Here is a 47,495-nt window from a genome sequence, read left to right as displayed (position 1 = left end):
AAGTTTTGTAATAGAGCTTGAAAAGACAGTTTCTGTAGATTCTAGATGAGGTGGAGCTGAAGGTTGCATAATGTATAAGAATATTGAGTTATAGAAAAATATATTATTTTATTTAATGTTATAATTCATTTTCTTATTTCTAATTTTATCCCGCTTTAATGGGCAGTAAGACCCCCACCTCAAAATTCAGCGAAAGCAAAGAAGTTAGGTGGGGGATCAACTGCCCATAAAAGTCCGATTGGTTCAACTAATAATCAGTGGGGGATGAAGAAAACCCCCACTGATTAAAGTTTCACTTTATTGTACGAGATGTAGCGAAGGTAAACTATCGAATTACATTACACATAGCTTACAAACATGTAAGTCTTCTGTAATGTAATTCGATGGTTAAAAGATAGTGAATTTCATATAGTGTAATTAGAAAGTTTCACTGTATTACTTTCTGTTTGTAATATGAATGAAGAATGAAAAACCAACTACCTTTTAATAGCCCTCATCTACATACAGATGAGGCTCTTTTTATAAACCTTACAACATTGTAAGGTTTACGTAAGTTAATTCGATAGTAAGTTTGTCATATTTTTTGCATAATAGATAAAAATAGATAAAAATAATTAGGGATATAGTAAGAAGGGAGAAAACTGGGATGCGTAAAGAAGAAGTAGTGAAGTTTCCAATTAAAGATTTCTGTAGCTACTTTACTGTTGCCGTAGTATGTATTGGATTATTTGATATCATAACAAACTTAATTGTTAAATAATATAGATGATAAAACAAGAAGGGAGATCCTTTCTTGTTTTTTTTATGGGGGAATAAAAATGAAATGGATTGATAGTCATATACATGTTGACCAATATAAGGATGAAGAAAAAAGTAGATTACTTAAAGATGTGGAACATAGTAAAGAGATAAAGGGGCTTATTGCGGTATCTATGAATTATCAATCATGTAAAGAAACCTTATCTTTAGCAAAGCGATCTCCTTTTGTACATCCAGCAATAGGTTTTCATCCGGAGCAACCAATTCATAAAGAAGAATGTGAGCAAATTTATAAATTAATTGAAGAGCATGTAGAGGACATAGTTGCGATTGGTGAAGTCGGCTTACCATATTATTTAAAAAAAGAAGATGAGCGCATTGATGTCAATTCATATATATCAGTGTTACAACGGTTTGTTGAACTAGCTAGTAAATATGATTTACCAATTATATTGCATGCAGTGTATGAAGATGCTGATATTGTATGTGATTTACTGGAGAAATATAAAGTTTCACGTGCACATTTTCATTGGTTTAAAGGAAGTGAAACAACAATGAAACGGATGATGAGGAACGGTTATTATATTTCTATCACGCCAGATGTTTTACATAAGGAGAAAATTAGAAAAATTGTTTCGTATTATCCACTTGAATATATGATGGTAGAAACAGATGGACCGTGGGAATTTCAAGAGAATGTTATGACGCACCCGAGAATGATTCGAGAGGTATTGAAGGAAATTAGTGTTATAAAAAACATATCTGTTGATAGGGTTGCGGAAACGATATATGAAAATACGATTCAATTTTACTTGAAAGGATAGGAGAGTTACTCTTATCCTTTTTATTATGGATATTTTTTCTAATATTTTCTATAATTTATGATGTGTTTAATTTGATGAAGGACGTAGGGGAGAAAATGGGGAGAGTATATAAAAAAATAGCTATTACAATGATGGTCGGTGCACTTTCACTTGTAGCGTTTGGGTGTGAGGCAGAAAAAAAGGTTATAAATTCAAACACAACACAGGAAAAGAAGGAAGAACCAATTGATCCAGTAGTTGAAAAACAGATGAAAGAAAATGAGAAAAATGGGAATACGGTTGGAAACAGTTCTAATAAAGGGAAGATGGTAGAGAGTAAGGGATGGGTTTACTATGCGGTAAATGGTGATAAAAATACAGGAGGCATTTATCGTACGAAAGATCAATTTCAGACTTCGGAACGTGTAGTGGAAGGTGTAAATGCTTCGTACATAAATATAAAAGACAAAGCTTTATATTTTATTCATACGGATGAAGATAAGAATTCGGGATTATCTTCTTTAATGAAGTATGATATATCTAACAAAAAGCTAGACACGTTAAAAGCAGATACAAATTATGTTTATATAAAAGATCAAACTTTATTTTATCCGAAAAAATATTCTGAGCATGGTGGTTTTGATATTGTAGGAATAGTAAAAATGGATTTGAAAACGGGGCAGGAAGAAGAAGCGGCATTAAAAAACTCAGGTTGGTCTCAAACGATAGACGATAGTATTCTACATTGGAATAAAAATCGTGGAACACAAGTGACAAAAGATAATAAAACTTGGTCAAAGGAAAATTATGCAACAATATCTAGTGCTACTTATAATAATGAAAAATTATATGCTGTTGTCGACTTTTCGTTACCTTTTGAAACAAATGAAGCTGAGCATGGCATATATGAAATAGACATTCAACAAAATAATGAAAAGCTATTAGTAAAGGATGCTTTGCAGATGAATGTGAAAGGGGATACTTTTTATTATTTAAAAAAGGATGGAGTATATAAGAAGAAAATGAATGGTGGAAATGAAAAAGTAATTTATAATAAGGCGGTTGAACCAACTAAATCCTATTTATATTTTGTAGCAGGAGATATGTATCTTTATACGGATAATGGAACTATTTTGAATCTAGATACAAAGAAATCAAATGAAGTACAAGATAAGAAGCTAGTAGATGAAGTTATGCTACAGAAAGTATGGAATGCACAGAAGGAACTTACTAATATTCAAATGGCTGCACTAACAGGAAACCCAAAACGAGTAGGGGATTTTTCGTACGGGGAATTAGTGAATCCTGCTTATAATACAAAGGACACTTTAGAGACCACGCTATCTACGTACTTCTCAAAACCATTTATAGCAGAGTATATGAAGAGTAAGTACCTTAAAGAATTAAATGGGAAAATGCACTATGTTATTGGAGATCCAGGATCAAAAGCAGCAACTAAATTTACAAAAATTATTTCTGCCGAGCTAAAGGATGGAAAAATAAAAGCGCAGGTAGAAACGTATAATGATTATGATAATGTAACGGAAAAAGTAGAAGTTGAATTTATTTATGAAAATAATCAATGGGTTATTAATAATATGCCACGTTTTGGTTTAAGTTAAAAAAACCACCAAGCATTTTGCTTGGTGGTTTTATTTTAGGATTCTAATTTTTTCGCACGTCTTAATAACAATAGAAAGACAATGATGAAGAAACCAAGTATAAGGAAGAATCCATATTGTTTTACATAGTCTATTACGTCGCTTGCGCTTGTTGGCTTTTCAACGTGAATGCCGTCCTTATTAGTAGTAATATGAATATCTTGCATTTTCACTTCATTTGTTTCTTTTTGTAAATCAATCCATTCTATATTCGGAATGCTTTCTAGATCCTTTAATACTTCTTTTAATGGTTTCACACCTAAGTAAGGATGATAGAATGCACCAATAACTCCATCGGATAATTTAGCAACAGATACAGCACGTTCCTTCATCTTTGCAATAGCATGTGGCTTATCTTCTTCAATAAAACCAACTGTTTCAGGCATTAATTTCATCCCGTGTAAAAATGATGGGGTACTTGTATAAAATGGTGAGTGCATGGATTTCCAAGTTGTATCACTTAACTGTAGTTGTCCTACATAAGTTGAAAAGTACCTTGATAATATTTCATATCCTTTTTGGGACATCGTGTAATGGGGTGCTTCAAATGCGACAGGATACAGTTTGGCATCTACAAGTTCTTGAATGCCCTTTTCAATATGCTCAGTCGTATATTTTTCTTCAAATTCTTCCCCTTTTTTTGCGTATGCATTATATGCTTCTATATTAGGAAAGTCATCTTTTGTTTTTGGTTGTTCATGCTTCGGTTGTCGAATTGGTTGGTCTGTTTTTACATCCCAAAATTCAAAACCTTCTCCAGTTTCACTATCATAAAATTGGTGTGTATAACCATGCATAATAATTGCTGCACCATCATCTTGCATAGAGCGTAAAAGATCGACTAGCTCAGGTTTATCTTTTAAATGTATTGTCTTTCCTGTATCCGGATCTTTATATACCGGTATGACTGTAATCATGTAAGGAATCTTTTTCTCTTTTAGTAATTCAGCAATTTCTTTTAATTTATTTATATCTGCGGCTGGATGAACATCCTCAAGACGTAAATAAGCTTCCACTTTATCTGTCGTTGGTTTTTGTCCGAAGTAAGAAAATAACATTTCGCCGACGTAATGAGACATCCAGTCAAAGAGATTTGATGTTGCAACATAATAAGATGTTTCATGTTGAACGATTAGTGGGCTCTTGCTATTTGGGGTTAAAGCGTTAGCAAGAACAGTTCCGTTTGTATCAAAAGCTTGAATCAATCGGTCCTCTTCTAAAGTGTTTTGTAGCTTATGGCTTGGATATTCGATTTTATTAACTCGTATATCATTATCCTTTAGTGTAATGAAAGAAAAGCGATTAGATAAATGTTCAACATTTTGTCCTAAAACTAATACTGGGCCTGAGAAATCTTCTAGAAGTTTCTTTGTTTCAATAGGAAATTCTTCTTTTTGTTCCCCGATATAAACAATATGTGTATAAGAAGATGAATTAGTAATTTCGTTAGCCTTTTTTAAACTTTTCGTAGTTATATCGCTTGTAAAATGTCCTAATTGAGTATTAAGGATTTGAATATTATTTGTAATTTGATCGTCTTTTGTACTGTATAAAACAAGTACTTTTGGTTTTGATGATGTTTGTGCAGAGGTGTGGATAGGGATAAGTAGTAAAATGCTGAACAAGAGTAATATGCACTTCTTCATTTGGTCTGCTCCTATTCTATATGTAGAGTTCAATTTACAATTATATACAAGAAATACGTTGTAGTCCATGAAAGTTACATTCTTGCACGTATTTACCAGCTGTTTTTTCACAAAATCGGTCTAAAGCATGATGATAATATATATAGTTATTTGCTATGATAAAAGGGTAAGAGAATGATAGAATGTGGGTAATTGTAAAGGGAAGAAGGCTGAAAGGGGACAAATTTCAGCGGAGAAAGAGGTAGTGGCAGTGAAGAAATTCTTTGTAGGATTTTTAGTTGTTCTTGGGGTGTACTTATATTTCCAAGGAAAGTCTGAAGGAATGGACAAGCTAGTGAATGAGATAAGCTATGTTGACTCAGAGGAAGCAAAACAGATGAAACAAATTATTATAGAGGAAGCAAAGAAAGTCAATCTTCCAGAATGGATACCTCTTACAATTGCCGAACATGAAAGCCGGTTAAATCCAAGAAGTATTGGAGATAACGGAACTTCATTCGGATTGTTTCAATTGCATCGCGGTGGCGGGCTGGCACCAGATCATTTAACTGATGAAGAGTTGAAAGATCCGCGCACAAATGCGCAAATTGCAATGCCGCATTTAATGAAAGGGTATAAGCGCGGGGTGCAGAAAGGTTTGACGGATTTTGCATTACTAAAATATGTAGCAAATACATCTGGATGGCCAGGAAATTTAGGGCCCGAGTGGACGGATAATAATATGAAGTATAACATCGGATTAGAAGATGTGTACTATCGAAATAAAGGCGTAATAAAAGAGTAGGTTTTTTATACCTACTCTGTTTTTTTATGAATAACTTCATCCTTTTCTTGTATGAAATACTGCGCTAGTTGTATTTTCACGTCTTCTAGTTTTGTAGAAACTTGCGGTATTTTATATCCTACATACAATGGTGAAACGACAAACCTAGGAACAACTTTACAAATGATTTTTCCGTTCAAGTAATAGAAGAATAAGTTATAACTACTACATCCCTTATGGAAATCTGTCAGTATATAACGTACAGTTTGCTGAATATAATTTGCTAGTTCATCTATGCATCCAGTATCTTCAATGATGATATTAAATTCAGTAAAACCGATAATAGGACGATCTGAAATATTGAGTTCAATGCGTTCGTTTTTTTGTACAATTACTCCTCGGAAGTTGTCCTGTTCTACGTTACCGAGATAGTCTACATATTTCATTCCTATAATCTGCATGTGTGCATGATGCAAACTCCCGCCTGAGAATGGACCGTGATTTTTGTATAAAATCACAGATGTGAATTCTTCATTCTTCTGTAAGTCTAACCAATGCTTAATCGAAAAACGAATTAGCGATCTCATATGTTCTTCTGTATATGTCGCAATATGATCTTCACAATTATCGGTTTCGATTAGCACCGTTTGAAATGTATCTTTTAATGTAGGAAATTTGTTTTTTAGCCAAATAATTGAGCCCTCAGTTGCTAAAATATCCGTTAAATTTTCTCTGTCACAAAAAGGACATGCAGCGCTTCTATTCCGGATGCTTTCTGGTTTTTGTTTGCCGATATCGTTTAAAAAGTATAGTTGTTGTGTATCCATTTATATATATGCCCCTTTAAAATATGTGTAAAAATCCCGCTTAATACATTCGGGAAAAGGAGAAGGAAATCCTTTAAAGGGAATAGGAAAAATAAAAGACAAGATATCCTCATTACAACAGGGTACCTTGTCTTTTATTTTTTCTTTAATAATGTGTATGGATAATATAGATCGTTTTTATTATGTTTCTTTTTTCTATTTTTTATTGTGTATAAGGCAATTGCTGTACTCGCGATTAAAATAATGGCTTTCTTCATATTCGTTTACCCCTTTTTTATTGTTGGTTTAATTCTTGGCTAACTGCTTTGGCATCAACTAGAGCGTGTAAAATCATTTTTACCATGTTCATCATATTCTCTCACTCCTTTTTATAGTTCGTTTAGTTCTTTTACAACTGCTTGTCCGTTCACTAATACCTCAAAGGTTGCTTTTACGATTTCTTTCATCATGATTGTTTCCTCCTTTTGTTGTCTCTCTTGTTTACATCTTTATTGTATAGGGAGGCATCTTTTCGTACTATCGCTTTCCATTACGTGAACATAACAGTTTTGTAAGATTTGATGTCACTTATTGAAATGTTTAGTCTATCTTCATTATTTTCAGAAAAATGACTATTCAAACATGAAATGGGAAAGTATAATAAAGAAGTAAGTATTAAATTCCGTACGAAAGAGGTGAATGAGATGAAACGTTCTTTAGCTGCACGTGCCAAATTTTTAGATTATATCTATTTTTGTCGTGCGATTTTTCATGATGTAGTTGTTAACGGGATACGTCTGTCCTTTTTTAACAATTGCATAGTAGCTATTGAACGATAGAAATCTCTTCACCCATTTTTAATAAACGTGTGAAAAGGGAGCTATTTGGCTTCCTTTTTCTATGTCGAAAACCATGGGGAATGTTTCTTTCCCATGGTTTTTTATATTGAAAGGAGTACGGAAAATGACAATTTGTAGTGTAAATAATGTAACGAAATCTTTTGGTGGAAACATCATATTTGAAAATATATCGCTTGAAGTAAAGAATGGTGAACGTGTTGGATTAGTTGGTCGTAACGGTAGTGGGAAGACAACAATCTTTCAGCTTCTAACTGGAATGGAAAGTTTAGATGCAGGAGCCATTCATATGAAGAAAGGTACACGTATTGGTCATGTGGCACAAATTCCGAAATTTGATGAGGGTATGACTGTATACGATGTACTGAGTTCGGCTTTTAAAGCAGAAAAGGAATTAGAAAGAGAAATGCGTACTTTAGAAAAACATATGGCGGAAGAACGAGAACCGTCTGCTTTACAAAAATTAATGGAGAGATACGGATTAATTCAAGAAAAGTTTGCGTTCCTTGGTGGTTATGAAATAGAAGCGAATTTGATGAAGGTAGCAAATGGTCTACAGGTGACAGAACTATTTCCTCGATCATTTCTGGAGTTAAGTGGTGGAGAACAAACAAAGATAAGTCTTGCATATATGCTATTGCAGAAACCAGATCTACTTCTATTAGATGAACCAACCAATCATTTAGATTTATTCGCCGTAGAATGGCTAGAACAATTTTTAAAAGAATACAATGGAACGGTTATGGTTATTTCACATGATCGCTATTTCCTTGATGAAGTTGTAACGAAGATTTTTGATTTAGAAGATGGAGAGATTCACGTGTATCATACAAACTATTCTCAGTTTGTTGAGGAAAAGGAAGAACGGTTGCTGCAGGAGTTCCAGGCTTATCAAGAACAGCAAAAGAAAATAAAGAAAATGAAAGAAGCAATTAAGCGACTACGTGAATGGGCAAATCAGGCGAATCCTCCGAATGAAGGATTGCATAAGAGAGCGAGAAGTATGGAACGCGCACTGGAACGTATAGAGAAACTAAAGAAACCTATTTTAGAACGAAAACAAATGGGGCTTCAGTTTGAAGGGCAAGAGAGAAGTGGGAAAGATGTTGTTGTAATGAAAGAAGTGAGTAAAGGGTTTGCTGGCCATCCTTTATTTAATGAAGCGAATTTACATGTTCGTTTTCAAGAGCGTGCGGCGATCGTCGGTCGTAATGGTACAGGAAAGACAACGCTACTAAAATTACTATTAGAAGAAATAGAACCAGACGCTGGTGAAATTCGAATTGGTAGTAGTGTGAAAATCGGTTATTTATCACAGCATGCGTACGGAAATGTGAAGAGTAATGTATTAGAAGCTTTCAGGGAATATGTAGCTGTAACAGAGGGAGAAGCGAGACATATATTAGCTAAGTTTTTATTTTATGGTCCAGCGGTGTTTAAGAAAGTAACGCAACTGAGCGGTGGAGAAAAAATGAGATTAAGGCTTGCGCAACTTATGTATCAAGATATCAATTTTTTAATTTTAGATGAGCCGACAAACCATCTCGACATTGAATCAAGGGAAGTTTTAGAGGAAGCTCTTGAACAATATAATGGAACGATTTTAGCTGTTTCACATGATCGTTATTTTTTAAATAAGTTATTTGAAAAGACGTATTGGATTGATGAGCATAAATTATTTGAGTTTGCAGGGAACTATGCATGGGCGCGTCAAAAGTGGGAAGAAAAACTCGAGACACAGGTAATAAAGCAGCAACGCCAAGGAAGAAAAAGGATTGAAATAGCTCCTATAAAAAAGAAAGAAGTTAGGAATGTTGAGGAGATTGAAACCGAGTTAATGCGTGTAGAAGAAGATATATATAAGCTTGAGTGTAAGATGGAACATGTAGTTGATGTTGAAATGCTTGAACAATTGTATGAGGAAAAAACGAAGCAAGAGTTGTTACGGGCGGAGTTATATAATGAGTTAGGGAATATTGTGGAGTAAAGAAATTAGAATGAAAGAGCAAGTTGTTTTCTCATACTTTGAGGAGGGCTTGCTCTTTTTGTGTAAGAAAAGAGAAGTAATTGGTATAATTTTCTTGTTGTTGCAATAAAGAGACGCATTTTAGGTTATTAAAACGTGAGGAGAATTTTATGTTAGGATACGCGCGAATAGCTACAATCGTCATGATCTGTTTTGTTTATGCAAACCATGTTTCACGTGAAACAGCACATTTGCAATTTTTTGTGGGTATAGCACTTTTTATTTATATTGTGAATCACATTTTGTTAGTAAAAGCGAATGGAGGTAAAAAACTTGTTTTTTATACACTATTAGCGAATGGGATAGTCACAGCTTTATTAGGTTTTTTATTTCCCGAGACATGTTTATATTTAATTATATTTGGAATTGATGCAGTAGGGTTATTTATTCATGAATTTCGTAGAAGCATGACGTACTTTTTTATTACTTTTTTCTTTCTTTGTTGGCTTATAAATATATTACATGCGTATCAACATACAGGTAGTTTAGAATTGGAGAGTAATGCCATTAATTTTATGTTCATCGTTTTTAGTGCTTTAGCTGGAAGTTTAATTAAGAAACTTACAGCTGCTCGGAAAATGGTGGATGAGCAATATGAGGAATTAGCATTATCGCATTCAGCACTAAAAGGAGCACATGAACAATTAAGGCTATATGCCAAAGAGGTAGAAGAATTGACAGCTGTCCGGGAGCGAAATGATATTGCCCGAGAAATTCATGATACAGTTGGTCACAATATGACTGCCTTACTTGTTCAGTTACAACTGGCAGAGGCTTTATGGAAACAAAAATCAGACGCTACAGAAGAGGTTTTACATACATGTCATGGACTAGCAAGAAAATCGCTTCAAGAGGTGAGAGCGTCTGTACATGCCTTAAAAGAAGAAAGTAACCCAGGGAACATAATAGAGAATATGCGTGAAATGTTACATGGATATTCTAAAGCGACGAAAGTACAAGTATCTTTTCAACTACAAGGGGATCCAGTTGTGATTCCGTTGTCACTACAACCTACACTGCTCCGGGTTATGCAAGAGTCTTTAACAAATGCAAAGCGGCATGGCAAAGCGAGTTTATGTGAAGTGAGTTTAACTTGTTCGGCGAAACAAGTTAAACTATGTATTTTGGATAATGGCGTGGGGGTTAACGAGGTAAGTCCGGGCTTTGGTTTACTTAATATGAGAGAACGAGTAGAGGAACATGGTGGAACTATTCAATTTGAGAGTGAGATAGAAAAAGGCTTTCGGTTACAGATTGAATTTCCACTTCAGGAGAAAACGTGGATAATAGGGGGAACGGTATGATTCGTATTATGATTGTTGATGATCAATCACTCATTCGTGATGGGTTAGCGATGTTATTAAATTTACGTCCGGAACTTGAAGTAGTGGGAACGGCTACGGATGGAGATGAAGTGATACAAAGAGTGAAAGAGCTACATCCTGAAATTATTTTGATGGATATTCGGATGCCTCGTATGAATGGTGTTGAAGGAACGCGTTTAGTTAGAGAACAGTTCCCTCATATAAAGGTACTTATGTTGACGACTTTTAGTGATAGTGAGCTTATCTTTGAAGCATTGGAGCAAGGAGCAAGTGGTTATTTATTAAAGGACATGGAGACAGATGCAATCGCTCAAGCAATTTTAACGGTGCATAGTGGAGGAGCTGTGCTTCCTCAGGATATAACGGCGCAAATCATAAAAGAATTAAAAAAGACAAAAGTAGCAGTAGAGTGCACCATACCAGAGCAATTAGCACAATTAACTGAGCGGGAAGTAGAGGTTTTAAGAGAAATTGGACTTGGTTTAAATAATAAAGAGATTGCGGAAAAGCTATTTATTACAGAAGGAACTGTTAAGAATCATGTTTCTAATTTAATTAGTAAGTTAGAACTGAGAGATCGAACACAAGCAGCCATATACGCAGTAAGGTATGGCGTCACGATATACACATGACTTTTGGCATATATAAGAGTGAAAAAGCAGCAGAATTTGCTGCTTTTTTATTTTGCATTTCTATCTCAAGGGTGATGGAGGGAAGAAGAAGTTTTTCTACAATGAAAGTGTAGATGAATACAAAGGGGCTGAATCGGTATGTTAGTCATAGATCATATTACGAAATCATTTGGTAAGAAGGAAATCATAAAGAATGTTTCTTTTGAAGTGAAAAAAGGTGAAACATTTGGATTGCTTGGTCCAAATGGAGCGGGAAAATCAACGACGATATCAATGATTTGCGGGTTAATTTCATACGATAGTGGTGATATAAAAGTTGGTGGAAAATCTGTAAAAGAATATCCATTAGAGGCGAAAAAGAAAATTGGTATTGTTCCACAAGATATTGCGTTGTATCCGACACTTTCAGCGAAGGAAAATTTGGTTTTTTGGGGAAAGATGTACGGTTTAAATGGAAAAGTTGCAAAAGAGCGAGCGGAGGAAGTATTAGTTTACGTCGGTTTACAGGATCGTGGAAAAGATAAAATTGAAACATTTTCAGGTGGAATGAAAAGGCGTATTAATATTGGTGTAGCACTTATGCATGAGCCAGAGTTGTTAATTATGGATGAACCGACAGTTGGGATTGATCCGCAATCGAGAAACCATATTTTAGAGACTGTTAAAAAGCTAAATGAAAAAGGGATGACAGTTATTTATACGAGTCATTACATGGAAGAAGTAGAGTATTTATGTGAAAGAATTGCAATTGTTGATCATGGAAAGGTAATTGCATTAGGAACGAAAAGGGAGCTATGTAATCGCCTGGCAGATGGGTTTATAGTGAGATTGCAATTAAATCGTTATAGTACGGAACTGCTACAAAAGTTGAAGGCACTATCTGTTGTTGAACGAATTATTTTTGATGAAGATAATAGTACGATTGATATTGGACTAAATGGTGGCGAGTCCATTGGTACAGTTGTGTCAGTAGTTGTGGAGAACAACGCTCAGATTTTAAAGCTTGAAGTGCAAGAACCGAATTTAGAGGCACTCTTTTTACAATTAACAGGACGTTCACTTCGTGATTAAGGAGGTTAGTGCGGGATGAAAAGTTTTATTATTGCATGGAAAGATTTAAAAATACGTTTAATTGATCGGCGCGGATTTATGATGATGTTAATTATGCCGCTTTTATTAACAGCGATTTTAGGTTCAGCGTTAAGTAATATATTTGATAATGGTGGACTACCAAAAACAGTGGTTGGCTATTATCAAGTAGGAACTGATGAGTTTGCAGATGTCTTTCAAAAAGACGTATTGCAATCTAAAGAATTAAAAGATGATGTGAAAGTAAAGATAGTTAATTCTCAGGAAGAGCTTGAAGATATGTTAAAGGAAAAGAAAATCGATGTGGGAATCGTCATCCCAAATAAATGGAGCGAACAGGTACAAGATGGAAAATTAAAAGAACCAAAGGTTCTTATAGACCCATCAAAAGATATACAAGCGAAAATCGCTGAATCAATGATCCGCTCTTTTTCAGAGCGTGTTCAAACAGTTGCGGTATCTACTAAAAGTGTTGTGACGGAATTAGTAAAGTCTCAGCATAGTAATGTGGAACAAATTGCAAAAGAAGTGAGTGGAGGTTTACAAACAGTAGCAACTTCGGGTGCAAATAACATTGAAAAAGGAACGATAGGTAAAAAAACAGTTGCAGCGATGCAATATTATGCAGCAGCGATGTTAGTCATGTTTTTACTATATAACATAACGGTAGGTGCAAAGTCAGTTGTAACAGAGCAACGAACTGAAACGTTGGCACGTTTGTTCAGTACACCGACGAGCTCATTTTCAATTTTATTCGGGAAGTTTTTAGGTACATTATTATTTGCTTGTATACAATTAGGAATTTTTATAGTTGCTACACACTTTATGTTTCAAGTGGAATGGGGCGGAGACTTGTCTCAAATAGTAGTGGTGGGAATTTCTTATGCAATTTGTGTTTCTGGTTTATCTATGTTAATTGCCGCTTTTATTCGTGAGGAAAAAACGGCAGATGTAATGGGGGGAATTGGTATTCAAATACTCGCTATATTAGGAGGATCGATGTTACCGATTTATGTATTCCCTGATACACTTCAAACCATTGCGAATGTTGCTCCGAATAAATGGGCACTTACAAGCTTCTTAAATATTATGTCGGGAACACCTTGGGATGCGCTACTCCCTGTTATTTTTAGTTTATGTAGTGCGGGAATTGTCTCCGTTATGATAGGAACATTACGTTTACGTACGAGATAGGAGGGGGAAATGATGAAGAAGGTTTGGGCACTTTGTTGGCTAGAGTTAAAACAAATTTTAATAAAACCACAAAGTTATATACTCATGTTTGGAATGCCTATTATTTTTACACTCATTTTCGGCGGACTTTTAGGTGGAAGTGGGAATACGAAAGTAAATGTTAGCTTAGTAGATGAAGATGGTTCTGTATTATCTAGCAAGTATTACGAGGACATAAAGAAAAGTGACTTAATTTCTATAGAGAAGGTAACGTATAAGGAAGGAAAGCAGAAGATTGAAAACAAAAAATCATCCGGCATAGTTATTATTCCGAAAGACTTTCAAAAGAGTATGCTAGATGGAAGGATAGAAAGTATCCAGTTTCAAGCCGGTGCTGATTTTACTGGTGGAACTTCTGTAGAGCAAGTATTGGCAAGTGTGTTAAAAAAAATGGAGATAGAAGTTAGCGCAGCGAGAGATTTTGAGAAGAAAAGTAACACTTCGTGGGAAACAATGTATAAAGAAATTTATACAAAAGTAGAACCTGTTTCGATTCAAAAAGAGTCGATTTCACATGATGATCAAAAGTTAAATGATGTTACAGGACGAGCGGCAGGCTTTTCAATTCTATTCGTTATGATTGTTATGTTAAGTGCGACGGGGACCATTTTGAAAGCTAGACAACTTGGTGTTTGGTCTCGTTTATTAGGGACTCCGGTTTCAAAAGTTCAAATATTAGCAGGGTATATCCTATCGTTCTTTTTAATAGGTTGGATTCAATTCGGTGTTTTAATGATATTAACGCATTCCTTATTTGATGTACAGTGGGGAAATTTATTAGGGGTTATTATACTCGTTTCCGTATTATTATTAGCTGTCATTGGTCTAGCCTTATTATTAGCAAGCATCGTAAAAACAACAGAACAACAGTCAGCGCTAGGAAATATCGTTGTGATTTCAACATGCATGATTGGTGGTCTTTATTGGCCGATTGAAATTGAACCAGCATGGATGCAAACGGCAGCAAACTTTGTTCCGCAAACTTGGGCGATGCGTGGCTTTACGGAGTTAATTGTAAGAGGAGGTACATTAGCAGATATAGGAGGTTATATTGGTATACTCATTTTATTTGCAGGAGTATTTTTCGTGATTAGTTTAACAAGAATACGTTACGACTGAAAAAAACAGAGTTACAGCTTTACGCGCTGAACTCTGTTTTCTTTTTGTGTCGTATCTTCTCTTGTTGAAATGATAATGGCGATCCCGAGCATAATAAAAAAAGCTAAAAAGAGGACGAACTTTGGGAAGAATGGGAATAGTAATAGCGCCCCGACTATCATAATTGTTAATAATACGTAGTGCAGGACGTATTGGAATAGGTTGTCCATATTTTCGCCCCCTTTTTGGTAATTGGTTATTAGTATTCTATGTCCCATACTGAACGAATAGAAGTGGATTTTTAATTTTTTAATACGAAATAAAAGAGAACAATTGACATGCTGAAAGGAAAGGAATAATCTTGAAATTAATTCACACTATTTTTATAGGAAAAATAAAGATAGTTACAGGAAGGGGGCTATGTTCCTACATCGTTAAAAATTAGGAAGGTAAAGGTGAGCGTCTAATGAAAAATGCTTTTAAAGGAGCACTTGCTACATTTCTTAGTGTATCGGTATTACTAGCTGGATGTGGTCAAGAGGAAGCAAGTACAAATGAAGCCGGGAACGTACCAAAAGTAAAAGATGAGTTTATTAAAGCAAGCGACAAAGCAAAAAGTCCTACTAAAGTAAAAGAAAGAAAAGATACTTTTGTAGTTGGAATGCCAAGTCCTGGAGGGATATTCCTGCCGCACTTTATGGAGAATGGATGGGATGGTAACATAACGCAAGTTATCTTTGCCCCTCTTGTTGGACTCGATAAGGAAGGAAAACCAATTCCAATTTTAGCGAAGAAGTGGGATATTTCGGAGGATCAGCTTATATATACGTTCCATTTGAAAGATGATTTAAAGTTTAGTGATGGATCCCCGTTAACTGCAGATGATGTAGCGTTTACATTAACATTATTACATGATCCAACTTATAGTGGTGCGACTGATATAAGTCAAACAGCAATAAAAGGTGGGCAAGCATATAAAGAAGGAAAAGCGAATTCTATTGAGGGAATTCAGGTCGTAGATTCGAAAACAATTAAAATTACAACTGAAAAGGTAAATGCCCAAACATTATCGTTAATTGGCGGAGAAGTGATTTCAAAAGCTTATTACGGGAAAGAGTATAAACAAGGACACTTGGAGTATTTAAAAGAACTGTATGGGAAGCCGCTGGGAGCAGGAGCTTATAAATTGGATAAATATATTCCTGGTCAAGAAGTTCGATTTTTAGCAAATGAAAATTACTTTGAAGGAAAACCGAAGATTGAGCATTTTATTTATAAAATTACAAAAGGTGATACGAAGCTACAACAATTTCAAGCCGGGGAAGTAGATTATGATGGTTTTACGACAAACGTGGAGACGATTGAACAGTTAAAGGATTTAGGTTTTGCTAATATTAATGTATATACAGGAAGCTCTTACGGCTACATTAAAATGAATTATAAGAAGCCATACTTTAAAGATAAACGTGTCCGCCAAGCATTTATTTATGGATTAGAGCGTCAAAAGGTTATTGATACGTATTTCCAAGGATATGCGTCACTCGTTAATGTACCGATTACGCCAGTTTCTTGGGCGTATACAGAAGAGGGTATTAATAAATATGAGTATAATTTAGAGAAGGCGAAGAAACTACTGGATGAGGCTGGGTGGAAAGCTGGTTCGGATGGAATTCGTGAAAAGGACGGACAAAAGCTGAAAGTAAGTTATTTTGCCTCATCAGCAAGTAAAATAAATGATGTAATGATTCCTGTGATGAAAGAAGATTATAAAAAGCTTGGTGTAGAGTTTAACCCAGAATATATGGACTTTAATACGATGATTTCAAAAGTGATAAAAGGTGATTATGATTTGGCGATGGTATCTACGCCAATGATTGATGATCCAAGTGGAACGATTGAAGAGTTTGTTTCAACAAGTAAACGAAATTATGATGGATATTATAATCCGAAAGTAGATGAATTAGCTAAGCAAGCATTAGAAACGTTGGATATTGAAAAGCGAAAAGAAATCTATAAAAAGTTATATCAAGATTTAAGTGAAGACCCGCCTGTAATCTTCTTGAATAATAGCAAAGTTGTGTCTGCACATCATGCACGCATTCAAGGATTACAAGAAGATAACTATAACGGTATTTTATTAAGTTTACCTAAATTGAAGATAGAAAAATAATTTAGGAAGAATTATCAAAATATTTATTCAGAAAGAATTGACAAAATATAACTGACGATATAAGCTAATAACCATAAAGTCTACCGGAAAGGTCGGAATAGGATTGTTACCCCTCAAAAACATCTATTTTTTTACGATTAAAACCGACTTTTCCGATTGGCTATAAATGTGCTGTGGGAGGCATACATAAGCTAATAAGTTCAAAGGGTATAACTATTAAACAGTTAGGGTGGGGACAATGAAGACAAAGACAAAAAAATGGGCTGGTGTATTTTCGGTATTACTGAGTAGTTCGCTTGTGTTATCTGCTTGTGGGGGACAGGAAGATACGGCTTCTACAGAACCGGTAAAAAAGCAGGATTTAAAAGACGCTAAGATTGAATCAATTCCAGCTACAGATAAAAAGAAAAGTCCAGAGAAAGCAAATCAACGAAAAGATACTTTTATTACAGCCATTTCTAAGCCAGGGGGAGTTTTCCTTCCGTATTTCCAAGATAATGGTTGGGATGGAAATGTAACGTCTGTTATTTTTGCGTCATTAGTAACAACAGACAAACAAAGTAAACCTGTTCCGGATCTTGCAGAAAAATGGGATATTTCTGCTGACCAGTTAACATATACATTCCACTTACGTAAAAATTTAAAATTTAGTGATGGGTCGCCTTTAACGGCGGATGACGTAGCATTTACACTAACACTACTTCATGATAAAGCGTATGAAGGTGGATTGGATATTGCTCAGTATGCTGTTAAAGGCGGGAAAGAATATAAGGAAGGAAAAGCAACTTCTATTGAAGGAATTCAAGTTGTTGATCCACAGACAATTAAAATTACAACTGAAAAAGTTAATTCACAGGCGCTAACGAATTTAGGTGGCCCAGTGCTATCAAAAGCTTACTATGGAAAAGATTATAAACAAAATACAAGTTTAGACTATTTAAAAGCATTATATGGGCAACCAATTGCAGCGGGTCCATATAAATTTGAAAAATATGTTCCAGGTCAAGAAGTACGCTTTGTTGCTAACGAACATTATTATGCAGGTAAACCAAAAATCAAAAACTTTATTTACAAAATCACATCAGGTGATACTGGATTCCAATTATTCCAAACAGGTGAACTGGACTATAGTGGATTTAGAGCAAATCCTGAGAATATAGACCAATTAAAAGGATTAGAGTTTGCAAATATTAATCTTGAATCATCAAGTGATATTGCTTATATCTATGTAAATAATAAGAAATCGTATTTGAAAGATAAGAAGGTACGTCAAGCACTTACTTATGGATTAGACCGTAAGAAGTATGTGGATACAGCTTTACAAGGATATGGATCTGTTGCTAACGTACCAATTGCGCCAGTTTCATGGGCATATACAGAAGAAGGTATTAATAAATATCCACACGACGTAGAAAAGGCTAAAAAATTATTGGATGAGGCTGGTTGGAAAGTAGGTTCTGACGGGGTTCGTGAAAAAGATGGTCAAAAATTAAAATTAACATACTACGCATCAAATACAGGTAAAACAAATGATATCTTTATTCCAATTGCAAAAGAAAGTTATAAGGAAATCGGTGTTGAATTAAACCCAGAGTTGATGGACTTTAATACGATGCTTTCAAAAGTAGGAAAAGGTGACTACGATTTAGCGGCAGTTTCAACACCAGGAATTAGTGATCCAAGTGAAGTTGTAAGTGATTACTTATCAACGAATCCAAAAAGTGATACGGGTTATAACAACCCGAAAGTAGATGACTTGATTGTAAAAGGTATAGGGACGACAGATATTGAAAAACGTAAAGCAATTTATAAAGAACTGTACAAAGAGTTAAGTGATGATCCACCAGTTATTTTATTAAACTATCGTAAACTACTTTATGCTCATAATGCACGTATAAAAGGAATTGATCCAGAAAAGTACGATAGCATTAGTTCCAACTTACCGGTGTTATCTATTGAACAATAAGGGTTGACCTAAATAATAGAAGGCATTTTTTCATACAGCGATGGAATAGTAGCTGTTTTGAAAAAATGTTCTTCTATTTTTAAGTAAATAGGATTGGGGAGACAAAAGGTGAAAACATATATCATTCGTAGGTTCCTTCAAATGATCCCTACATTGTTTGGTACATCTATTATTATTTTTTTCTTATTTGCACTTTTGCCGGGGGATTATATTGATTCAAATCCAAAGTTAACACCAGAGAGAGCTCAAGAGTTAAGGGAATTGTATGGCTTAAACAAACCAATTATTGAAAGATATTTTCACTGGTTATTGAATGCTTTACATGGTGATTTTGGATTTTCTTTACAGTATCAAGAACCTGTAACTTCATTACTTAATAAATTTATTTGGAATACATTTATCGTTGCTGTTGCAGCTTTATTTTTCACTTGGATTATTGCTCTTATTATTGGGGTTATTTCTGCAACAAAGCAGCACTCTTGGTTTGATAGATTAGTAACAATCGGTGTCTTTGCAGCAATGTCATTTCCATCATTCTTTATCGGATTATTTTTAATTAAATTATTAGCAGTTGATTTAAAGTTACTACCTATTGGTGGCATGATTGATATTGGGAGTAACTCAACAGGGATAGCGTACATATTTGAAGTATTACGTCACATGATTCTACCTGTGTTTATTTTAACGCTTCTTGGTGTAGGATCGTTAACACGATATTTTAGAACCAGCATGTTGGATGTTGTTAGGCAAGATTATATTCGTACTGCTCGTGCAAAAGGTTTAAAAGAAAGAACTGTTATTTATAAACATGCATTGAAAAATGCAATTTTACCAGCAATTACATTACTTGCTTTTGAATTACCAGGTTTATTTTCAGGAGCTATTATTATTGAACAGATTTTTAACTGGCCAGGGATTGGGAGTATTCAATTAGAAGCATTAAACTTCCGTGATTATACGGTATTAATGGCCTTTACGATGTTTCTTTCTTGTTTAACCATTATGGCTAATTTCTTAGCTGATATTGTATATGCGTTTGTTGATCCAAGAATTCGATTGAAGTAAGGGGGGAAAGATATGGAGACTATTACACCAATAATAGAGAAAAAGAAAGAACGAAAAAAGAGAAATGAATCATCACCATGGCGCCAAGCGTATAAAAAAATCAAGAAAAATAAGATGGCATTGTATGGCTTATACGTTTTAATATTCATGTTTTTATTTAGTTTTATCGGTCCAATCTTTTCACCGTATGCTGATGGGAAAGTACAAGTAACACAAATTAATAAGCCACCCAGCCTATCACATTGGCTTGGAACCGATCAGTTGGGACGGGATATTTTAACTAGACTTATGCAAGCAGGACGTATCTCACTAACGATTGGTTTAGCTTCGATGCTACTATCCGTTATACTAGGAGCTCTATTAGGAGCGATTGCTGGTTTTTATCGAGGGGTTGTAGATCATTTAATTATGCGTGTTGCGGATGTGTTAATGTCCATTCCGGGATTACCGCTACTTATTATAATGGGAGCAATTCTGTCAGAATGGAAATTACCATCGGAATACCGTTTATATGTTGTAATGATTATTTTAAGTTTAGTAGGATGGCCAGGACTTGCTCGTCTTGTGAGGGGACAAATTTTAACATTGCGGGAGCAAGCCTTTATGCAAGCAGCAGATGTATTAGGATTAAAGGATTCTCGGAAAATTATCCATCATTTAATTCCTAACGTCTTTCCGTTGCTTATTGTTGTAGCAACTTTGGGTGTGGCTGGATCTATTTTAAGTGAATCCGCACTAAGTTACTTAGGTCTCGGAGTTGTTCCACCTACACCATCATGGGGGAATATGATTAGCGCAGCTAACTCATTAATTGATTTTCAAAAGCGTCCGTGGTTATGGATTCCGCCAGGTTTCGCAATCTTTATAACAGTTGTATCCATTAATTTACTTGGTGATGCACTTCGTGATGCGTTAGATCCAAAGATGAGACGGTAGGTGAGAAGGTATGAGTAGAGCGGTAGTAGAACTGAAAGATTTACAAACACACTTTCAGACAGAAGAAGGGACAGTAAAGGCTGTAAACCATGTTAGTTTTGCTGTTCGAGAAGGTGAAACGGTTTGTGTAGTAGGTGAATCAGGTTGCGGGAAAAGTGTAACAGCTTTATCTATTATGGGACTTATTGCTGAATCCGGCAGTGTAGTAGGCGGAGATATTTTATATGAAGGAAAAAGTCTTTTAGGAATGAAAGAGAAAGAGCTTCGTAGTTTACGAGGTAATGATATTGCGATGATTTTCCAAGAACCGATGACATCGCTAAATCCGGTCTTCACTGTAGGGGAACAGATTGTAGAGACGTTAAGGGAGCATGAATTACTTAGTAAAAACGAAGCGTATAAGAAAGCAATTGAGTTAATTCGTAAAGTCGGCATAGCTCGTGCGGATGAAATCGTCCATTCTTATCCGCACGAATTAAGTGGCGGGATGTTACAACGTATTATGATTGCTGTTGCACTTAGTTGTAATCCTAAGTTATTAATTGCTGATGAACCGACAACGGCTCTTGATGTTACAATTCAAGCTCAAATATTAGACTTATTAAGACAAGTAAAAGAGGAATTCAAAACATCCATTTTATTAATTACACATGATTTAGGCGTTGTAGCAGAAATGGCTGATTACGTTGTCGTTATGTATGGCGGGAAAGTTATTGAAGAAGCCCCAGTACTAGAGATATTCCAAAATCCGAAACACCCGTATACGAAAGGCTTGTTGAAATCAAAACCAGTGATGGGAAAACGAATAGATAAACTATATTCTATTCCAGGGCAAGTTCCTAATTTAGTCGGTTTGGATGAGTTTTGCTACTTTAGCGGTCGTTGTGAGCATTGTATGGAAATATGTAAAGAAGAAGCACCGAATCTAAATGTACATGATGAGAATCATAAAGTAGCTTGCTGGTTATATGAGGAGCGTGCGGAACAATGAATGAACCATTATTAGAAGTAAAAAACTTAAAAACATATTTTCCGATTAAAGGCGGCATATTTAGTAGAACGATTGGACATGTAAAAGCAGTTGATGGAGTAAGTTTTACTATTAATAAAGGCGAAGTGTTTGGTCTTGTTGGTGAATCAGGAAGCGGAAAAACGACGATAGGAAAAACAATTTTACGTCTCGTCCAAAAAACGGAGGGAGAAGTGAAGTTTAAAGGACACGATGTTCATTCTTTATCAAAAGAGGAATTGAGAAAACATCGTCCTAATATGCAGCTTGTGTTTCAAGATCCATTTAGCTCACTAAATCCGAGAATGAGAATTGGAGAAGCACTGGGCGAGCCAATGTTGGCTCACGGACTAGCGACGAAAGAAAATGTTCGTGAAAAGGTAACAGAAGTATTAGAGTTATGTGGCTTAGCCCCATATCATATTGACCGGTATCCTCATGAGTTTTCTGGTGGACAACGTCAGCGTATCGTTATCGCAAGAGCTATGGTATTAAACCCGGAATTCATTGTAGCTGATGAACCTGTGGCAGCACTAGATGTATCTATTCAAGCACAAATCATTAACTTATTTAGTGAGTTACAGGAGAAAAAGGGATTATCCTATTTGTTCATTTCACATGATTTAAGTGTAGTCGAACATTTATGTACGAAAATCGGGATTATGTATTTAGGAACAATTGTGGAAACAGCGCCGCGTGATGAGTTATTTACGAACCCGCTTCATCCGTATACAAAAGCATTGTTATCGGCTGTGCCAATACCAGATCCAACAGTGAAGCGAGAGAGAATCATACTAGAGGGTGACATTCCAAGTCCAGCAAATCCACCTTCGGGTTGTCGTTTTCATACACGTTGCCCGTTTGCAACAGATATTTGTAAACAAATGGTACCAGAATTCCGTAATGTTGGTGAGGAGCATTTTGTAGCTTGTCATCATGTATAAAAGAAAAGGACTCTTTCAAATAGAAAGAGTCCTTTTTTTATTTACTAGATGAAGTTTGTTTCAATACAAATTGCTCGATTGCATGAGCAACACCATGTTCATTGTTTGTTAACGTTACAACATCACATAGTTTTTTTACATCTTCTTCAGCATTTCCCATTGCAACTGATAAACCAGCTACTTGTAACATTGGTACATCATTAAAGTTGTCCCCGATAGCAATAGTATCTTCAATTGGTATATTGAAATAAGCAGCCATTTCTTGTAGACCGTTCCCTTTATGACCATGCTTATCCATAATTTCTACATTAGTAGGAGCTGATGCCGTAACGGAAATATCAGTGTCTTCTTGTAACATGCTTAATAGCTGTGCACGATGCGCCGCATTAAATGTCAAAATGAAGAATTTAGATATTTCCAATTCTGGATTATTTACAACATCTTCGATTTTTTGGAAATCAGTAATTAAGTTTGATTTCTTTTGTTTTTCTGTAATTTTTTCAAGTTCTTCAAGTGTAACATCTAGTGCATGCTTGTTCTCTTCAAACGCTTGCATGACTTGATCTTGCCATGTATATGGAGAATAAACTCCTTTATTCGTATATAGCTTATATGGAAAACCTTCAGATTCTAGTAATTTTGCAAGCTTGTATACTTTATCGTTTTGTAAACAACGCGAGTTAATTACCTTTCCATCCACATAAACAATTGCCCCATTGCTCGCTCCAACTGGAAGAGATAGTTTATATTCTTCCAATAATTTTAAAGCATCCTCTTTTGCGCGACCAGAACAAATCATGACAATATGACCATCCTCTTTTGCAGTTTGGATAGCTTGTAAGTTCTCTTTGGAGATCTCAAGATTAGATGATAGTAGTGTACCATCCATATCTAATGCGATTAATTTCAAAATGACCACCTCTTTGCTTTTATTATACATAGTTATATAGAGGAAACATATAAACTTATCTTGGAAAGATTGTATTTTATCTAGCACGAACAGTTAGTAAAAGCTTGATAGATTCCAGCGTATTCATTTAAATATGCACTTTAATTTGTAACAAAAGTAGAGGTAAGTATGGGTATATTTCGTTATATGACTGTAATATTACAACAATATTACAAACGTCAACTTAGTGGAAAGTGCATGAAAACAGGGTTTTTAAGGGTATTTATAAAAATCGTAAAAAAAGTGTAATAAAATTCACGTAATTATATTGCAACGTAACAATAGTTATGTTACATTAATGTTACAAACGTTACGTTATTAACTTTAATGTAACGCTAACATAAAAACTATGAAATAAACATTTCTTAGAAATTAGATATAGATAATAAAGAAAAAGAGAGGAGAATGCAAAATGAAAGAGCAAGTATTACAAGTAACAAAAGGTGACTTCGTAGGATCAGCAAGTGGAGCGGTAGTATTAACAGCATTAATCGTATTTCTATCAAGCGTATTAGTATAATAGAAGATTTGTAATAAAGAAAAAGAGAGGAGAATGCAAAATGAAAGAGCAAGTATTACAAGTAACAAAAGGTGACTTCGTAGGATCAGCAAGTGGTAACGGCATTAATCGTATTTCTATCAAGCGTATTAGTATAATAGAAGTTTTAAATTATACAAAATGAAAGGAGAATGAGGAATATGAACAGTGAACAAGTGTTACAAGTAACAAAAATAGATTTATTAGGATCATTAGGTGGAGCGGTAGTATTAACATCATTTATTCTATTCCTTGCAAATGTATTAGTATGAGATATATAAATACAATCATTCAAAAAAAATAAAGACTCTAGCATATTAGTAAGTAGTTAATATGTTGGGGTCTTTTTTGTTTTCCTCTCATATATACCTTCAAGTATTAATATTCCCTCCGTCATGTAAAGAGAAAAAAGTCGAATTTTATATGTAAGAAAAAAAGAGGAATTTGACAGAAAAGATAGAAAATTTTAAAGGTCAGAATTTGTTAGCTTGCTAACTAATTTCTAATAACTTACGTTGGAAGCGTTTTCGGTTGGTTTTAATTATGGACCATTTAATCTATTACAGGGGGATGAGGATTTTATGAAACAAAAATCTATGGATACGCTAGCTGCACAAATGGAGGACTTTTTTCCAGTACGTGATGTAGATCATTTGGAATTTTACGTAGGAAATGCAAAGCAATCAAGTTATTACCTTGCGAGAGCATTCGGATTCAAAATTGTGGCTTACTCTGGGTTAGAAACTGGTAACCGTGAAAAGGTATCTTATGTTCTTGTGCAAAAAAATATGCGTTTTGTTGTGTCTGGAGCTTTAAGTAGCGACAATCGTATCGCAGAATTTGTAAAGACACATGGTGATGGTGTAAAAGATGTTGCTTTACTTGTTGACGATGTTGACAAAGCATACTCGGAAGCAGTGAAACGTGGTGCCGTTGCAATTGCTCCACCTGTGGAATTAACAGACGAGAACGGTACACTGAAAAAAGCAGTTATTGGTACGTATGGTGATACAATTCACACGCTTGTAGAGCGTAAAAATTATAAAGGAACATTTATGCCGGGATTCCAACAGGTGGAGTTTAATATTCCATTTGAAGAGTCAGGTTTAATTGCTGTAGACCACGTAGTTGGTAATGTTGAAAAAATGGAAGAGTGGGTTAGTTATTACGAGAACGTTATGGGCTTTAAACAAATGATCCATTTTGATGATGATGATATTAGTACAGAGTATTCAGCATTAATGTCGAAAGTTATGACAAATGGAAGTCGTATTAAGTTCCCTATTAACGAACCAGCAGATGGAAAGAGAAAATCACAAATTCAAGAATATCTAGAATTCTATAATGGAGCAGGTGTACAACATCTTGCTTTATTAACAAGCGATATCGTGAAAACAGTGGAAGCGCTTCGTGAAAATGGCGTGGAGTTTTTAGATACACCTGACACTTATTATGATGAGTTAAGTGCACGAGTTGGAAAAATTGATGAGGAAATTGATAGATTAAAAGAATTAAAGATTTTAGTAGATCGTGATGAGGAAGGATACTTACTACAAATCTTTACGAAACCAATTGTAGATCGTCCAACTTTATTTATTGAAATCATTCAACGTAAAGGTTCTCGCGGATTTGGAGAAGGGAACTTTAAAGCATTATTCGAATCAATTGAAAGAGAACAGGAACGTCGCGGAAACTTATAAGATTTGTATCCACCAGCAAAAGTCTTTTTGCTGGTGGAAATTTCATTTTCATAGGGAGGAATCATGATGAAATTTGTTACATTTCGTCTTCCTTCGAAAGAAATGCGAGCTGGATGGCTTGAAGGTGACAAAGTAATTGATATGAATCTTGCTAGTGATGGGAAATTACCTTCTTCTATGTTCGCCTTTTTAGAGAAAGCGGATGAGTATGTAGAAGTATTGCGCAAGATTAAGAATCCAGAAAAGGGTGTATATTCCTTAGAGGAAGTACAATTAGCGGCGGCAATTCCTAATCCGAGTAGCATTCGGGATTTTTACGCGTTTGAACAGCATGTAAAAACAGCTCGTGGCCGAAGAGGGTTAGATGTTGTACCTGAATGGTACGATTTCCCGGTTTTTTATTTTACGAACCATCGTGCTGTAATTGGTCCGGATGATTTTGTAATCGGTCCGAAGAAATCTAAAAAACTTGATTATGAGTTAGAGATTGCTTGCGTCATTGGGAAAGAAGGAAGAAATATTTCTCGTGAGCAAGCAGAGGAATACATTTTTGGTTATTGTATTATGAACGACTGGAGTGCAAGGGACTTACAAGCAACAGAAATGAAGGTAGGGCTCGGTCCGGCAAAAGGAAAAGATTTTGCAACTTCATTAGGAGCGCACCTTGTTACGAAAGAGGAACTAGAGGTTTATCGTAACGGTGATCGTTATGAGTTAGAGATGACTGCTCATGTAAATGGAAAGCTATTATCAAAGGGGAACTTCCAAGATATTTACTATACATTTGCTGAAATGATTGAACGTGCTTCAGAAGACGTCACGTTATATCCAGGCGATGTGATTGGTTCTGGGACAGTAGGGACAGGTTGTATTTTAGAACTGGGTACGGAAGAGTGGCTGCAAGATGGAGATGTTGTAGAACTTACGATTACTGGTTTAGGTACGTTACGTAATACGGTCAAAAAAGAAATGGAAGCAGGTGATGGGCATGTTTTATCGTCACATGGGGGAGCTACCTCATAAACGACATGTGCAATTCCGTAAAAAGGATGGATCGCTTTATCGTGAACAGGTAATGGGAACGAAAGGTTTTTCTGGTACGCAGTCTATTTTATATCATCATTATATGCCAACGGAAGTATCTCATTCGGCGGTATCACATTCCTGTCAGTTGCAGTATGAAGAAGATGTAGCTCTTGCTCATCGTCATTTTCGCACGAAAGAAAATAAAAAAACTGGCGATGCAGTAAGCGGAAGAAACTTTATGCTTGGGAATGAGGATTTATTAATTGGAGTAGTGACTCCAACGGAAAAAATGGACTATTTCTACCGTAATGGTGATGGCGATGAAATGTTATTTGTTCATTACGGAACAGGTAAAATTGAAACGATGTTTGGAACGATTTACTATCGAAAAGGTGATTATGTAACGATTCCAATTGGAACAATCTATCGTGTTATTCCAGATGAAGGAGAGACTAAGTTTCTTGTTGTAGAGGCAAATAGTCAAATTACAACGCCGCGTCGCTATCGCAATGAATACGGACAATTGTTAGAGCATAGTCCGTTTTGTGAGAGGGATATTCGTGGTCCTGAAAAATTAGAGACGTATGATGAAAAAGGTGAGTTTGTCGTAATGACAAAGTCGCGAGGGTATATGCATAAACATGTTTTAGGGCACCATCCGTTAGATGTTGTTGGATGGGATGGCTATTTATATCCGTGGGTCTTTAATGTAGAGGACTTTGAACCAATCACAGGCCGTATTCATCAGCCACCTCCAGTACATCAAACGTTCGAAGGTCACAATTTCGTTATTTGCTCTTTCGTACCACGTTTATACGACTATCATCCAGAATCTATTCCGGCACCATATTATCATAGTAACGTGAATAGTGATGAAGTACTGTACTATGTAGAAGGAAACTTTATGAGCCGGAAAGGTGTGGAAGAAGGCTCTATTACACTTCATCCGAGCGGAATTCCTCATGGGCCGCATCCAGGGAAAATAGAGGCGAGTATAGGGAAAAAAGAAACGCTTGAATTAGCTGTTATGATAGACACATTCCGTCCGCTTCGTATTGTAAAACAAGCACATGAGACGGAAGATGAAAAATATATGTATAGCTGGATTGAAGAAGGTTCACATACTGTGAAATAGGTAAAAAGAGGCATGCTCAATAATTGAGCATGCCTCTTTTGTGGAATCGACATGTATAATAATACCAAAAAAAAATACGGAAAGATATATAGAAACAACGATAAGGATATTGTATGTTCCGAAAGATTTCTACTTATTTCGACAAAAGTATTGACTGGGAAAAGTGCAATGAGTAAAATAAAAAAGCGAATTAAAAATTTTCAGAAAATTTAAAACTTGGAGGAGCATGCATATGAAGCAAATTTTTCAAAAAAAGCCTATTGCAAAGTTAATGCAAGAAAGTAAGCAAAAGACGCTAGCGAGAACATTGGGCGCATTGGATTTAACTATGCTTGGAATCGGGGCAATTGTTGGAACAGGTATTTTTGTTCTAACGGGCGTGGTAGCAGCAAAACATTCTGGACCAGCTATTATATTATCATTTGCGATAGCCGCGTTAGCCTGTGCCTTTGCTGCATTTTGTTATGCTGAATTTGCTTCTTCAGTTCCTGTCTCAGGCAGTGTGTATACGTACACATATGCGACGATGGGAGAGGTATTCGCATTTTTAATTGGATGGGACTTAATGCTAGAGTATTTACTCGCTACATCTGCTGTAGCAAACGGTTGGTCCGCTTATTTTCAATCTTTATTAAAGGGATTTGGGATACATATTCCTACCATTCTCTCCTCGGCCCCTGGTACAGGAAAGGGTGGAATAATTGATTTGCCTGCGGTTCTAATTATTTTAGTGATGACAGTTCTTTTATCTAGAGGTGTTCGTGAAAGTGCACGAATAAATAATATTATGGTGTTTATTAAATTAGCGGTTGTTCTCATATTTATCTTTGCTGGTTTTAATTATGTAAAACCTGAAAATTGGACACCTTTTATGCCGTTTGGCTTAGATGGTGTAATGGCTGGAGCTGCTACAGTGTTTTTCGCATTTATAGGATTTGATGCAGTTTCAACGGCAGCAGAAGAAGTGAAACGTCCACAACGTGATTTACCAATTGGCATTATTGCATCTTTATTAATTTGTACGGTTCTTTATATTGTTGTTTCACTTATTTTGACAGGAATTGTTCCATACGGACAGTTAAATATATCAGATCCAGTTGCTTTTGCGCTTCAATTTATTGGACAAGATAGTTTAGCAGGAGTAATTTCAGTAGGAGCAATTACAGGAATTACAACAGTAATGTTAGTTATGATGTATGGGCAAGTACGTGTTTCGTATGCAATGAGTAGAGATGGATTATTGCCGAAGCGTCTTGCTAAAGTCCATCCAAAATTTAAAACACCATTTTTAAATACATGGACAACAGGAATTATTGCAGCGCTTATTTCAGGATTAATAGATTTAAATGTGTTAGCGCATCTTGTAAATATGGGGACTCTATCAGCCTTCGCACTTGTAGCTGTTGCTGTTATTGTAATGAGAAGAACTCATCCTGATTTACCAAGAGCATTTAAGGCGCCGCTTGTACCATTTTTACCAGCATTAACGGTGATTTTTTGTTTATACTTAATGCTTCAATTATCCGGAACGGCTTGGATTAGTTTTGGAGTATGGATGGTTATCGGTATTGCGGTTTATTTCTTATATAGCCGAAAACATAGTGCTTTAAATAATAGTAAAGACGAAGATGATGCAGCAAATTTATAAGTAGAAAAATCCATCCTAATTCAGTTAGGGTGGTTTTTTTAGTGTGCCCAGCATGCACAACAACTCGGTGGTGAAAGTCCACTACAGGCTTGGCAGTAGGAACTGTTAGCGAAAGACAAGGGTGTCCATGGTGACGTGGAATCTGAAGGAAGTCGGACGCAAACTCTCGAACTGACGAACAGAAATTGGATACAAGGCTGACTTGGGACGGATGAGCTTGCTAAACAAAGCGAAGTCCAATACTGCCCAAATCCCATACAGTAAATCCAGCAGTTACATGAGAGGAAAGTGGTTGTGCTTACCTGGGGAGGTCTCTTGAGGGTTATTCAATTAACAATCGGACTAGTGATAGTTTGATGAATCAAGAGAAGTCAGCAGAAGCCATAGTAGCTCCCCATTTGGAGCGAAGGGCTGAACAATCTTAAATCTTGAAAGAAACAAGGAGGTGGATTCATCCCGCGGAAACACAGAAAACGTCGCGGTATAGACCAAAAGACGGCTACTTATGGATGGATAAGCTGGAAGCGAAAGAGTAAATAAGAGCGTGTAGGGATGGAAACATGGAAATGAAGAAACAGGATGGTATCGAATTAATTGACAGAATTGCATCTCATAAAAACATATGGGCTGCATATAAGAAAGTAAAATCAAATGGAGGTGCACCAGGGGTTGATGGAATAACCGTAGACCAACTGAAATCGCACTTATTAAAACATGAAGAACCTTTAAAACAAAAGCTAAAGGATGGTACTTATCAACCACAACCAGTGAGAAGAGTCGCCATACCTAAAGCAGATGGTTCTAAAAGGTATCTAGGTATCCCATGTGTGCTGGACCGAGTGGTTCAACAAGCAATACTACAAATCATTTATCCAATCATTGACCCACATTTTTCTGACAAAAGTTTCGGCTTTCGAAAAGGAAGAAACGCTCATCAAGCGATTCAACTAGCGGAGAAGTATTATGAAGAAGGCTATCGTACAGTCGTAGACTGTGACTTGAAAAGCTACTTCGATACAATCCATCATCAACGACTGAGAGCTTATCTAGAAGAATTTCTAACAGATAAAATTGTGCTAAAACTCATCTGGAAATTTCTGCGTTCTGGAATATTAGATAAAGATATTTTTATTGATACAACTGAGGGTGCACCTCAAGGTGGTCCATTATCTCCTATTCTAGCAAATGTTTACCTCAATAAGCTAGATAGAGAACTAGAAAAACGAGAACATCGTTTTATACGCTATGCAGATGATTTTGTCATTTACGTAAAATCGCCAAGAGCTGGGGAAAGAGTAATGGCAAGCGTTAGGAAATTTATCGAAGATGAATTAGGCTTAACAATTAACGAAAAGAAAAGTAAAGTTTGTGGAGCAACTGCCTCTACTTTCTTGGGATTTCACCTTCAAAATCTGAGGGGAAAGTTGGATGCCGACCAAGTAAAGCAAGTAAAAGTAGATTTAAAGACAAATTGAAGAAATTAACAAGCCGTAAAAAGGCAGGAACCTTCAAAGAAATTGTCGATAGAATCAATCGAACAACAGTCGGCTGGATTAATTATTATGGAATTGCAAATATGAAAACATTCATTATCAGCATACAAGGATGGTTAAATCACAGATTACGTCAATTAATATGGAAAAGATGGAAACGTGTCCGCACAAGGTACACCAAATTACGTCAATACGGAATTGAACATGATGAAGCGATGAAGATTGCGAATTCAAGGAAAGGATATTGGCGTATTTCACGAAGTGAAACACTACACCGAGCCATTACAAAAGAAAAACTCATAAAATGGGGGCTGAAAGATTTATCCCAACTTTATGAGCAACGATACTTAAAAGGTTGAACCGCCGTATACGGAACCGTACGTACGGTGGTGTGAGAGGTCGACTAGCCAATTAATGGCTAGTCTCCTACTCGATTTCCGAAAATTTACATTCTTCTGAAATTATTATAAGATGATTGTTGGTGAACTAAAGGGGTGGAATGATGAAAAATACGTGGCATGAGTTAAGAGAGATGGACCGTAACGTATGGATACGGTTTATTGGTGAGACGTTAAATGGAATTGCAATGATGATGTTGATGCCTTTTTTTGCATTATATTTAAAAGATAAGGTAGATTCATTATTGCAGGTTGGAGTTATTATGGCGCTTTCTCCAATTGCTGCAAGCTTTGGATCAATTATAGGGGGAAGAATTGCTGATATATATGGAAGAAAGCCAATTATGATATTTTCGATGACGAGTAATGCGGTATTAATGCTCGGTTTTTTATTTATAGAAGGATTTATTCCTTACGCGATTTTATCTGTTTTTTTAGGATTAAGTAATTCGCTATTTCATCCAGCTGCATCAGCGATGGTTGCGGATGTAACAATTCCAGAAAAGAGAACAGAAGCATACGGATTATTGCGAATGGGGCACAATATAGGTGCTGCAATTGGCCCGATAATGGGCGCTTCAGTAGTTATGTTTTCGAAGAATCTTGTGTTTATTATTGCCTCTTCTACGATGTTATTTTATGCATTACTTGTATTCATTCTTATCCAAGAGACAATGCCAAAGAACGTGAATAAAGAAGAGAATAAAGAAAAGGAATCAGGGGCGGTTTGGAAAATATTAATGAGAGATAAGGCACTAGTGATTTATTTATTAGCAGGTATCATTATTTCGATGGGATTTTCTCAAACAGAAGGCATGTTGCCACTGCACTTTGATAATGAAATGAAAGGTATTTTTGGAACTAACAACCCATATCCATATTTAATGGCTTTAAATGGACTATTAGTTGTGTTGTTTCAATTTCCAATTTCAAAATGGGCCACAGATAAACCTGTCGGGAAGACGATGTTATATGGTGCATGTTTGTTCGGGATTGGTTTGTTCTTTATAGGGTGGTTACCGAAGTGGTTTGGAGAATTTGATGCAAATGCTATGATTATTTTAATCACGTTGCTGTTTGTTTATGCCATATATACATTAGGTGAGATGATTATGTCGCCTGTACAGATGACGTTTGTAGCGAATTTGGCTCCTGAGCATTTGAGAGGGACTTATATGGGAGCTGCGAGTTTGCAGTGGATTACAGGAGGTGCACTCGGTCCACTCCTTGGAGGTTTTTTATTGGACCGATTACTTGGCCACTTTCTATTTACAATTTTAGCTATAGGATGTGTAGTTGCAGGTATTGTATATGTTTCTTTAGATCGTCTCGTTGAACAAAGGCAAAAAGGCACACTGACTAAACAATCTTCTTAATGAGTAGATGACATACACAAAAAGGGGATTTCTACATATTCTAGGTACATAACTAGATTGAGTTGTAATTTTATATATGTATGAAGAAATTTAAGTGAAAAAAGTATAGAAAACCAATAAGTGGTGTCATTTATTTATTTGTGGAAGTTACATTTTATTTCAAATAGGAACTACCTATTTTTATAAAAAGTGCTAAAATAGAAAAATGAAAACAATTGGTTAGGGTGATTTCAGTGACAAAAATTAAATTAGGTTTATTATATGGTGGAAAATCAGCTGAGCATCAAGTTTCGCTACAAACGGCTCTTGCTGCTATTAAAGCATTAAATCAAGATAAATTCGAGATTCATCCGATTTATATTACAGAACAAGGTCAATGGGTGCGCGGTGAGCGTATTGAAGGTGAAGTAACAGATGTTGAAGTTCTAAAAATGAGCGGTGCAGAAAATGCGATTTCTCCGTTATCATTAAGCACAGAGATCATTCCATCTGCAGCTTCTGAGGAAAATGCTATCGACGTTATTTTCCCATTATTACATGGACCAAATGGTGAAGATGGAACGGTTCAAGGATTATTAGAATTAATGAACATTCCTTATGTAGGAAATGGTGTTCTAGCATCTGCTGCTGGCATGGATAAAGTTGTTATGAAAAACATCTTTGCAGAAGCTGGATTAAAACAAGCAAAATATGCATCATTCATTCGTAGCACATGGGAAAAAGATTGTGAAACAGCATATGAAAAAGTAGAAGAAGTTTTAGGATATCCTTGCTTCGTAAAACCAGCAAACCTTGGTTCAAGTGTTGGTATTAATAAGTGTAAAAATCGTGAAGAGCTTGAGAATGCATTTGAAGAGGCGTTCCAATTTGACCGCAAAATTATTGTAGAAGAAAATATTATTGGACGTGAAGTAGAAGTTGGTGTACTAGGTAATGATGAACCGAAATGTTCAGTTGTAGGTGAAATCGTACCGAAAAAAGACTTCTATGATTATAAGTCGAAATATATCGATGGTGATACAGCGTTAATTATTCCAGCTGAAATGACAGAAGAAGAGTCTAATGTTATTAAGCGAGATGCGATTATTGCATTTCAATCTTTAGATGGTGCTGGATTAACAAGAGCTGATTTCTTCTTAACGAAAGATGGAGAAGTATATATTAACGAAGTGAATACGATGCCAGGATTTACGCCGTTTAGTATGTTCCCTCTATTATGGCAACATACTGGATTACCGTATCCGGAATTAATTGAAGAGCTAATCAATTTAGCAATTGCGCGTCACGAGGAAAAACAAAAAATTAAATATACAATCTAACAAAAAAGGAGGAAGCACTATTCGCAGGAATAGTGCTTCCTCTATGTAAGGAGTGTTTTCATGATAAATCGAACGTTAAAACAAGTAGAGCAGATGGTAAATGGTACGGGATTAGCAGAGCAATATGAGGGAATTACTATACAAGGAGTGTCTATTGATACGAGAAAAATTGAAAAGGGAAACTTATATGTTCCAATTCAAGGTGAACGTTTCGATGGACATGCTTTTGTAGACAAAGCTGTTGAAAATGGTGCTGTGGCGACATTATGGATGAAAGATGTAGCAAATCCACCTGAGAATCTTCCAGTTATTTTTGTAGAAGACACGCTATCGGCATTACAAATGTTAGCGAAAAATTATCGCGATCAATTGGATGTTAAGGTTATTGGTGTGACAGGTAGTAACGGTAAAACATCTACAAAAGATATTGTAACAAGTCTTCTTGCAACTAAATTCAAAGTTCAAAAAACAGAAGGCAACTTCAATAACCATATCGGGTTACCTCTTACTATTTTAAACTTAGAAGAAAATACAGAAGTAGCTGTATTAGAAATGGGTATGTCGAGCCGAGGGGAAATTGAATTTTTATCTAAGTTAGCACGTCCAAATGCAGCTATCATTACGAACATTGGTGAGGCACATTTAATGGACTTAGGCTCTCGTGAGGCGATTGCTGAAGCGAAATTAGAAATTGTGACAGGATTACAAGAAGGTGGAGTATTCGTATATAACGGAGATGAGCCATTATTAACAAATCGTGTTCCTGAAATGAATTTAATAGCGGAAACAGTTACGTTTGGTGACGCTAGAGCAAATGATTACTATCCAACGACTGTAACATTACAGGCAACTGGGACGCACTTTAAAATGAATAGAGAAGAAAATATTTCATTCTATCTACCAGTATTAGGAAAACACAATGTGTACAATACGCTTGCTTCAATGGCGATTGCGAAACATTTCGGTGTAACTTGGGAAGAGATGAAAGAAGGTCTAGTAACACTTCAAATGACAGGCATGCGTATGGAGATTGTAAAAACAAATAGTGGTTTAACAATTATCAATGATGCCTATAATGCAAGTCCAACAGCTATGGAAGCAGCATTCCATTTAATGAATGGTTTAGATGGATTTGCTAAAAAGATTGTTGTACTCGGCGATATGTTAGAGCTTGGAAATCAAGAAGTACAGTTTCATTATGAAGTAGGTAAATTAATCGATCCAGCAAAAATCTCATATGTGTTCACATATGGTAAATTAGGGGCTCAAATTGCTGAAGGAGCGAAAATTAATTTCCCTACTGAGCGTGTAAAAGCGTATGATAATAAAGAAGAGCTAGCGAAAGAGTTACAAGCAGTAGTTGATGTGAAAGATGTTGTATTAATAAAAGCATCTCGCGGTATGAAATTAGAAGAAGTAATTACGATGTTGAAATAATTGGTGTATATAAATAGGGATGATAGATGCGAAAATAGAAGAAACTTATAATAAGCGCTTACAGTAAACATAAAAAAATAAAAGTGAAGAAAAAAACTCTGAATATGAAAATAAGGTAACAGTTGGGTTTGCTTTTTGCACATACAAAACTTATAATTGATAAAGTGTAATAACGTTTAGAAGTATTTTCGCGAAGAATATACGCCCGTTTATATACGTGAGCATTCAGGAAAAGGGCTTTTCCGCAAATTCGGAAAACGCCTTTTTTTAAATGATAAGTATAGGATAGAAAAGGAGAAGTAACATTGACAACATTTCGAGAATTAGGATTAAGTGAATCTTTACTGCAATCTGTTGAAAGTATGGGCTTTGAAGAGGCTACACCGATTCAAGCTGAGACAATTCCACATGCATTGCAAGGTAAAGATATTATTGGGCAAGCACAAACAGGTACAGGGAAAACGGCAGCATTCGGATTACCACTATTAGATAAAGTGGATACAAATAAAGAAGCAGTTCAAGGTATTGTTATCGCGCCAACGCGTGAATTAGCAATTCAAGTTGGAGAAGAGTTATACAAAATTGGTAAACACAAGCGCGTTCGTATTCTACCAATTTATGGTGGTCAAGATATTAACCGCCAAATTCGTGCTCTAAAAAAACACCCACACATTATTGTTGGTACGCCGGGTCGTATTTTAGATCATATTAACCGTAAAACACTTCGTTTACAAAACGTAGAGACTGTTGTTCTTGACGAAGCGGATGAAATGTTAAACATGGGCTTCATTGAAGATATTGAAGCGATTTTAACAGATGTGCCAGAAACACATCAAACATTATTATTCTCAGCGACAATGCCAGATCCAATCCGTCGTATTGCTGAGCGTTTCATGACTGAGCCTCAACACATTAAAGTAAAAGCAAAAGAAGTAACAATGCCAAACATTCAGCAGTTCTATTTAGAAGTGCAAGAAAAGAAAAAGTTTGACGTGTTAACACGCTTACTAGATATTCAATCTCCAGAGCTTGCAATCGTATTCGGTCGTACAAAGCGTCGTGTTGATGAATTATCAGAAGCGTTAAACTTACGTGGTTATGCAGCAGAAGGTATTCACGGTGACTTAACACAAGCGAAGCGTATGTCTGTATTACGTAAATTTAAAGAAGGTGCTATTGAAGTTCTTGTTGCAACAGACGTTGCTGCACGTGGTCTTGATATTTCAGGCGTAACACACGTATATAACTTCGATATCCCACAAGATCCAGAATCATACGTTCACCGTATCGGTCGTACTGGCCGTGCTGGTAAAAAAGGTATTGCAATGCTATTTGTAACACCACGTGAATCAGGACAATTAAAAAATATCGAGCGCACAACAAAACGTAAAGTTGATCGTATGGAAGCACCGACACTTGACGAGGCATTAGAAGGTCAACAACGTTTAATCGCTGAAAAACTTCAAAGCACAATTCAAAATGAGAATTTATCATACTACAAGCGTATTGCAGAAGAAATGTTAGAAGAGAACGACTCTGTAACAGTAGTAGCTGCTGCTTTAAAAATGATGACAAAAGAGCCAGATACAACTCCAATCGCTTTAACATCGGAACCACCAGTTGTTTCAAGAGGTGGCGGTTCTAAAAAACGCGGCGGTAACGGAGGCGGATACCGTGATGGTAACCGTAATCGTAGTCGTGACGGACGCGGCGGTGGCGATGGTCGTAACCGTGATCGCAATCGTGATGGACGCGGTGGTGGCGATGGCCGTAACCGTGATCGCAATCGTGATGGCGGTAGCCGTGGTCGTAAAGGCGAAGGTCAAGGTCGTCCTGGATCTTCAAATGGACGCGGCGAAAGAAAACATCATAGCCGTCCACAAGCTTAATAAAAAAAGAGAATGCCCTTTGCGGGCATTCTCTTTTTTTATTTCTGTAATTGTACATACTACATAATAACTTGTGTAGAAAAGAGGTGCTACATGCTTGTAAGACTTGGGTATGTTGCGATGAGTGTACATGTAAAGAACGCATCTCCATCTCAAACGATGACATATGCGCAGTTTCAACGAATTGATGACCGAGAGGCTGCAATTCGTAAACTTGAAAGAATTGCTAATTCAAATTTAGAAAATTGTTTACGGTTATTGAAGCATAATAAAGGGCATGATATATCTTTCTTTCGGCTTAGTTCCAAGCTCGTTCCATTAGCAAACCATGAGGAGTTGTTAGAGTGGAAATATATACGCCCCTTAAAAGAAAATTTAAAAGTGCTAGGTGATTACGCTATTCGAATGAATATGCGTATTGATTTCCATCCAGATCATTTTGTTGTGCTGAATTCACCTGAGGAGAAAATTTTTAAGCAATCTGTAAAAACATTGCAGATGCATAAAAAATTATTAAAAGGTATGGGAATTGAACATAAGCAACGATGCGTATTACATGTGGGTGGAGGTTATAACGATAAGGAGCTCGCATTAGAACGCTTTATAGAAAATTGGTCAAGTGTTCCAAGAGGTATCCAAGAGATGGTCATATTAGAAAATGATGATACGACCTTTTCTTTAGAAGAAACATTGTATTTAGGTGAAAAGTTAGATATTCCAGTCGTGTTTGATTTGCATCACCATATGATGAATCATGATCGAGAAGATTGGCATGAAGATTGGGCGCGTGTTGTACATACGTGGGAGTCGTCTTTGTTACCAGTGAAAATGCACATTTCTAGTCCTAGAGAAGGGAAAGACCCGAGAGCGCATGCGGACTTTATTGACGTAGATACTTTTTTATCTTTTTTAAAAAAGATAAAGGGAAGTGTTCCGCAAATTGATTGTATGATTGAGGCGAAGAAGAAGGATGAGTCTTTATTTCAATTAATGAGAGATTTAAGTAAACAAACAGAGGTAGAAATTGTCGATGGTGCGAGCTTTTATATTAAATAAGCTCTGCACCATCGAATTTTTTTGCTAATAAAGGAGTGCAAATACCACCAATGATCAATCCTGTTAAATGACTTATAGGGTTAGCGGAGGGATTGAAGAAAGTGAATAGTAGTAATATACATATCATGATTGAAAAAATAGCAATGTCTCTTGAGTTGGAAGAACGATATCGACTATACAATAGAAATAATTGTGCTCCTAGCAATCCAAAAATACCACCAGATGCCCCGGCATGAATATATTCAAGTGGCATAATAAGGTAAGAAGAAATATTTCCAAGAATGCCAGAAAGGAAAAAAATAATGATGAAAGAAAAGTGCCCTAGTTGTTTTTCAATAGAAGAGCCAAGTACAAATAAACAAATACTATTAGAGAGGAAATGTTGTAAGTCTACATGTACAAGTAAGGAAGTTATGAGACGCCACCATTCTCCTTTAGCGATATATTCATTATAGGATGCCATGGGAAAGAGAAAAAAGTCGCCTAACATAATCATGACTAATTGTATGAGAAGTAAAGCGATGACGATTGGTTGTAAGGGAATGCGGACGGATGGCATTAGCATGTTGTTAGTATCACTCCTTTTGCATCAGAAAGATTCTCTGTTATTCTTACAGTATGAAAAAAGAAAGCTAAATAGAAGAAGGGGATTTTGAAATGATTGTAGGGATTGGAATCGATATTATTGAATTGAATCGAATTGAAAAAATGCTAGATGGAAAGCTTAAATTTATGGAGCGTATTTTAACTGAAAGTGAACGTAATGTTGCTAAGGAACTGAAGGGAAGTCGTCTTACAGAGTTTGTAGCTGGAAGATTTGCAGCGAAAGAGGCGTATTCAAAAGCGGTAGGGACTGGTATCGGGAAAGAAGTAAGTTTTTTAGATATTGAAGTAAGAAATGATGATAGAGGTAAGCCGATTGTCGTTACAAGTACAGAGCATATTGTTCATTTATCAATTAGTCATAGTAGGGAATTTGCTGTTGCTCAAGTTGTTTTAGAAAGCTCGTCACGCTAGTCTGCATATTTTATATCTTTGTCTCATATATTTGATGTAGCGATAAGGAAGGCACATCTTCCATTCATTTATAGGGGCAAAGGGGCTGAAGTGATGAAAAGGCGTCTGTTTTTAGTTCTTGTCGGTTTATTAACCGTTTTTGTGTTGGCGGGTTGTATGGAAAAGAAACAAGATGATGTTGTGAGAGATTTAGAGGCGAAAGTAAAAGGGATGAAAAGTTATCAAGCTGAAGCAAAACTATCTATTAAAACAGGGAATGAGCCTCAGGAGTATAAAGTAGAAATATGGCATAAGGAACCTTCTTTTTATCGTGTGAATTTGCAGAATGCGAAGAAAGACCAAAGCCAAATTATTTTAAGGAATGAAGAAGGGGTATTTGTATTAACGCCAGCGCTTAATAAGAGTTTCCGTTTCCAAAGTGATTGGCCACAAAATAGTAGCCAAGCTTATTTATATGAATCCCTTGTGAGAGATATTTTGCAGGATAAGAAAAACCTTACTTTTGAAAAAACAGATAAGTATTATATTTTTAAAACAAAAACAAACTATCAACATCAAAACATGTTACCAAAACAAGAGATTACATTGAAGAAAAGTGATTTAACACCAGTTTCGGTGAAGTTAATGGATAATGATCAAAATGTTCTTGTGAAAGTAGATTTCTCAAAAGTGAAATTTGATGCGAAATTTGATAAAGGTGCATTTGATACGAAACAAAATATGTCTAGAGCGCAAGTAGATGTTCCAACAACGGCGAAAGAAGACAAACCATTTGCGATTTTGTATCCGCGTGATACGCCGCAAGGTATGGTTTTGAAAGATGAAAAAGAGTTGAAGACAGACAGTGGCAAGCGTGCGATACTCACATACACTGGAAGTAAGAAATCCTTTACTTTGATACAAGAAAAGGCAAAAGTTGCAGAGGCTTCGTCAGCGATAAGTGTGAGCGGAGAATTGGTTGATCTTGGCTTTACAATTGGGGCATTGACGAAAGATTCTTTAACGTGGTCGCATAACGGAGTAGAATATATGCTCGTGTCTAAAGGTTTAGAGCCGAAGGAGCTATTAATGGTTGCTCGTTCAGTTACAGAGAAGCAAGTGAAGTAAACTTCTTAGACGTGGTGATATATGTGCACCACGTCTTTTCTTAGTTTGAAGGGTGGATTTCATAAAAGAAGCATATAAAAGAATAAGCTTCGCATATCGTGTATAAGGAAGTGTATTTATGGAAGAAGCACCATTTTACCGTGACACTTGGGTGGAAGTGGATTTAGATGCGATCTATAACAATATTACACACATTAAAAATTTCATTCCAAGTAATGTAGAGATTTTTGCTGTAGTTAAAGCGAATGCATATGGACACGATTATGTACCAGTAGCTAAAACGGCATTAGAAGCAGGGGCGACAAGGTTAGCGGTTGCCTTTTTAGATGAAGCTTTAGTGCTTCGAAGGGCTGGTATTACTGTGCCGATTTTAGTGTTAGGTCCTTCCCCGCCTCGTGATGTCAACGTAGCTGCTGAAAATGATGTAGCGTTAACTGTTTTTCAAAAAGAATGGGTGGATGAAGCGATCAAACTTTGGGATGGTTCATCTATAATGAAATACCATATTAATTTCGATAGTGGCATGGGAAGAATTGGAATACGCGAACGCAAAGAATTAAAAGGGTTTTTAAAGAGTTTAGAAGGTGCACCATTTTTAGAATTAGAAGGAGTTTATACGCATTTTGCAACAGCGGATGAGGTGGAGACTTCTTACTTTGATAAGCAATATAACACATTTTTGCAGCAGTTAAGTTGGTTGAAAGAATTCGGAGTAGATCCTAAGTTTGTCCATACAGCTAATAGTGCTGCAACGCTACGTTTTCAAGGGATTACATTTAATGCAGTACGAATTGGCATTGCGATGTATGGGTTATCCCCATCTGTAGAAATACGCCCTTTTTTACCGTTTAAATTAGAGCCAGCGCTATCATTGCATACGAAAGTTGCTCATATTAAACAGGTGATTAAAGGGGATGGAATTAGTTATAACGTCACTTATCGAACGAAAACGGAAGAATGGATTGCAACCGTTGCAATTGGATATGCAGATGGATGGCTTAGAAGGTTACAAGGGTTTGAAGTGCTTATAAATGGTAAAAGGGTACCGATTGTAGGTCGAGTAACAATGGATCAATTCATGATACATCTTCCTTGTGAAGTGCCGCTTGGTACGAAAGTTACACTCATTGGAAGACAAGGTGATGAGTATATTAGTGCTACTGAGGTTGCTGAATACTCCGGGACCATTAATTATGAGATTATTGCGACGATAAGTTTCCGTGTGCCGAGAATATTTATACGGCATGGTAAGGTTGTAGAGGTAATTAATTATTTGAATAATATATAGAAGGTAGTATGTTTTGCTTCTTGTCATTTGAGAGGACTGTTCATTGGTTAAGAATAAGCTCGTTTTTGATGAGAAGCTTTGTACTTATAGTTACTTTTAACATAATTTAACGTGAATTTTGCGGAGAAACTCTTTCGCTTCTTGTTTGTAATGAGATAAAAAATAAAAGAATATGAATGTTTTGTTTGTGAATTGGAAAACATAAGCAAGGAATAAGGAAGTCTTTGCAACAGGCTCCATACAATGGTATTATTACAATAGGTGTCATATATATATTTGGGTGTGTAGTTGACGGTGGAGGTGTATTTTTGTGTCCGAATCAAGTGTAACTACTGAAATCGTGGTTCGGTTGCCAAAGCAAATGGTAACGGAATTGGACGGAATTGGAAAACAAGAGAATAAGAATCGCCATGAACTAATTTGCCAGGCAACACAACTGTTATTGCGTCAACATAAGACGAAGAAACGCTACCAACATGAATCAATGCGACGTGGGTACATTGAAATGGGAAAAATTAATCTTGGTATTGCATCTGAAGCTTTCTTAGCAGAGTATGAAGCAGCTCATACAGTAGAACGCTTAGTTAGCGGGGGGTAATATTTTGATTGTAAAACGCGGCGACGTGTATTTTGCAGACCTTTCCCCAGTTGTTGGTTCTGAGCAAGGAGGCGTTCGTCCGGTTCTTGTCATTCAAAATGACATCGGAAATCGTTTTAGTCCAACGGTGATTGTAGCGGCTATTACTGCACAGATTCAAAAAGCTAAATTACCCACTCATGTGGAAATTGATGCGAAAAAGTACGGTTTTGAGAGAGATTCTGTTATTTTACTTGAGCAGATTCGAACAATCGATAAGCAGCGCTTAACGGACAAAATCACTCACTTAGATGAAGTGATGATGATTCGTGTAGATGAAGCGCTACAAATTAGTTTAGGACTAATAGATTTTTAAATCGGCAGTTTAAGTTGCTCTCTTTACAGGGCAACTTTTTTTTATTATAGAGGAGGTTACGGTTGTATATGGAAATGGTAGATAATCGACAAGCGTTAATGAAAATGTTAGTGAAGGAATTAGGCTTTACCGAAAAGCAAGTTCGTCATGTTATTCAATTAACAGAAGAAGGTAACACAGTTCCATTTATTGCTCGTTACCGAAAAGAATGGACAGGCTCTTTGGATGAAGTGCAAATTCGTGTAATTTTAGAGAGATGGCAATATATGATGCAGCTTGAAGATAGGAAAGAAGAGGTCCTTCGTCTTATTGATGAGAAGGGGAAACTGACAGAAGAGTTACGTCAGCAAATTGTTAAGGCTGTAAAGTTGCAAGAAGTAGAAGATTTATATCGTCCATATAAAGAGAAAAGAAGAACGAAAGCAACGATTGCGAAAGAAAAAGGACTAGAGCCGTTAGCTGAATGGTTATTGTTATATAAGAAAGAAGATCCAAATCAGAAGGCAGTGGAGTTTATTAACGCAGAGAAAGAAGTACAGTCTGCAGAAGAGGCATTGCAAGGTGCCCAAGACATTATTGCAGAAATCGTTTCAGATGAAGCGGCGTATCGTAGTTGGATTCGAAATGTTACTTTTAGAAAAGGTGTTATGTCTTCGTCCGTAAAAGATGAAGAGAAAGATGAAAAGAATATATATGAAATGTATTACAGTTATGAAGAACCGTTGCAGAAGGTAGTACCGCATCGTGTATTAGCGATGAACCGCGGTGAGAAAGAAGATATATTGAGAGTTTCTGTTGTTCCACCAGTAGATGAGATAGTAACTTTCTTATATAAGAAAGTAATTCGTGATAATGATTCTAAAAGTGCACATTATGTAAAGTTAGCGATTGAGGATGGTTATAAACGATTGATTCAATCCTCTATTGAGAGAGAGATTCGAAAAGAATTAACAGAAACAGCTGAGGAACAAGCGATACATATTTTCTCTGAGAACTTACGTAATTTGTTATTACAACCTCCAATGAAAGGGAAGGTTGTGTTAGCGGTAGATCCTGCATATAGAACGGGTTGTAAATTAGCTATTGTAGACGATACGGGGAAAGTTCTATATATTGATGTTATTTATCCGCATCCACCAGTGCGTAAATATGAAGATGCAAAAACGAAAGTTCTTTCTATTATAGATAAATATCAAGTTGAAATGATTGCGATTGGGAATGGTACAGCTTCTAGAGAATCGGAAGAATTTATAGTTGATGTATTACAAAATGTGAAACAAGAAGTCTTCTATATTATTGTGAACGAGGCTGGTGCGAGTGTGTATTCGGCTTCTGATTTAGCACGTGAGGAATTCCCGGATTTACAGGTTGAAGAAAGAAGTGCTGTTTCTATCGGCAGACGTCTGCAAGATCCGCTTGCTGAACTTGTAAAGATTGACCCTAAATCAGTTGGGGTTGGACAATATCAACATGATGTATCGCAAAAGAGGTTGAATGAATCATTGACGTTTGTAGTAGAGACGGCAGTTAACCAAGTCGGTGTGAATGTAAATACAGCTTCAGTTGCTTTATTACAATATGTTTCGGGTTTATCGAAAACTGTTGCGAAAAATATTGTGGCAAAGCGTGAAGAAGAAGGGAAATTTACAAAACGAACAGACTTAAAGAAAATACCTCGTCTAGGTGCGAAGACATATGAACAATGTATAGGTTTCTTACGTATATTAGAAGGGGCAAATCCGTTAGATAGAACGGGTATTCATCCAGAGCAATATAAAAATGTTGAATTGTTATTGAAGAGTCTAGGGTTATCAAAAGATGATGTAGGGCAGCCGCAGTTGCAAAAGAGCTTAGAAGAAGTGGAGATTTCTAAGTTATCGGAAGAAACGGGAGTTGGAGAACCGACGCTAGTTGATATTATAGATGCACTCATTAGTCCAGAGCGAGACATGAGGGATGAGTTGCCTAAACCGCTTCTGAAAAAAGGGATTTTGAAATTAGAAGATTTAAAACGTGGTATGGAACTGGAAGGAACAGTTCGTAACGTTGTTGATTTTGGCGCTTTTGTTGATGTAGGTGTAAAACAAGATGGTTTAGTACATATTTCTAAACTGAGTAAACAGTATGTGAAGCATCCGTTAGATATTGTATCTGTCGGACAAATCGTCAAAGTATGGGTAGATGATATTGATACGAAAAAAGGTCGCGTTGCACTATCTATGTTGCCGATTGAATAGTAAGAGAAGAGAGCAGATGAAACTGCTCTTTTTTTATGGGATAAAATGTGTAATGGATTATGAGCTTTGGTGTATTTTGCTATAATAAAACCAGCACTCATTTAGTAATTTAATTTGATGCCGGTTTTTTTCAAAATATGCGCGTTGCATTTGTTTTTTTAGCCACGTAGGCATAGGAATCCCTCCTTGTTTAATCCTACTCTCAAAAATCTAAGGTACTATTGATGAGAGGTTGGTGAGTGGATTTCTATTTATGCTATGTTTTTAGAAACCACGCTTCTTGAATGAGGATGGGTATATGTACTATTTAATATATGTATAAGGGAGGAGAAAAGTGTAAAAATATTTTTTAGTTTAGGAGGAATGAGAGTGGATGCGCAAGAAATACAGCGTCTGGTGGAAGAAGTATCACTACAATACTTCGGAATGCCATTTTTACATAAAGCTATGTTTAATAGTAGGTTGCGTACAACTGGTGGACGTTATCTATTGAATACACACAATATTGAACTGAATTATCGATATTACGAAATATATGGGAAAGAAGAGTTAGTCGGAATCATTAAACATGAGCTTTGTCATTATCACTTACATATTACAGGAAGGGGCTATAAGCACCGGGATAGAGATTTTCGTGAATTGTTAAAAGAAGTTGATGCGCCACGCTTCTGTAAACGAATAATTAATGAAGAGAAGAAAAAGAAGGTTTATACGTATGAATGTATGGGCTGTTTGCTTCAATATGTAAGAAGACGTCAAATAAATACCAAAAGATATGTCTGCGGAAAGTGTAAGGGAAAACTGAAGCTGATAAAGAAAACATCTTGACAGTGAAAACGCAATCCAGTATATTATAAACATGTCACGTGTGTACAAGATGCTGTGAAAAAACATCTTGACTTACGATGAGAAATTTTATAAGATACAAATTGTCTTTATTATTCCGCAGTAGCTCAGTGGTAGAGCTATCGGCTGTTAACCGATCGGTCGTAGGTTCGAGTCCTACCTGCGGAGCCATACAGAGAAGTACCCAAGTGGCTCAAGGGGCTCCCCTGCTAAGGGAGTAGATCGCTAACGCGGTGCGAGGGTTCGAATCCCTTCTTCTCTGCCATATATACTGGCCCGTTGGTCAAGTGGTTAAGACACCGCCCTTTCACGGCGGTAACACGGGTTCGAATCCCGTACGGGTCACCACTTCGGAGGATTAGCTCAGCTGGGAGAGCACCTGCCTTACAAGCAGGGGGTCGGCGGTTCGATCCCGTCATCCTCCACCATATAAATTATATAAGTAGTATTATCGCGGGGTGGAGCAGCACGGTAGCTCGTCGGGCTCATAACCCGAAGGTCGCAGGTTCAAATCCTGTCCCCGCAACCAAATGGTCCCGTGGTGTAGTGGTTAACATGCCTGCCTGTCACGCAGGAGATCGCCGGTTCGACCCCGGTCGGGACCGCCATTTTAACTTCTGCTATTTGGCAGTTGTTTTTTATTGGACATTATGTTACAATAACTTTTGTCTTTGAAAAGAAGATAAACATTTCGATGGGCTATAGCCAAGCGGTAAGGCAACGGACTTTGACTCCGTCATGCGCTGGTTCGAATCCAGCTAGCCCAGCCATTTACGAGCCATTAGCTCAGTTGGTAGAGCATCTGACTTTTAATCAGAGGGTCGAAGGTTCGAATCCTTCATGGCTCACTTTTGTTTTTTCCGCGCGGTCGTGGCGGAACGGCAGACGCGCTAGGTTGAGGGCCTAGTGGGGGAAACCCCGTGGAGGTTCAAGTCCTCTCGGCCGCATCAAAAATCTTTTTTAAAAAGTACTTGCATTTGAAAATGTAGTATGATAAGATAATTGAGTCGCCAAAATACAACGACGAAAAAACATCATGAATAAGCGCCCGTAGCTCAATTGGATAGAGCGTTTGACTACGGATCAAGAGGTTAGGGGTTCGACTCCTCTCGGGCGCGCCATAACGGGAAGTGGCTCAGCTTGGTAGAGCACCTGGTTTGGGACCAGGGGGTCGCAGGTTCAAATCCTGTCTTCCCGACCACGCGGGTGTAGTTTAGTGGTAAAACAAGAGCCTTCCAAGCTCTGGTCGAGAGTTCGATTCTCTTCACCCGCTTTTAGTTCTTTGAAAACTGAAC

43 protein-coding genes, 12 tRNA genes and 2 pseudogenes are annotated in these 47,495 nt (G+C 36.5%); 49 read left to right on the top strand and 8 right to left on the bottom strand.

Translation table 11 applies throughout. From position 1 onward, the window contains the following. A pseudogene (locus K5S59_RS15220) lies at positions 1-69 on the bottom strand (MFS transporter); the annotation flags it as partial. A 749-nt stretch (positions 70-818) separates the two neighbouring features. Here K5S59_RS15220 and K5S59_RS15215 point away from each other — a divergent pair. Then, positions 819-1,583 (top strand): TatD family hydrolase, encoded by a 765-nt coding sequence (locus tag K5S59_RS15215; protein WP_120449352.1) that lies wholly within the window; start codon positions 819-821, stop codon positions 1,581-1,583. 95 nt (positions 1,584-1,678) lie between these two features. Then, a complete protein-coding gene (locus K5S59_RS15210) occupies positions 1,679-3,184 on the top strand; it encodes a DL-endopeptidase inhibitor IseA family protein (protein ID WP_120449354.1) in 1,506 nt (501 codons plus the stop codon). Between the two features lie 35 nt (positions 3,185-3,219). On the opposite strand, the gene K5S59_RS15205 is transcribed toward K5S59_RS15210, so the two are convergent. After that, a complete protein-coding gene (locus K5S59_RS15205) occupies positions 3,220-4,869 on the bottom strand; it encodes a DUF2334 domain-containing protein (RefSeq protein WP_098872889.1) in 1,650 nt (549 codons plus the stop codon). Positions 4,870-5,119: 250 nt separating this feature from the next. Between K5S59_RS15205 and K5S59_RS15200 the strand changes: the two genes are divergently transcribed. Further along, complete coding sequence (locus K5S59_RS15200; RefSeq protein ID WP_033656276.1) at positions 5,120-5,653, top strand: transglycosylase SLT domain-containing protein; 534 nt, start codon at positions 5,120-5,122, stop codon at positions 5,651-5,653. A gap of 11 nt (positions 5,654-5,664) precedes the next feature. Here the strand turns inward: K5S59_RS15200 and K5S59_RS15195 are convergent, their stop codons facing one another. Together K5S59_RS15195 and K5S59_RS15190 are read right to left on the bottom strand one after the other, a co-directional pair. Further along, entirely contained in the window at positions 5,665-6,459 is a 795-nt protein-coding gene (locus tag K5S59_RS15195; protein WP_000381047.1) for a DUF4931 domain-containing protein, read from the bottom strand. 134 nt (positions 6,460-6,593) lie between these two features. Beyond that, a complete protein-coding gene (locus K5S59_RS15190; RefSeq protein ID WP_000709137.1) occupies positions 6,594-6,716 on the bottom strand; it encodes a hypothetical protein in 123 nt (40 codons plus the stop codon). 426 nt (positions 6,717-7,142) lie between these two features. Here K5S59_RS15190 and K5S59_RS15185 point away from each other — a divergent pair, with 426 nt between their 5' ends. The 7 genes from K5S59_RS15185 (at position 7,143) to K5S59_RS15155 (ending at position 14,719) form a co-directional block, all read left to right on the top strand. Further along, on the top strand, positions 7,143-7,277 hold the full coding sequence (locus tag K5S59_RS15185) for an RAxF-45 family protein (RefSeq protein WP_046956655.1): 135 nt from the start codon (positions 7,143-7,145) through the stop codon (positions 7,275-7,277). 124 nt (positions 7,278-7,401) lie between these two features. After that, positions 7,402-9,282: a ribosomal protection-like ABC-F family protein gene (gene abc-f / locus K5S59_RS15180; protein ID WP_120449356.1), complete on the top strand. Its 1,881-nt coding sequence runs from the start codon at positions 7,402-7,404 to the stop codon at positions 9,280-9,282. Positions 9,283-9,431: 149 nt separating this feature from the next. Continuing rightward, positions 9,432-10,625: a sensor histidine kinase gene (locus K5S59_RS15175; protein ID WP_000902010.1), complete on the top strand. Its 1,194-nt coding sequence runs from the start codon at positions 9,432-9,434 to the stop codon at positions 10,623-10,625. Next, positions 10,622-11,278: a response regulator gene (locus K5S59_RS15170; RefSeq protein WP_000619341.1), complete on the top strand. Its 657-nt coding sequence runs from the start codon at positions 10,622-10,624 to the stop codon at positions 11,276-11,278. Before K5S59_RS15175 ends, K5S59_RS15170 begins: the two co-directional genes overlap by 4 nt. 138 nt (positions 11,279-11,416) lie before the next feature. Next, complete coding sequence (locus K5S59_RS15165; RefSeq protein ID WP_000960162.1) at positions 11,417-12,349, top strand: ABC transporter ATP-binding protein; 933 nt, start codon at positions 11,417-11,419, stop codon at positions 12,347-12,349. Positions 12,350-12,364: 15 nt separating this feature from the next. Continuing rightward, a complete protein-coding gene (locus tag K5S59_RS15160; protein WP_098257899.1) occupies positions 12,365-13,561 on the top strand; it encodes an ABC transporter permease in 1,197 nt (398 codons plus the stop codon). 12 nt (positions 13,562-13,573) lie between these two features. Continuing rightward, positions 13,574-14,719, top strand: coding sequence for an ABC transporter permease (locus tag K5S59_RS15155; RefSeq protein WP_120449358.1), 1,146 nt, complete (start codon positions 13,574-13,576; stop codon positions 14,717-14,719). 11 nt (positions 14,720-14,730) lie between these two features. Here the strand turns inward: K5S59_RS15155 and K5S59_RS15150 are convergent, their stop codons facing one another. Further along, positions 14,731-14,928 carry a hypothetical protein gene (locus K5S59_RS15150; RefSeq protein WP_000369258.1) on the bottom strand — a complete coding sequence of 66 codons (198 nt, stop codon included), beginning with the start codon at positions 14,926-14,928 and terminating at the stop codon, positions 14,731-14,733. A 236-nt stretch (positions 14,929-15,164) separates the two neighbouring features. On the opposite strand from K5S59_RS15150, the gene K5S59_RS15145 reads away from it, so the two are divergent. The 6 genes from K5S59_RS15145 to K5S59_RS15120 all read left to right on the top strand — a co-directional run bounded on the left by K5S59_RS15145 (position 15,165) and on the right by K5S59_RS15120 (position 22,788). After that, positions 15,165-16,868, top strand: coding sequence for an ABC transporter substrate-binding protein (locus K5S59_RS15145; RefSeq protein WP_120449360.1), 1,704 nt, complete (start codon positions 15,165-15,167; stop codon positions 16,866-16,868). A gap of 238 nt (positions 16,869-17,106) precedes the next feature. Continuing rightward, positions 17,107-18,834, top strand: a complete 1,728-nt coding sequence (locus K5S59_RS15140; RefSeq protein WP_120449363.1) for an ABC transporter substrate-binding protein — start codon at positions 17,107-17,109, stop codon at positions 18,832-18,834. A gap of 108 nt (positions 18,835-18,942) precedes the next feature. Beyond that, positions 18,943-19,899 (top strand): ABC transporter permease, encoded by a 957-nt coding sequence (locus tag K5S59_RS15135; RefSeq protein ID WP_000860686.1) that lies wholly within the window; start codon positions 18,943-18,945, stop codon positions 19,897-19,899. A gap of 12 nt (positions 19,900-19,911) precedes the next feature. Beyond that, positions 19,912-20,835, top strand: a complete 924-nt coding sequence (opp4C, locus tag K5S59_RS15130; protein WP_000447962.1) for an oligopeptide ABC transporter permease — start codon at positions 19,912-19,914, stop codon at positions 20,833-20,835. 10 nt (positions 20,836-20,845) lie between these two features. Continuing rightward, positions 20,846-21,826, top strand: coding sequence for an ABC transporter ATP-binding protein (locus K5S59_RS15125; protein WP_098237949.1), 981 nt, complete (start codon positions 20,846-20,848; stop codon positions 21,824-21,826). After that, positions 21,823-22,788, top strand: coding sequence for an ABC transporter ATP-binding protein (locus tag K5S59_RS15120; protein ID WP_001005155.1), 966 nt, complete (start codon positions 21,823-21,825; stop codon positions 22,786-22,788). The genes K5S59_RS15125 and K5S59_RS15120 overlap by 4 nt, the downstream gene beginning before the upstream one ends. Positions 22,789-22,825: 37 nt before the next feature. On the opposite strand, the gene K5S59_RS15115 is transcribed toward K5S59_RS15120, so the two are convergent. After that, on the bottom strand, positions 22,826-23,698 hold the full coding sequence (locus K5S59_RS15115) for a Cof-type HAD-IIB family hydrolase (protein WP_120449365.1): 873 nt from the start codon (positions 23,696-23,698) through the stop codon (positions 22,826-22,828). Positions 23,699-24,149: 451 nt separating this feature from the next. On the opposite strand from K5S59_RS15115, the gene K5S59_RS15110 reads away from it, so the two are divergent. From K5S59_RS15110 to uvsE, 14 genes and pseudogenes are all read left to right on the top strand, one after another. Continuing rightward, complete coding sequence (locus K5S59_RS15110) at positions 24,150-24,257, top strand: DUF3948 family protein (protein WP_000664237.1); 108 nt, start codon at positions 24,150-24,152, stop codon at positions 24,255-24,257. 40 nt (positions 24,258-24,297) lie between these two features. Next, positions 24,298-24,394: pseudogene (locus K5S59_RS15105) on the top strand (DUF3948 family protein). A 33-nt stretch (positions 24,395-24,427) separates the two neighbouring features. Next, positions 24,428-24,547, top strand: a complete 120-nt coding sequence (locus tag K5S59_RS15100; RefSeq protein WP_120449367.1) for a DUF3948 family protein — start codon at positions 24,428-24,430, stop codon at positions 24,545-24,547. Between the two features lie 309 nt (positions 24,548-24,856). After that, complete coding sequence (hppD, locus tag K5S59_RS15095; protein ID WP_000810916.1) at positions 24,857-25,975, top strand: 4-hydroxyphenylpyruvate dioxygenase; 1,119 nt, start codon at positions 24,857-24,859, stop codon at positions 25,973-25,975. 66 nt (positions 25,976-26,041) lie between these two features. Further along, complete coding sequence (locus K5S59_RS15090) at positions 26,042-26,998, top strand: fumarylacetoacetate hydrolase family protein (protein WP_000674017.1); 957 nt, start codon at positions 26,042-26,044, stop codon at positions 26,996-26,998. After that, positions 26,964-28,136 carry a homogentisate 1,2-dioxygenase gene (locus tag K5S59_RS15085; RefSeq protein ID WP_212981997.1) on the top strand — a complete coding sequence of 391 codons (1,173 nt, stop codon included), beginning with the start codon at positions 26,964-26,966 and terminating at the stop codon, positions 28,134-28,136. The genes K5S59_RS15090 and K5S59_RS15085 overlap by 35 nt, the downstream gene beginning before the upstream one ends. Before the next feature lie 232 nt (positions 28,137-28,368). Then, on the top strand, positions 28,369-29,784 hold the full coding sequence (gene bcaP, locus K5S59_RS15080) for a branched-chain amino acid transporter BcaP (RefSeq protein ID WP_000809355.1): 1,416 nt from the start codon (positions 28,369-28,371) through the stop codon (positions 29,782-29,784). A gap of 560 nt (positions 29,785-30,344) precedes the next feature. Continuing rightward, entirely contained in the window at positions 30,345-31,259 is a 915-nt protein-coding gene (gene ltrA, locus K5S59_RS15075; protein ID WP_230090823.1) for a group II intron reverse transcriptase/maturase, read from the top strand. Beyond that, a complete protein-coding gene (locus tag K5S59_RS30185; protein ID WP_230090824.1) occupies positions 31,256-31,636 on the top strand; it encodes a group II intron maturase-specific domain-containing protein in 381 nt (126 codons plus the stop codon). Before ltrA ends, K5S59_RS30185 begins: the two co-directional genes overlap by 4 nt. 143 nt (positions 31,637-31,779) lie before the next feature. Continuing rightward, a complete protein-coding gene (locus K5S59_RS15070) occupies positions 31,780-33,051 on the top strand; it encodes an MDR family MFS transporter (protein WP_000799708.1) in 1,272 nt (423 codons plus the stop codon). A 233-nt stretch (positions 33,052-33,284) separates the two neighbouring features. After that, positions 33,285-34,370, top strand: coding sequence for a D-alanine--D-alanine ligase (locus K5S59_RS15065; RefSeq protein WP_000161440.1), 1,086 nt, complete (start codon positions 33,285-33,287; stop codon positions 34,368-34,370). Positions 34,371-34,430: 60 nt separating this feature from the next. Then, the gene (gene murF / locus K5S59_RS15060) at positions 34,431-35,807 is read left to right on the top strand and encodes a UDP-N-acetylmuramoyl-tripeptide--D-alanyl-D-alanine ligase (protein ID WP_000610685.1); all 1,377 of its coding nucleotides are present in this window, start codon (positions 34,431-34,433) and stop codon (positions 35,805-35,807) included. A gap of 305 nt (positions 35,808-36,112) precedes the next feature. Beyond that, positions 36,113-37,696: a degradosome RNA helicase CshA gene (gene cshA, locus K5S59_RS15055; RefSeq protein WP_000206603.1), complete on the top strand. Its 1,584-nt coding sequence runs from the start codon at positions 36,113-36,115 to the stop codon at positions 37,694-37,696. 93 nt (positions 37,697-37,789) lie between these two features. Continuing rightward, a complete protein-coding gene (uvsE, locus tag K5S59_RS15050; protein ID WP_097845755.1) occupies positions 37,790-38,752 on the top strand; it encodes a UV DNA damage repair endonuclease UvsE in 963 nt (320 codons plus the stop codon). On the opposite strand, the gene K5S59_RS15045 is transcribed toward uvsE, so the two are convergent. Beyond that, positions 38,745-39,317, bottom strand: coding sequence for a rhomboid family intramembrane serine protease (locus K5S59_RS15045; RefSeq protein ID WP_000928973.1), 573 nt, complete (start codon positions 39,315-39,317; stop codon positions 38,745-38,747). The two genes, uvsE and K5S59_RS15045, sit on opposite strands and share 8 nt — an antisense overlap. A gap of 92 nt (positions 39,318-39,409) precedes the next feature. On the opposite strand from K5S59_RS15045, the gene acpS reads away from it, so the two are divergent. The 6 genes from acpS (at position 39,410) to K5S59_RS15015 (ending at position 45,354) form a co-directional block, all read left to right on the top strand. After that, positions 39,410-39,769 carry a holo-ACP synthase gene (gene acpS, locus K5S59_RS15040; RefSeq protein ID WP_000635045.1) on the top strand — a complete coding sequence of 120 codons (360 nt, stop codon included), beginning with the start codon at positions 39,410-39,412 and terminating at the stop codon, positions 39,767-39,769. A gap of 156 nt (positions 39,770-39,925) precedes the next feature. Beyond that, positions 39,926-40,876 carry a LolA family protein gene (locus tag K5S59_RS15035; protein ID WP_033656280.1) on the top strand — a complete coding sequence of 317 codons (951 nt, stop codon included), beginning with the start codon at positions 39,926-39,928 and terminating at the stop codon, positions 40,874-40,876. A gap of 118 nt (positions 40,877-40,994) precedes the next feature. Beyond that, positions 40,995-42,164, top strand: a complete 1,170-nt coding sequence (gene alr, locus K5S59_RS15030) for an alanine racemase (RefSeq protein WP_000390589.1) — start codon at positions 40,995-40,997, stop codon at positions 42,162-42,164. Between the two features lie 310 nt (positions 42,165-42,474). Continuing rightward, the gene (locus K5S59_RS15025; protein ID WP_000004570.1) at positions 42,475-42,762 is read left to right on the top strand and encodes an antitoxin EndoAI; all 288 of its coding nucleotides are present in this window, start codon (positions 42,475-42,477) and stop codon (positions 42,760-42,762) included. A gap of 4 nt (positions 42,763-42,766) precedes the next feature. Beyond that, a complete protein-coding gene (ndoA, locus tag K5S59_RS15020) occupies positions 42,767-43,117 on the top strand; it encodes a type II toxin-antitoxin system endoribonuclease NdoA (RefSeq protein ID WP_000635963.1) in 351 nt (116 codons plus the stop codon). A gap of 68 nt (positions 43,118-43,185) precedes the next feature. After that, positions 43,186-45,354: a Tex family protein gene (locus K5S59_RS15015; protein WP_120449371.1), complete on the top strand. Its 2,169-nt coding sequence runs from the start codon at positions 43,186-43,188 to the stop codon at positions 45,352-45,354. A 57-nt stretch (positions 45,355-45,411) separates the two neighbouring features. Here K5S59_RS15015 and cmpA read toward each other — a convergent pair whose 3' ends face one another. Further along, on the bottom strand, positions 45,412-45,528 hold the full coding sequence (cmpA, locus tag K5S59_RS15010) for a cortex morphogenetic protein CmpA (protein WP_001143639.1): 117 nt from the start codon (positions 45,526-45,528) through the stop codon (positions 45,412-45,414). A gap of 195 nt (positions 45,529-45,723) precedes the next feature. Between cmpA and K5S59_RS15005 the strand changes: the two genes are divergently transcribed. From K5S59_RS15005 to K5S59_RS14945, 13 genes are all read left to right on the top strand, one after another. Then, positions 45,724-46,182: a SprT family protein gene (locus K5S59_RS15005; RefSeq protein WP_000339982.1), complete on the top strand. Its 459-nt coding sequence runs from the start codon at positions 45,724-45,726 to the stop codon at positions 46,180-46,182. Between the two features lie 114 nt (positions 46,183-46,296). Continuing rightward, a tRNA-Asn gene (locus tag K5S59_RS15000) sits at positions 46,297-46,371 on the top strand. A gap of 3 nt (positions 46,372-46,374) precedes the next feature. Then, positions 46,375-46,465 (top strand) — tRNA-Ser (locus K5S59_RS14995). A gap of 8 nt (positions 46,466-46,473) precedes the next feature. Beyond that, positions 46,474-46,548 (top strand) — tRNA-Glu (locus K5S59_RS14990). Positions 46,549-46,552: 4 nt separating this feature from the next. Further along, positions 46,553-46,628: transfer RNA gene (locus K5S59_RS14985), tRNA-Val, on the top strand. 24 nt (positions 46,629-46,652) lie between these two features. Next, positions 46,653-46,729, top strand: a tRNA-Met gene (locus K5S59_RS14980). 3 nt (positions 46,730-46,732) lie between these two features. After that, positions 46,733-46,808: transfer RNA gene (locus tag K5S59_RS14975), tRNA-Asp, on the top strand. An 87-nt stretch (positions 46,809-46,895) separates the two neighbouring features. Continuing rightward, positions 46,896-46,970: transfer RNA gene (locus K5S59_RS14970), tRNA-Gln, on the top strand. A gap of 5 nt (positions 46,971-46,975) precedes the next feature. Further along, positions 46,976-47,048 (top strand) — tRNA-Lys (locus K5S59_RS14965). 16 nt (positions 47,049-47,064) lie between these two features. Then, positions 47,065-47,147, top strand: a tRNA-Leu gene (locus K5S59_RS14960). A gap of 97 nt (positions 47,148-47,244) precedes the next feature. Further along, positions 47,245-47,321: transfer RNA gene (locus K5S59_RS14955), tRNA-Arg, on the top strand. A gap of 3 nt (positions 47,322-47,324) precedes the next feature. Beyond that, positions 47,325-47,401 (top strand) — tRNA-Pro (locus K5S59_RS14950). 1 nt (position 47,402) lies between these two features. Next, positions 47,403-47,473 (top strand) — tRNA-Gly (locus tag K5S59_RS14945). Positions 47,474-47,495 lie beyond the last annotated feature (22 nt).

Source organism: Bacillus sp. BML-BC051, assembly GCF_019656175.1.
Taxonomy (GTDB): domain Bacteria; phylum Bacillota; class Bacilli; order Bacillales; family Bacillaceae_G; genus Bacillus_A; species Bacillus_A mobilis.
The sequence above is the reverse complement of the archived record's forward strand: the minus strand, read 5'-3'. Positions and strand labels throughout refer to the sequence as shown.

What these genes read in the sequence shown, in the direction of transcription:
- K5S59_RS15195 (WP_000381047.1), bottom strand. Translation starts at nt 6,459, where the DNA reads ATGGATACACAACAACTATACTTTTTAAACGATATCGGCAAACAAAAA.
- K5S59_RS15110 (WP_000664237.1), top strand. Translation starts at nt 24,150, where the DNA reads ATGAAAGAGCAAGTATTACAAGTAACAAAAGGTGACTTCGTAGGATCA.
- K5S59_RS15085 (WP_212981997.1), top strand. Translation starts at nt 26,964, where the DNA reads ATGTTTTATCGTCACATGGGGGAGCTACCTCATAAACGACATGTGCAA.
- abc-f (WP_120449356.1), top strand. Translation starts at nt 7,402, where the DNA reads ATGACAATTTGTAGTGTAAATAATGTAACGAAATCTTTTGGTGGAAAC.
- K5S59_RS15150 (WP_000369258.1), bottom strand. Translation starts at nt 14,928, where the DNA reads ATGGACAACCTATTCCAATACGTCCTGCACTACGTATTATTAACAATT.
- K5S59_RS15205 (WP_098872889.1), bottom strand. Translation starts at nt 4,869, where the DNA reads ATGAAGAAGTGCATATTACTCTTGTTCAGCATTTTACTACTTATCCCT.
- bcaP (WP_000809355.1), top strand. Translation starts at nt 28,369, where the DNA reads ATGAAGCAAATTTTTCAAAAAAAGCCTATTGCAAAGTTAATGCAAGAA.
- K5S59_RS15160 (WP_098257899.1), top strand. Translation starts at nt 12,365, where the DNA reads ATGAAAAGTTTTATTATTGCATGGAAAGATTTAAAAATACGTTTAATT.
- alr (WP_000390589.1), top strand. Translation starts at nt 40,995, where the DNA reads ATGGAAGAAGCACCATTTTACCGTGACACTTGGGTGGAAGTGGATTTA.
- K5S59_RS15170 (WP_000619341.1), top strand. Translation starts at nt 10,622, where the DNA reads ATGATTCGTATTATGATTGTTGATGATCAATCACTCATTCGTGATGGG.
- K5S59_RS15125 (WP_098237949.1), top strand. Translation starts at nt 20,846, where the DNA reads ATGAGTAGAGCGGTAGTAGAACTGAAAGATTTACAAACACACTTTCAG.
- K5S59_RS15185 (WP_046956655.1), top strand. Translation starts at nt 7,143, where the DNA reads ATGAAACGTTCTTTAGCTGCACGTGCCAAATTTTTAGATTATATCTAT.
- K5S59_RS15175 (WP_000902010.1), top strand. Translation starts at nt 9,432, where the DNA reads ATGTTAGGATACGCGCGAATAGCTACAATCGTCATGATCTGTTTTGTT.
- K5S59_RS15165 (WP_000960162.1), top strand. Translation starts at nt 11,417, where the DNA reads ATGTTAGTCATAGATCATATTACGAAATCATTTGGTAAGAAGGAAATC.
- K5S59_RS15140 (WP_120449363.1), top strand. Translation starts at nt 17,107, where the DNA reads ATGAAGACAAAGACAAAAAAATGGGCTGGTGTATTTTCGGTATTACTG.
- K5S59_RS15210 (WP_120449354.1), top strand. Translation starts at nt 1,679, where the DNA reads ATGGGGAGAGTATATAAAAAAATAGCTATTACAATGATGGTCGGTGCA.
- K5S59_RS15070 (WP_000799708.1), top strand. Translation starts at nt 31,780, where the DNA reads ATGAAAAATACGTGGCATGAGTTAAGAGAGATGGACCGTAACGTATGG.
- K5S59_RS15120 (WP_001005155.1), top strand. Translation starts at nt 21,823, where the DNA reads ATGAATGAACCATTATTAGAAGTAAAAAACTTAAAAACATATTTTCCG.
- uvsE (WP_097845755.1), top strand. Translation starts at nt 37,790, where the DNA reads ATGCTTGTAAGACTTGGGTATGTTGCGATGAGTGTACATGTAAAGAAC.
- cmpA (WP_001143639.1), bottom strand. Translation starts at nt 45,528, where the DNA reads ATGCCTACGTGGCTAAAAAAACAAATGCAACGCGCATATTTTGAAAAA.
- K5S59_RS15090 (WP_000674017.1), top strand. Translation starts at nt 26,042, where the DNA reads ATGAAATTTGTTACATTTCGTCTTCCTTCGAAAGAAATGCGAGCTGGA.
- K5S59_RS15215 (WP_120449352.1), top strand. Translation starts at nt 819, where the DNA reads ATGAAATGGATTGATAGTCATATACATGTTGACCAATATAAGGATGAA.
- K5S59_RS15015 (WP_120449371.1), top strand. Translation starts at nt 43,186, where the DNA reads ATGGAAATGGTAGATAATCGACAAGCGTTAATGAAAATGTTAGTGAAG.
- ltrA (WP_230090823.1), top strand. Translation starts at nt 30,345, where the DNA reads ATGGAAATGAAGAAACAGGATGGTATCGAATTAATTGACAGAATTGCA.
- K5S59_RS15100 (WP_120449367.1), top strand. Translation starts at nt 24,428, where the DNA reads ATGAGGAATATGAACAGTGAACAAGTGTTACAAGTAACAAAAATAGAT.
- murF (WP_000610685.1), top strand. Translation starts at nt 34,431, where the DNA reads ATGATAAATCGAACGTTAAAACAAGTAGAGCAGATGGTAAATGGTACG.
- K5S59_RS15155 (WP_120449358.1), top strand. Translation starts at nt 13,574, where the DNA reads ATGAAGAAGGTTTGGGCACTTTGTTGGCTAGAGTTAAAACAAATTTTA.
- K5S59_RS15035 (WP_033656280.1), top strand. Translation starts at nt 39,926, where the DNA reads ATGGAAAAGAAACAAGATGATGTTGTGAGAGATTTAGAGGCGAAAGTA.
- opp4C (WP_000447962.1), top strand. Translation starts at nt 19,912, where the DNA reads ATGGAGACTATTACACCAATAATAGAGAAAAAGAAAGAACGAAAAAAG.
- hppD (WP_000810916.1), top strand. Translation starts at nt 24,857, where the DNA reads ATGAAACAAAAATCTATGGATACGCTAGCTGCACAAATGGAGGACTTT.
- K5S59_RS15045 (WP_000928973.1), bottom strand. Translation starts at nt 39,317, where the DNA reads ATGCTAATGCCATCCGTCCGCATTCCCTTACAACCAATCGTCATCGCT.
- K5S59_RS15190 (WP_000709137.1), bottom strand. Translation starts at nt 6,716, where the DNA reads ATGAAGAAAGCCATTATTTTAATCGCGAGTACAGCAATTGCCTTATAC.
- acpS (WP_000635045.1), top strand. Translation starts at nt 39,410, where the DNA reads ATGATTGTAGGGATTGGAATCGATATTATTGAATTGAATCGAATTGAA.
- K5S59_RS15145 (WP_120449360.1), top strand. Translation starts at nt 15,165, where the DNA reads ATGAAAAATGCTTTTAAAGGAGCACTTGCTACATTTCTTAGTGTATCG.